Origin of the sequence: Micromonospora sp. CA-269861, assembly GCF_050948505.1 — a bacterium.
Taxonomy (GTDB): Bacteria; Actinomycetota; Actinomycetes; order Mycobacteriales; family Micromonosporaceae; genus Micromonospora.
The window spans coordinates 910,694-967,498 of sequence record NZ_CP192014.1 but is presented as its reverse complement, the minus strand read 5'-3'; the positions used below and the strand labels follow the sequence as shown (position 1 = coordinate 967,498).

Below are 56,805 nucleotides of genomic sequence, written 5' to 3'. Positions count from 1 at the left end.
CCGTCCCACCACGTCCGCACCTCCAGCACCGGCTCCCGCCACCGGATCCCCGGGTGCAGACCCGCGAAGAGGGTGGAAAGGCCGTGCTGCGCCAGCCGCTGGCTGGCAGACGTCACCTGCTGACGGTACGCGGACGCCAGCTCGGCCCAGTGCGGTTCGAGCACCGCGCCGAACCAGGTCCGCACGGCCCCGCCGAACAGGTCCAGCACCTCCGGGTCGGCCGCCGCGAACCGCCGCCGCAGCGGGCTGGTCGGGGTGTCCGCGTACGCCATGGTGACCTCGGCGCGGACCCTCCGCGCCGGGGTGGCCCGAATCGCCTCCAGACCGGCCTCCACCGACTCGAGGCCGGCGAAGGGAGTGACGAAGTCCGGCAGACGCCCCCGGTCGGGCAGCAGGTGCCGCAGGATCGCGGTGGCAGCCTGGGCGGCAGCCGCGCCCTCGGCCGCCGCCGCCCGCTCGGCCAGTTTCGGCGCCATCGCCGCGACAGTGGGATCGCGCAGCCACTGACCGGCCAGCAGCGCGATCCCGACCGGGTGGAGCCGATCGGCGAACCGCACCCGGCACAGGTCGGCCGACCCGAGCTGGAGGCGAAGCATGGCAACAGCCTGCCTGCCTTCGCCCAGGACCGAAAGGGTTGATCCGGGGCCGGATGATCTCCAGTGTGGACCTCGGGGTCGACGGGGGGTGACCGGCGTGCGGCGATCGGTGGCAGTGTTGACGGGGCTCTGCCTCATCGTCGTGGCCGCGGCTTGTGGCGAGCGGGGGCAGCCCTCGTCGGCCCCGCCAGCCACACCGTCCGCGTCGAGCGAACGACCGGCGGCCGGCGACCACCGGCTCACCCTGAAGCACAACGGGCTGGACCGTGAATACCTGCTGCACGCGCCACCGGGGTACGACCCGGCCAGGCCCTCCGCGCTTGTCATCGCGCTGCACTTCTACCCCGGCACCGGATCCTCGATGTCGGAGTTGGCGGGCCTGGACGCCAAGGCCGACAAGGACAAGGCGCTGGTCGCCTACCCCGATGGGCAGGGCGGTGGGTTCAACGCGCTGATCTGCTGCGGCAGCGCGGACGACGTGGGCTTCCTCAAGGCCCTCACCGACCATCTGGTGCAGACCTGGCACGCGGACCCGAACCGGGTGTTCCTCACCGGAATCTCGAACGGCGGCGACATGAGCTTCCGGGCGGCGGTGGAGAGCACTGGCACGTTCGCCGCGATCGGGGTGGTCAGCGGTGGTTACAGCGGGAAGTTGACCACCGCCGACAGTTACGTGCCGAAGAGCCCGGTGTCCGTGATCACCTTCATCGGCGGTCAGGACCGGTACGCCTCGACCTTCCAGACCGGCATGCGGACCTGGCAGCAGCGGCTCCGCTGCCGGCCGAGCCCGAAGGCGTCCGGGGTGCCGGGTGTGACGCACACGGTGGCGGGCTGCGCGGACGGCAGCGAGGTCAGCGTCTACACGCTCGACAACATGGGCCACAGTTGGCCGGGCGCGACAGCGGGCCAACTCGCCGCATCCTCCGCCGGGCTGTCCGCCACCGACCTGATGTGGGAGTTCTTCGCCGCCCACCCCCGCAAGACCTGATCAGAGGCGCAGCAGCATCCGGGTGTTGCCCAGCGTGTTCGGCTTGACCCGCTCCAGGTCCAGGAACTCCGCGACACCCTCGTCGTACGAGCGCAGCAGTTGCTCGTAGACCGGCTGCGGCACCGGAGCGCCGTCGATCTCGCGGAAGCCGAACGAGCCGAAGAACCGGGTCTCGAAGGTGAGCACGAAGATCCGCGCCACGCCCAACTCCCGGGCCGCGTCGATCAGCTCGCCGACCAGCCGGTGACCGATCCGCCGGCCCCGGCAGGACGGGTCAACGGCCACCGTGCGGATCTCGGCCAGGTCCTCCCACATGACGTGCAGCGCGCCGCAGCCCACCACGACGTCGTCCTCGGCCCGGACCGCGACCCGGAACTCCTGCACGTCCTCGAAGAGGGTGACGGTGGCCTTGCTCAGCAGCCGCCGGTCGTCGGTGTAGGTGTCGACGAGTCGCCGGATGCCCCGCACGTCGCCGGTGCGGGCCCGCCGGACGAGGATCTGACTCTCGGGTGCCTCCGACCCGGTCTGGGCGCTCATTCGCCCACCGGCACGTCCACGCACGGCCCCGCCGACCACCAGGGCTCGACCAGCTCCAACGTCTCGTCGCCGAACGGGTTCACCCCGGGGCCGGCGCCCAGCGCGTGCCCCAGGTGCACGTGCAGGCACTTGACCCGGCCCGGCATTCCGCCGGCCGAGATGCCGGCGATCTCCGACACCTCGCCGATCGCCTCCCGGCGGGCCAGATAGTCCTCGTGCGCGGCACGGTAGTGGGCCGCCAACTCCGGGTCCGTCGTCAGCCGGTCCGCCATCTCCTTCATCAGCCCCGCCGACTCCAGCCGGCTGCACGCCGCGGTGGCCCGGGGGCAGGTCAGGTAGTAGAGCGTCGGGAACGGGGTGCCGTCGGCGAGGCGGGGGGTCGTCTCGACCACGTCCGGGAGGCCGCACGGGCAACGATGGGCGACCGCCCGGGTGCCCCGGGGCGTCCGGCCGAGCTGCGCGGCCACCGCCGCCAGGTCGGCCTCGGTGGCCGGCTCGCGCTGTGGCAGGGGAACGGAATCCGCCGCCGGCTCCGACGGTGGTACGACAGTCACTGTGCCCATCTCTCCTGGTGCGCTGGTCGGTGGCTCACTTGCCCGGTTGCTGGCTGTCCGCCGCCTGCACGCTCGACCAGAGCGTGTCGTACCAGGTCACCGGCCCGGGCGGGGTGGCCGAACCGGCCGACTTCCCGGCGTCCCGGGCGGCGCCCTCCGGGTCGTGCAGCACCACCATCATCTTCTCGCCCGGCCGGCCCATGAAGAACCGTTCCCGAGCCTGCGTCTCGATGAACGCCTTGTCCTGCCACTTCGCGGCCCTCTCGGCGAGCTTCGCGATCTCCCGCTCCTGCACCGCCTGGGCCGCCTCCATCCGCTCGATGTTGGCCTGCTGGTCCAGGTAGACCCGGACCGGATAGGTGTAGGCCAGAGCGAGCGCGATCAGGACCGCGAACAGCACGGTGGCCCGACCGGTGAAGCGACGGGGGTGGGGTGCGACGAGCCGCTTCACGGCACCACCGGCGGCGGTACGCCGTGCGGCGGCCGGACGATTCGCGGAGCGCACGCCTTCGGCACCCCGGGCAGCACCCGGCGCGCGACCGGCGGCGCGCGGCTCGGCGCGTACGCCGGCCTCCCGGACCGATCCCCGCGTGGCACGCCCGCCGCCCGGCCGACCGGACTGACCCGGCCGGCGGGCGGGACGCTGACCACCCGGTGTGCGGCGCTGCTGCATCGTCACACCCCTCCCCCGAGGCTTCGTGCGTCTTAGGCCGAACGGTAGCGCGGGAACGCGCCAGCGCCGGCGTAGCGCGCCGCGTCGGCCAGCTCCTCCTCGATCCGGAGCAGCTGGTTGTACTTGGCGACACGGTCCGAGCGGGCCGGTGCGCCGGTCTTGATCTGGCCGCAGCCGGTGGCCACCGCCAGGTCGGCGATGGTGGTGTCCTCGGTCTCGCCGGAGCGGTGGCTCATCATGCACTTGAAGCCCGCCCGGTGGGCCAGGTCCACCGCGTCCAGGGTCTCGGTCAGCGAGCCGATCTGGTTGACCTTGACGAGAACCGCGTTCGCCGCCTTCTCCGCGATGCCGCGGGCGATGCGCTGCGGGTTGGTCACGAACAGGTCGTCACCGACGATCTGCACCCGGTCGCCGATCGAGGCGGTGAGCGTCTGCCAACCGCTCCAGTCGTCCTCCGCCAGCGGGTCCTCGATCGACACGATCGGGTACTCGTCGGCCAGCTTCGTGTAGTAGGTGCTCATCTCCTCGGCGGACTTCGCGGCACCCTCGAACGTGTAGGTGCCGTTGTCGAAGAACTCCGTGGCCGCCACGTCGAGCGCGAACACGATGTCGGTGCCGAGCCGGTAACCGGCCTTCTCGACCGCCTCGGCGATCAGGTCCAGGGCCGCCGCGTTGGTCGGCAGGTTCGGCGCGAAGCCACCCTCGTCGCCGAGCCCGGTGGACAGGCCCTTCTTCTTCAGCACCGACTTCAGCGCGTGGTAGACCTCCGCGCCCGAGCGCAGCGCCTCGCGGAACGTGGGCGCGCCGATCGGCGCGACCATGAACTCCTGGATGTCGACGTTCGAGTCGGCGTGCGCGCCACCGTTGAGGATGTTCATCATCGGCACGGGCAGGAGGTGCGCGTTCGGGCCGCCCAGGTAGCGGAACAGGCTCAGCTCGGCGCTGCCGGCAGCGGCCTTCGCCACCGCCAGGGAGACCCCCAGGATGGCGTTCGCGCCCAGCTCCGACTTGCTGTCGGTGCCGTCGATGTCGAGCATCTTCTGGTCGATCAGCCGCTGCTCGCTGGCCTCGTACCCGATGATCTGGTCGACGATCTTGTCTTCGACGTTGGAGACCGCCTTCTCCACGCCCTTGCCCTGGTAGCGGTCGGCGTCACCGTCGCGCAGCTCGATCGCCTCGAAGGCGCCGGTGGAGGCGCCGGAGGGCACGGCGGCGCGGGCTACCGTGCCGTCGTCCAGACCGACCTCGACCTCGACCGTCGGGTTGCCCCGCGAGTCGAGAATCTCCCGGGCGACGATTCCCTCGATGGTTGCCACTAAGTCGCTCCTCGTTGTTGTGATCCGGTCCGTGGGTGGGCCGCGACGGTGCGGCTGAGGCAGGTGTTGAACGCAGCGTATCGGGCGGCGCGAACGGGCACGGCGTCGCCCGCGCACCCGAGTCGCCCCGCGCTGACGGACATTCCCGGATTTCCGGGCGTCAACCGGCAACGGGTTTGCGCTGCGCGGACCAGATCCACCAGGCTGGTCGCCATGCCCGCCGCCTCGACCACCCTCCGCATGTTCGCCGTGTCGGTCATCGCGTCGCTCACGGTCACTGGCTGTCAGACATTCGAGAACGCCGGAGTCGCCATGGGCCGCTCGGAACTCGTCAACGATCTCGCCGCCCGGCTCGATCGGGCACTGGAGTTGACCTACTCGGCCGACTACCAACTGCCCGGCGGTCAGAGCGCCGCGATCGTGCAGGCACAGGACCCGGCGCGATCCACCTACACCTACCCGGGCGGGCAACTCACCGTCACCCCGGAGGCCATCACCCGGTGCACGACGACCGGCGCCCGCCCGGAGTGCACGCTGATCGCCCCGCCCACCCCGGGCAGCAAGCCCACCGTGACGCTCTTCGGCGAGGCCAACCAGCAGGGCCTCGTCACGCCGCCGGTGGTGGTCGGGCTGCTCACCGCCGCCGCGCTCGACCCACAGGCGGTCATCAAGCAGAGTGACACCACAGTCGCCGGGCACCACGCCGCCTGCGTGGCGGTGGAGAGATCATCCGGCGACTTCACCGCCTGCGTGACCACCGAAGGCGTGCTCGGAAGCTTCACCGGCCCGGTCGACGGCAAGCCGGTGGAGCTGGCACTGAGCGACTACTCCACCACCGTCGACGAGGGGGCGTTCGACCCGCCCGCCGGCGCGGGCGTCGTCGACCGCCGCCCCGGCGGCTCGTGACCGACCCGCCGACCCAGCCCACATCCGTCGCACCGCCCGCCGGGCCCGCGCCCGGAGCGCCGCCCGCCGGGTTCGCGCCGGCCGCGCCGCCCGCCGGGTTCCTGCCGGGGGCCGATGCGAGCCGGCCTCCGGCCCCGGCGACCTGGCCCTGCCGGTGGTCGGCGCGAAGCTGCTGACCAGCGTCGACGGCCAACCCCTCCGTGTCGCCGAGCTGCCCGCCGGCACCGACTGGGTGCCGCTGGGCACGCTCGACGACGTGCCCGCGGGGGGCGCCGACCTGACCACCACCGACGGCCTCCCCGGCCGGGCACGCGGCTGGGCGTCACTCGCCGCCGAGGTGCCGGAGCCGCACGCCACGCTCGCCGGCCGGGCGTTGGCGGTGCTGACCTGGCGGCGTACCCACAGGTGGTGCGGCGCCTGCCGAGCGGAGCTGACCGACCGGCCCGGCGAGACCGCCCGCCGCTGCCCCGACTGCGGCCTGTACGTGCCGATGCAGCTCTCCGCCGCCGTGCTGGTGGCGATCACCCGGCCCGGCCCTCCCGGGCACGCTGACGAGCTGCTGCTGGTCCGGCACGCCACCGGGCCGACCGAGCTGTGGGCGCTGGTGGCCGGCTTCGTCGAGGCCGGCGAGACACTGGAGGCGGCCGTGCACCGGGAGGTCGGCGAGGAGGTCGGGCTGCCCGTCGACCGGCTGGCCTACTTCGGCAGCCAACCGTGGGCGATCTCCGGCCCGGGCGTACTGCTCGCCGGCTTCACCGCCCGTGCCGTCGACCCGCAGGCCGAACCGGTGGTCGACGGTCGGGAGCTGACCAAGGCTCAGTGGTTCGGCCTGGATGCGCTGCCGGCGCAACTGCCGCCCGCGTACTCCATCTCGCGCTGGCTCATCGACGCGACGGTGACCGCCGCGCGGCGCTGAACCCGCGCGGCCCGGCTTTCCTCCTCAGAGACCGAGCAGGGTGCGCAGGTGACGCGGGGGCGGGCAGTCGTGGGCGAGCATCGCGTCGTGCCAGTCGCGGACCGACACCCCGTCCGGGCGGGCGGCGGCGATCTCGGCCACCTCGCTGTACCCGACGAAGTAGGTGGAGAGCTGGGTGGAGGTTAGCTGCGCGCGCCGCCACTTGCCGGCCGCCTCGCCCTCCTCCTGGAAGCCGCGCCCGGTCATCAGGGCCATCGCCTCGGCCTCGGGCAGGTTCTCGGCGTGCACCAACTGGTCGAGCAGCGCGTTGATGGTCATCCGTAGCTGCATCTTGAGCTGCTGCAACCGCACCGGCAGACCACCGAAGCCGAGCCCCGTCATCACCTCCTCCGCGTAGACCGCCCAGCCCTCGATGAACGGGCCGGACTCGGCCAGCGCGCGGACCCGCGTGCCACCGACGTAGCGGCGGGCGTGGGCGAGTTGGAGGAAGTGCCCCGGCATCGCCTCGTGCACCGTCAGATTGCGAATCATGTGGTCGTTGTATTCGCGGTAGAACGACTCGACCCGCTGCGCCGGCCAGTCCGACGGGGTGGGCGCGATGCAGTAGAAGGTCGGCACGACGGCGGTCTCCAGCGGGCCGGGCGCGTCGCAGTACGCCACCGCGACCCCCCTGGCGAACTCCGGCATCTCCTGGATCACGCACCGGTCGTCGACCAGGGTGACCAGGTCGTGTGCGCGGACGAAGTCGGTCGCCTCGTCCAGGGTCACCCCGGCCAGCTCGACGATCGTGGCGTCGTTCGGGTGCTCGGCGGCGAGCAGGTCCAGCGCCCGGCGTACGGTCGCGTCGTCGGCCGGGCCGCCGACCAGCTCGACGGCCGCCTCGCGGATCTCCGCCGTGACCCGGTCCAGGTTGGCCCAGGCGCGACGCTGGATCTCGGCGGCGCCCAGCTCGGTGTCGAGGGTGTGCCAGAGTCGGGCCTCCCAGCGGCGTCGGCCCAGTCGCGGGTCACGGCCGGGGCCGGCGTCGGCGGCCAGGCCGACGCGCAACCAGGCCACGAACTCGTCAAGCGCGGCGATCGCGGCGGTGGCAGCCGGTTCGACCCGGTCGAGGTGGCTCGGCGCCTGGGCGAGCAACGCCGGCAGCTCGTCGCGGATCAGCGCGGCCGTGCCGGTGAACTGCCCGACCGCCGTCTCCGCGTGGATCCGCGGCATGTCCCGCAGCGTCGCGCGGGCGGTGGCGAGGGCGTCCGGTACGGCGGCGAGCCGGCCGGCCAGTTGGGTCAGCCGCACCTCCGCGGGGGCGTACGGGCGGACCAGCAGCGGGTGCAGCAGCGGGCCGGGATTGTGCCGCAGCGGATCCCACTCGTGCGACCGGATCTCGGTCAGCTCGAACAGCTCCCGATCCACGAATGAGGTGAGCAGGGCGTGGTCGACCTGTTCGTCGACGTCGAGCGAGTCCGGGTCCAGTTCGGACAGCGCGTTGGCCGCGTCGGCGAGCATCGCCCGGTCGGCGGTCAACCCGTCGGCGGACAGATCCGGCAGCCGGTCGTCGAACCGGTGGTCACCCGCCGCGGTGGCAACCCCCGGCCGCGACTCCAGTAGAGCCTCGACGACCCGCTCAGCCAGCACCCCAAACGCTTCCACCCGCCCACCCTACCGACCACCGTGCGCCCCGCCGCCGGTTCCACCCACTCCGTCGATCATGAAGTTGTTGCGATCCGCCCCGGCGTGTCGGGGCAACAACTTCATGATCAACGCGGGCTGGCGGGTGGGGGTGGGGGTTCGGCGGCGCGGATGGTCTCGGCGTGGGACAGGGTGGCGCGGCGGAGGGCTGCTTCGGGGTCGAGGCCCGCCTCACGGGCTGCCGCGACCCTCGCCAGCAGGTCGACGCCCAGCCGTGCCTCGGCGTCCGCCTGGGTGTCCGCTGGTGGGGGTGGGACGTCGATGCCTCGGCGGGCGGCGCGGTCCAGGATCTGCGCCGCGAGGGCCAGCGCGGGCTGGCTCAAAGCCACCCCGTCCAGCACCGAGTGCCGGGCCTTCTCCGCCCGCTTGATCCGCTCCCAGTTCTCGGTGATCTCCTCCAGGGTGCCCGCCTCGGCACCGGCGAAGACGTGCGGATTGCGGCGGATCATCTTGTCGACCAGGCCACCGGCCACGTCGTCGATGCTCCACCGCTCATCCTCGGGCAACTCCTCGGCGAGCCGCGCGTGCAGCACCACCTGCAACAACACGTCGCCCAACTCCTCGCGCAGCGCGTCGGTGTCGTCGGCGCTGATCGCGTCGTACGCCTCGTAGCTCTCCTCCAGCAGGTAACCGGCGAGGCTGCGGTGCGTCTGCGCCCGCTTCCACGGGTCCCCACCTGGAGAGGCCAGCCGATCCAGCACGGCCACCGCGTCAAGCAGCCGGGCACCCGGCGGGTCCCACGAGCCGTACATCAACTCCATCTCGGCCAACCCCGGCTGCCGGGCCAGCCGCAGACCCAACTCCCGGGCCAGCGCCTCGTCACCCGCCGGGCCGGCCAACCACACCACAGTGCCGTGCGTCGCCACCGCGTCCAGCAACGGCTGCGTCGCCGGGCCGTCCACCACCGTGACCTCGGCGCCCGCCTGGCGCACGGCCGTGACCAACTCGCCGTCCGCGCCGGTCAGCACCGGGTGCTGGCGTACGACATCCCAGGCCGCGGAGGTCAACAGGCCGGCCGGCAACCGGGGTGAGGTGACCAGGAGGACGATCCGTGCGGTCATGCTCAGCTGGCCGTGCCCTCGTCCGGCGCAGGGCCCTCGGCACTCGGGGCGTCGCTCGACGGCAGCGGCTGCGGGGTGGAGATGTCAGTCACCGGGCCGGCCTCGTTGATGTACGGCAGTGAGTAGAAGACCAGCGACTGGCCGGTGCTCACCACCGACGGCACACCCACCGCCCGGTAGCGCGGGTTGATCGTGACGTCGATCCGGCTCGCCTCGTCCTCCAGCGCGGTGCTGAGGGCGGTGGCGCTGCGGACGAAGCCGCCGTCGCCGAACGCCTGACGGACGTCGGCCACCGACATGCCGCCGTTGATCGCCCCGGTCTTCGCCAGCGCGTCGTAGACGGCCATCAGCGAGTCGTCGCTCAGCTCAGCCGGCGGGAGCTGCTGGTTGAGCACCTGGAGCAGGTCGATCCACTCACCCCAGAGCTTCGCGTACTCGGTGGTCGCCGGCAGCCGCAGATTCTGCTCAAGCTGCTGCGGGGTGACCTCGTCGGGCACCTGGATGTTCTTCGCCGCCGCGACCCGCTTGCCGAGATCCAGGCTGACCAGCAGGTTGACCACGTCCTGACGGGTCACCGCGGCGCGCAACTGCTCCGCCGACGGCGTCGCTCCCGCCTGGCCAGCCTCCTGCCGGACCGCGTCGCCGTACTTCGCCTGCGCGTCGTCGTAGATCGCATCGACCCGGTCCACCGAATAGGTGGTGTCACCGACATACGCGGCGATGTTCGGTGCGGACTTGCCGCAGGCAGCGAGGGAGAGGACACCCAGGGCCGCGACGCTGGCGGCGGCGATCACACGGCGAGCACGCATACCCGTCACTCTCTCATGCCCCCTCCCAGCCTGTGACGGCCCCCACCGCACCGCGGACCCCGCCTCAACCCGCCGCGACGGCGAGTGGGGCGGGGGCACCGAGCACATCGGAGAGCAGTTGCGCGCACCACTGGAGCAGTGCCTGGTCCCGCAGCGGCTCGCCACCGATCCGACGGGTGCTCGGTCGGGGCACGCTGACCTGGTCGGTGGCCTGCTTGTAGACGGCGTCCGGGTGGTAGCGCTTGAGCCGCAACTGCTTCGAGTCCGGTAGCGGCAGCGGGCCGAACCGTACGTGCTTGCCCTGCATGGACACGTCGCTCAGGCCGTAACGGCGGGCCAGCAGGCGGAACCGGGCCACCTCCACCAGGTTCTGCACCGGGGCCGGCGGCTCGCCGTACCGGTCGGTCATCTCGGCGATCACCTCGCCCAGCCGCTCCTCGTCGCGCGCCTCGGCGAGCTTGCGGTACATCTCCAGGCGCAGCCGCTCCACGCTCACGTAGTCGTGTGGCAGGTGCGCGTCGACCGGCAGGTCGATCTTGACGTCGGTCTCCTCCTCCGGCCGCTCACCCTTGAACGCGGAGACCGCCTCGCCGACCATCCGCACGTACAGGTCGAACCCGACGCCCTCGATGTGCCCGGACTGCTCGCCACCGAGCAGGTTGCCGGCGCCCCGGATCTCCAGGTCCTTCATCGCCACGTACATGCCGGCGCCCAACTCGGTGTGCTGGGCGATGGTCGCCAACCGCTCGTGAGCGTGCTCGGTGAGTGGCTTCTCCGGCGGGTAGAGGAAGTAGGCGTACGCCCGCTCCCGGCCCCGGCCGACCCGTCCCCGGATCTGGTGCAGCTGAGCCAGGCCGAGCAGGTCGGCCCGCTCCACGATCAGTGTGTTGGCGTTCGGGATGTCGATGCCCGACTCGACGATCGTGGTGCAGACCAGGACGTCGAACTCCTTCTCCCAGAAGCCGACCATGACCTTCTCCAGGGCGTCCTCGCCCATCTGGCCGTGCGCCACAGCGACCCGCGCCTCGGGCACCAGCTCCCGCAGTCGCCGTGCCGCCCGGTCGATCGACTCCACCCGGTTGTGCAGGTAGAAGACCTGCCCGTCGCGGAGCAGCTCACGGTGGATGGACGCGGCCACCTGCCGGTCGTCCTGCGCGCCGACGAAGGTGAGCACCGGGTGCCGCTCCTCCGGAGGGGTGGCGATGGTGGACATCTCCCGGATGCCGGTGATCGCCATCTCCAGGGTGCGCGGGATCGGCGTGGCCGACATGCTGAGCACGTCGACCGACGCGCGCAGCGTCTTCAGGTGCTCCTTGTGCTCGACACCGAAGCGCTGCTCCTCGTCGACGACCACCAGCCCCAACTGCTTGAAGCGGGTCGCCGTCTGCAACAGCCGGTGCGTACCGATGACGATGTCGACGGTACCGTCGGCGACCATCTCCAGCGTCCGCTCGGTCTCCTTCGCCGTCTGGAACCGCGACAGCTGCCGGATCTGGACCGGGAACTGGCTCATCCGCTCGGCGAACGTGTTGTAGTGCTGCTGCACCAGCAGGGTGGTCGGCACCAGCACCGCCACCTGCTTACCGTCCTGCACCGCCTTGAACGCCGCCCGGACCGCGATCTCGGTCTTGCCGTAACCCACGTCGCCGCAGATCAGCCGGTCCATCGGGACGGTCTGCTCCATGTCCCGCTTGACCTCGTCGATCGCGGCGAGCTGGTCCGGCGTCTCCTGCCAGGGGAAGGCGTCCTCCAACTCCCGCTGCCACGGCGTGTCCGGGCCGAACGAGTGCCCCTTGGACGCCTTGCGAGCGGCGTAGAGCTGGATGAGCTGCGCGGCGATCTCCCGGACCGCCTTGCGGGCCCGGGCCTTGGACTTCTGCCAGTCCGAGCCGCCCATCTTGTGCAGGGTCGGCTGCTCGCCACCCACGTAGCGGGAGAGCTGGTCGAGCTGGTCGGTCGGGACGAACAACCGGTCGCCGGGCTGGCCCCGCTTGCTGGCCGCGTACTCGATGACCAGGTACTCCCGGCTGGCGCCGTTGACGGTGCGCTGCACCAGCTCGACGTAGCGGCCGATGCCGTGCTGCTCGTGCACCACGTGGTCGCCGGCCTTCAACTCCAGCGGGTCGATGGTGTTGCGTCGCCGGCTCGGCATCTTGCGCATGTCCCGTGTCGAGGTGCCCCGACCACCTGTCACGTCATTGCCGGTGAGCAGCACGAAGCGGGACGCCTCGTCGACGAACCCGCTGCCCAGCGCGCCGCAGGTGACCACCAGCTCACCCGGGACGGGCGCGGTCGGCACCTCCTCGGTCAACCGGGCACCCAGGCCGGCGTCGCGCAGCACCTCCACCGCCCGCTGGGCGGGGCCGTGCCCCTCGAAGACCAGCGCGATCGACCAGCCCTCGCCGGCCCAACGCTTGAGGTCCTCGACGACCCGCGAGGTCTCGCCGTGATAGAGCGGCGCCGGCTGGGCGGACAGGGTCACCGCGATGGCGTCGTCCGGGGTGACGGCGGCCTGCTCCGGCGCGTCCTCCCAGGGCTGGCGCGTCTCGGCGGTCTCCCCCTCGACCAAACCGAACGGGGACAGCGTCCACCACGGCTGACCGAGCTTGCCCGCGGCGGCGCGTACCTCACCGAGGGTGCGGAAGGCGGCGGCGCCGACGTCCACCGGGGCCTGGCCGCCGACCGCGGCGGCGGCCCAGCTGGCCTGCAAGAACTCCTCCGAGGTACGCACCAGGTCGTGCGCCCGCGTGCGGATCCGCTCCGGGTCGCAGAGCAGGACGTGGGTGCCGGCCGGCATGGCGTCCAGCAGCAGCTCCAGCGAGTCGGGGCCGACCAGCACCGGGGCCAGCGACTCCATCCCCTCCACCGGGATGCCCTCGGCCAGCTTGTCGAGGATCTCGGCCAGCTCGGGGTGCTGCTCGGCGAGCGCTGCGGCCCGGTCACGGACCGACGGGGTGAGCAGCAACTCCCGACAGGGCGGCGCCCAGAGCAGCGGAACCTTCTCGATGGTCCGCTGGTCGGCGACGGCGAAGGTGCGGATCTCCTCCACCTCGTCGCCCCAGAACTCGACCCGGGACGGGTGCTCGTCGGTGGGCGGGAAGACGTCCAGGATGCCGCCGCGCACAGCGAACTCGCCGCGCTTGGTGACCAGGTCCACCCGGGCGTACGCCATGTCGATCAGTCGGCGGGCGACCTCCTCAAGGTCCGCCTCCTCGCCGGCGGCGAGCTGCACCGGCTCCAGATCACCGAGCCCCTTGAGCTGCGGCTGGAGCAGCGAACGGACCGGGGCCACGACCACCCGCAGCGGCCCGGTGCCGCCGTGCGCGTCGGTCGCCTCCGGGTGCGCCAGCCGGCGCAGCACGGCCAGCCGTCGGCCGACCGTGTCCGAGCGTGGCGACAGCCGCTCGTGCGGCAGCGTCTCCCAGGAGGGAAGACCACAACCTGCTCGGCCGGCAGCAACCCGCCCAGCGCGGCGGCCAGGTCGTCGGCCTCCCGGGTGGTGGCGGTCACCGCCAGCACCGGTCGCCCGGCCCCGTCGTTGTCGGCGGCGACCGCCGCGACGGCGAACGGGCGCAGCGCCGCCGGGGCGGTGATGTCGAGGCCGTCGACCTGGGCGACACCGGAGCGCGCCAGGTCACGCGCCCGGGCCAGCCCGGGGTCGGCCAGGGCGGCGGTGAACAGACCGGTGAGCAAGGGAACCCCTCCAGGGGAGTCGACGCACACGACGGCGGCCCCTCGTCCAGTCGGACGGGGGGTGCACGGCACCAAGCCTATCCCCGTCGACCGACAGCCACCCCTTTCCGCCCAGGTCCACGCGCACCGCGCGCGTCGCGCGGGCCGGCGCGCGGGGCCGACGCCAAGATCGTGCTCGAACCAGGATGTAGTGGCCTCACCCACGCACCGACACCACTACATCCTGGATATTGCGCGATCTTGAGACGGAAGGCGCCGTCAGCAGCCGGCCGCGCAGAAGATCTTGACCGTCGCCGGCCGGCATGGTCGGGTTTCGGTATGGCTGAGCAGTGGCGGGCACAGTTCGACGCGGAGGTGAGCTTCGCCAACGGCGGCGGGCTGCGTACCGAGGGGTTCCGGCTGGACATTCCCGATCGGGAGATCACCGACGCGGACCTGGCGGCGTTGTTCGTCCGGCATCTCGGGCTGCTGATGGTCGCCGAGGTTCGGATCAGCGCGAAGACGCTCATCGAGGAGCCGCACAAGGGTGGCCGGGGCGTGGCAGTCGATCAGCCGACGTCCGGCCGCGGACTGGTCGAGCTGAGCCACGTGATCAGCGATGGGATGACCACCCTGCCGGGTTGGCCGGGGCCCCGGATCACCGACTGGCTGACCTTCGCGGCGTCCCAGGAGCGGTACGCCCCGGGCACCGAGTTCCACGTGGCCCGAATCGACATGATCGCCAACACCGGCACGTACCTGGACACTCCCGCCCACCGCTGGGCCGGCCGCGACGACCTGACCGGGGTGTCGCTGGACCGTCTCGCCGACCTGCCGGGGGTGGTGGTCCGGGTGCCGGTCGGCGTCCGGGCGGTGGACCGGCTCATGCTGGCCCCTTATGAAGTGGCCGGGCGGGCGGTGCTGCTGCACACCGGGTGGGATGCGCACTTCGGCACGGAGCGGTACGGCGCGCCGGAAGCGCCGTACCTGACCGGCGACGCCGCCCAGGCGCTTGTCGACGCGGGGGCGGCCCTGGTCGGCATCGACTCCATCAACATCGACGACATGAGCCCGGCGGCCGCCGGCGTACGCCCCGCGCACAGCGCGCTGCTCGCCGCCGGCATCCCGATCGTGGAGCACCTGACCGGTCTGGACGCGTTGCCGCCGACCGGGTTCCGGTTCACCGCGGCCCCGCCGATGGTGGCCGGCATGGGCACCTTCCCCGTTCGCGCCTTCGCCGTCGTCAACCCCTGACGTCACTGGTTCCGCCCTGTGGTCCACAAAACGGACCATAGGCTAATAACGTGGACAAAAATTCGCCGGGCACGGCCCGCGACTGGGCGCCGCGCAGCATCGGGCTGCTTCTCGGCACCTTCGTGCTGGCCACGGCGTTCATCGCGGCCTACGTCGGCGCGTTGCACCAGCCCACACCCCGCGATCTGCCGATCGGCGTCGTCTCCGGCGACCAACGCGCCCAGGCGACGCTCGACGCCGTGCGCGGCCAGACCACAATCCTCAAGCCCATCGGGTACGACGACCCGGGCGCCGCCGAGCACGGACTGCTCAGCCGCGCGGTGTACGCCGTGCTCAGCACCGGCCCCGACAACGGCCTGCTCCTCACCGTGGCGAGCGCTTCCGGCCCCTCCGCCACCAGCGCGATCAAGGAGGTCCTCGGCACCGCCACCAGTCGCACCGACACCCCGCTGCAGATCGTCGACAAGGTGCCGGTCACCTCGGCCGACCCGCGCGGGGTGGTGCCCTTCTACCTGAACGTCGGGTACGTGCTCGGCGGCTACCTCGCCTCCACCGTGCTCGGGATATCCGCCGGCACCACCCCCCGTACGGCGCGACGGGCCGGACTGCGCATCGCCGCCCTGGCGGTCTACAGCGTGCTGCTCGGCATCGCCGGCGCGGTGGTGGTCGGACCCGTCCTGGACATCTGGCACCACGACGTACCGACGATCGCCGCCATCGGCGCGCTCGCCGTCTTCGCCGCCGCGATGTTCGCCAGCGCCATCCAGGGCTGGCTCGGCGTCGCGGGCACCGCGCTGGTCATCCTGCTGCTGGTGGTGCTCGGCAACCCGGGCTCCGGTGGCATCTACGCACCCGAGTTCCTGCCCGGGCTGCTGCGCGGCATGCACCGGTGGAACATCCCGGGGCTCGCCAACGACCTGACCAAGGCCGCTGTGTACTTCGACTGGCGATCCGCCGGCTGGCCGGCTCTCGCCCTCGGGATCTGGACGGTGCTCGGAGCACTCGGGTTGGTCAGCTCGAGCCTGGTCCGCGGTCGCCGGGCCGCCACATCCGACCCCGGGACGACACGCTCAGGCCCCTCGCCGAGCCGCCACGGTGGCTGAGATCACGCCGGAAAACACCCTCCGGGAGGCAGTGGATCACCAGGGGGCCCTCCAGACATCCCCTGCGCGCGGATACCATCCAGTAAGTCGGACAGCGCTGTCCTTCGTATCCACGTAAGGGAGCGCATCGTGACCGACCAGCACGACCACGACGGCCCGGACGCCGCACTGCGCGCCGACATTCGCCGACTCGGCACCCTGCTCGGCCAGACCCTGGCCCGCCAGGAGGGTCGCCCGCTACTCGACCTCGTCGAGGAGATCCGCGCCCAGGTCCGCTCCGACGCCCCGGCCGCCGCCCAGCGCCTCGGTGGGCTCGACGTGACCACCGGAACCAAGCTGGCCCGCGCCTTCTCCACCTACTTCCACCTGGCCAACATCACCGAGCAGGTGCACCGTGCACGGGATCTGCGCCGCCGCCGCGCGGTGCAGGGCGGCTGGCTGGACCAGGCCGCCAAGATGATCGCCGAGCGCGGGGTGCCGGCCGAGGAGATCGCCAACGCGGCTCGCCGGCTGGCGGTACGACCGGTCTTCACCGCGCACCCCACCGAGGCGGCCCGTCGCTCGATCCTGTCCAAGCTGCGGGCGATCGCCGACGAGTTGGACACCGAGACCGCCAACGCCATCCTCTACGGCGCCAGCGACGAGGGCCCGGCCAACCGCCGGCTGGCCGAGTTGCTGGACCTGATGTGGCAGACCGACGAGCTGCGGCTCGACCGGCCGGACCCGACCGACGAGGCCCGCAACGCGATCTACTACCTGCGCGACCTGTACGCCGAGGCCGCGCCACAGGTGCTCGACGACCTGGCCGACACGTTGCGCACGCTCGGGGTGGAGACCTCACCGACGGCCCGGCCGCTGAGCTTCGGCACCTGGATCGGCGGCGACCGCGACGGCAACCCGTTCGTCACCCCGGCGGTCACCCGCGAGGTGCTGACCATCCAGCACGAGCACGGCATCGCGGCCACCGAGAAGGCGATGGACCACCTGATCAACGAGGTCTCGGTGTCCCGCCGGCTGCGCGGGGTGTCCCTGGACCTCTCCGCCAGCCTCGCCGCCGACCTGGACGCGCTGCCCGAGGTGGCGCAGCGCTTCCGCCGGGTCAACGCCGAGGAGCCGTACCGGCTCAAGGCGCGTTGCGTGAAGGCGAAGCTCGCCAACACCCGGCTGAGGTTGCGCCAGGGCACCGCGCACGTGCCCGGCCGGGACTACCGGGGCTCCGCCGAGCTGATCGCTGACCTGGACCTGCTGCGCGCCTCGCTGGCCCGCAACTCCGGGCAGCTCACCGCGGTCGGCCGGCTGGCCTCCACCATCCGTACGGTCTCCGCGTTCGGCCTGCACCTGGCCACCATGGACGTCCGGGAGCACGCCGAGGCGCACCACGCGGTGCTCGCGCAGCTCTACGAGGCGGTCGGCGAGGTCTCCGACTACCCGGCGCTGACCAGGCTGGAACGCACCAAGCTGCTCGCCGACGAGCTGACCGGCCGCCGCCCCCTGTCGACCCTGGACACGTCGCTGTCCGAGCCGGCCCGCAAGACGTTCGACGTGTTCGGGACCATCCGGGAGGCACAGGACCGGTTCGGCGCCGAGGTGATCGAGTCGTACATCATCTCGATGACCCTGGGTGTCGACGACGTGCTGGCCGCCGTGGTGCTGGCCCGCGAGGCCGGCCTGGTGGACGTGCACAGCGGGCGGGCCCGGATCGGGTTCGTGCCGCTCCTGGAGACCCCGGCCGAGCTGAACGCCGGCGGCGAACTCCTCGACGAGCTGCTGTCGCTGCCCGCGTACCGGGCGCTGGTGAGCGCTCGAGGCGACGTGCAGGAGGTCATGCTCGGCTACTCCGACTCGAACAAGGAGGCCGGGATCACCACCAGCCAGTGGTCGATCCACCGGGCGCAGCGCGCGCTGCGCGACGTGGCCGCCCGGCACGGCGTGCACCTGCGGCTGTTCCACGGCCGGGGCGGCACTGTCGGGCGCGGCGGCGGGCCGACGCACGAGGCGATCCTGGCGCAGCCGTACGGCACGATGGACGGCGCGATCAAGGTGACCGAGCAGGGCGAGGTGATCTCCGACAAGTACACCCTGCCCTCGCTGGCCCGGGAGAACTTGGAGCTCACCCTCGCCGCGGTGCTCCAGGCGACCCTGCTGCACACCGCACCCCGGCAGCCGGCCGAGATGTTGGAGCGCTGGGACGCGACGATGGACGTGGTCTCCGAATCGGCGTTCCGGTCGTACCGGACGCTCGTCGAGGACCCGGACCTGCCGGCGTACTTCTGGGCGTCCACCCCCACCGAACTGCTCGGCGCGCTGAACATCGGCTCCCGGCCGGCGAAGCGCCCGAACACCGGGGCCGGGCTGTCCGGGCTGCGGGCCATCCCGTGGGTGTTCGGCTGGACGCAGACCCGGCAGATCGTGCCGGGCTGGTTCGGCGTCGGCTCCGGGTTGGCAGCCGCCCGCGAGGCCGGGTTGGCGGACGTGCTGGCCGAGATGCACCGCAACTGGCACTTCTTCCGCACGTTCCTGTCGAACGTCGAGATGATGCTGACCAAGACCGACCTGAGCATCGCCCGTCGGTACGTCGAGACGCTGGTGCCGAAGAAGCTGCACCCGATCTTCGAGCAGATCGAGCAGGAGTACGAGCTGACCAAGCGGGAGGTGCTGGCGGTCACCGCCTCGCCGGCGCTGTTGGACAACTCGCCGGTGCTCCAGCGCACCCTGGCCGTCCGCGACACCTACCTGGAGCCGCTGCACCATCTCCAGGTGGCGCTGCTGCGGCAGTACCGCGAGTCGGGCGCCGCCGGCCGGGCGATCGCCACCGCACCGGGCGGCCGTCGCGCGCCGAGCGACGGCACGGCCCTGGAACGCGCGCTGCTCACCACCGTGAACGGCATCGCCGCCGGGATGCGCAACACCGGCTGATCAACGGGCACGAAGGCGGGCCCCGGTCGTTGCGACCGGGGCCCGTTCGGTAGGTGTCCGTGAACGACTTGTCAGAAGTCGCCGCCGCCGAAATCCCCACCACCGAAGTCGCCGCCGCCGAAGCCGCCACCACCGAAGTCCCCACCGGCGTAGTCGCCGCCGCCGAAGTCCCCGCCCTGGTCGCCACCGCCGAAGTCGCCACCCTGGTCGCCGCCCTGGTCCCCACCCTGGTCGCCGCCCTGGTCGACACCGTCACCGAAGCCCTCCTGGTAGCCGGCGTCGTAGCCGTACCCGGGGTCGGCGAAGGCGGGCGAGAAGAGCGCGTCGGCGATCAGGATGCCGCCGAGCACACCGGCGCCGGCACCCAGCGCCGTCTTCCACCACGGCGTCGAATACCAGCCGGCTGGCACCGGTCGACCCTGATAACGCCCACCGGGGTAGTAGTAGGGCGTTTCCCGGCCGGGTTGCGGCCCGGCCCGGAAGGTCTGCCCCTGCACGTCGACCTCGCGCTCCTTGGTGAGCTGCCCCACGCCACGGGCGGCGGCCAGGGCCGGCACCTCGGGACCCGGGTCGATGCCGAGCGCGGTGCGCGCCGCCCGGATGTACGCCAGCCCCTCCAGCGCGGTCTCCCGGGCCAGCCCGAACTGGTGCGGCGTGGACGCCTGCTCCAGCTGGGAGCCCGCCGCGTTGTACCGCTCACCGGCATCGGCCAGTGCCTGGCGTACCGCTGGTTCGTCGCCCTGCAGGTTCATCAACTGGCCGCCGAGACGCTCGTACCACCGCTGCGCCTCGGCGCGGGCGTCGCCGAGCTCGGTGCGGCGACGGGCGCCGGCCTGGGCGCGGATGAGCGCCGCGGCGCCCAGCGCGCCGACCAGCACAACGGCGAGGCAGAGCACAAGTTCCATGTCATCGAACGTACCCCCGGGTGTCACGTCGTATCCGTCTGGCAAGCTCCGGTGATGGACGTCTCGACGCTGCTCCTGGTGATCGTGTGCCTCGGCGCCGGCGGGGCGGTGGGCTGGCTCGCGGCCCGGTCCCGGTCGGCTGCCGACATCGCCCGCCTGGATGCCACCCTGGCCGCCACCCGCGAGGGCGAGGGCCGACTGGAGCAGTCCATGCGGGCGCTGAGCTACGAGGCCACCGCGCAGTCCCAGGAGGCGGTGGCCCGGGCCGTCGCGCCGCTGCACGACACCCTGCGCCGCTACGAGCTGCGGGTGGCCGAGCTGGAGCACGACCGCGTCGACGCGTACGCCGAGCTGCGTGAGCAGGTCCGCTCGATGACAGCGGTCTCCGGTGAGTTGCGCACCGAGACCAAGCAGTTGGTGGCGGCGCTGCGCGCACCGCAGGTGCGGGGCCGTTGGGGCGAGCACCAGCTGCGCCGGATCGTCGAGGCTGCCGGCATGCTGGAGCACTGCGACTTCTCCGAGCAGGTCACCGCCGCCACCGACCAGCAGGTCGTCCGACCGGATCTGGTGGTCCGCCTGCACGGCGGTCGGTCGGTGGTGGTGGACGCCAAGGCCCCGTTCGACGCGTACCTGACAGCCATGGAGGCCCGCGACGAGCGCGGCCGGGACACCCACCTCGACGCGCATGCCCGGCACCTGCGGGGGCACGTCGACGCCCTGGCCGCCAAGTCGTACTGGTCGGCGTTCGACAACTCGCCCGAGTTCGTGGTGCTGTTCGTCCCCGCCGACCCGTTCCTCGACGTCGCGCTCCAGCGCGACCCGACGCTGCTGGAGCACGCCTTCACCCGCAACGTGGTGCTCGCCACGCCGGCCACGCTCGTCGCCCTGCTCCGCACGGTCGCCTACTCCTGGCGGCAGGAGGCGCTGGCTCGCAACGCGCTCGCCGTGCACACCCTCGCCCGGGAGCTGTACGGCCGGCTCTCCACCCTGGGCGACCACGTGGGCAAGCTCGGCTCGTCGCTGGCCGGAGCGGTGACCGCCTACAACCGGGCGGTCGGCTCGCTGGAGGCCCGGGTGCTGGTCAGCGCCCGCAAGCTCGCCGAGTTGGGCGTCTCCGACGACGAGTTGGCCACACCGGCCCAGGTCGAGTTGACGCCCCGGCAGCCACAGGCACCCGAGCTGGCCGATCCGGCCGACGACGAGGTTTCGACCCGCTCACCATTCATGTGACAGTGCGTATACCCGCATATCACGAAGTGGTCACAAGGGACTGACCAGTAGTGACAGTGCTCGTCGATACCACGAAAGATGCTGCTCACCCGAGCGCCCTTCTCTGAAGGGCCCTGTTCTCTGGAGGTAAAGAGAACGTGAGCAGACTCCGAAACCTGAGCCGGCGCACCTCAGCCGCGCTCTTCGCGTCGGTCCTGGCGGCGAGTGCCATGACGACCATGGGTGGTGCCGCCACCGCGGCCGCCGCTCCCGCCACCACACCGGACGCTTCCCCGGCCACCGCCGCCGAGACGCTGGGCGCCCACGACGCCAAACTGCTCAGCGAGGCCCGAGCAAAGAAGGCCCCGACGGTCACGTTGATCGTCGCCACCGAGAAGGGTGAGGCAGGGGACGTCGCCGACAGCCTCACCAAGCTCGGCGGCACGGTCAGCCAGCGGCAGGACCGCGTCGGCTTCGTGCTGGCCAAGGTCCCGACCGACCGGGTCCTCAAGGCGGCGCGGCTGCCCGGCGTCTCGGCCGTCGACCTGGACGAGGTCATCCACCTGCCGGACCCGGCCCCGGAACAGGCCCCCGCCGGCACCGCTGGCGCGCGGCAGGCCACCGCCGGGGCGCCGGGAGAGACCACCCCCGCCGACAACCCCTACATGCCGACGAACGAGACCGGCGCTGTGGCGTTCACCGCGGCCCACCCGTCGTGGGACGGCCGGGGCGTCACGATCGGCATCATGGACTCCGGTGTGGACCTGGCCCACCCGGCGTTGCAGCAGACCACCACCGGCGAGCGCAAGATCGTCGACTGGGTCACCGCGACCGATCCGTTGGAGGACGGCACGTGGCGGCGGATGCAGGCCGAGGTCGCCGGCCCGTCGTTCACCATCGCGGGCGGCACCTGGACGGCGCCGGCCGGCACGTACCGGTTCAACCTGTTCAGCGAGTCAGTCACCACCGCGAGCGACGCCCGCGGTGACGTCAACCGCGACGGCGACACCACCGACACCTGGGGTGTGCTCTACGACCCGGCCACCAACAACATCCGGGTGGACGCCAACCAGAACCTCAACTTCACCGACGACCCGGTCATGCGGCCGTACAAGGAGAAGTACGACGTCGGCTACTTCGGCACCGACAACCCGGCGACGCCGGTCGCCGAGCGGCAGCCCTTCGTCGTCGAGTTCCGCAAGAACGTGGACACCACGCCGATCGGGCTGCCGGGCACCTACGACTACGTCAACATCGGCATTGTCGAGAGCACCCACGGCACCCACGTCGCCGGCATCACCGCCGCCAACGACATGCTCGGCAACGGGTCCTTCGACGGTGCCGCGCCCGGCGCCAAGCTGGTCTCCGCCCGCGCCTGCTCCTGGGGTGGTGGCTGCAGCGCTGCTGCCCTCACCACCGGCATGATCGACCTGGTGGCCAACCGTGGCGTCGACATCGTCAACATGTCGATCGGTGGCCTTCCGGGTCTGAACGACGGCAACAACGCGAGGACGAACCTCTACAACGAACTGATCGAGACGTACGGCGTGCAGTTGATCCTCTCGGCCGGCAACTCCGGGCCGGGCCTCAACACCGTCGGCGACCCGTCCGTCGCCAGCAACGTGATAAGTGTTGCCGCCAACATCAGCAAGGACACCTGGCTGGCCAACTACGGCTCGGTCGTCAAGAAGAAGAACGCGCTGTTCAACTTCTCCTCCCGTGGCCCGCGCGAGGACGGCGGCTTCAAGCCGAACATCGCCGCCCCCGGCTCGGCCATCTCCACCGCACCGACCTGGCAGCTCGGCGCCCCGGTCCCCGAGGCCGGTTACGCGCTGCCCCCGGGCTACGCGATGCTGAACGGCACCTCGATGGCGTCTCCGCAGACCGCTGGCGCCGGCGCGTTGCTGCTGTCGGCCGCCAAGGCCACCGACCGGGGCGTCAGCCCGGCAGCACTGCGGCGGGCGCTGTTCAGCTCCGCCAAGCCGATCGCGGACGTGCCGACGTACGCGCAGGGCTACGGCATGGTCAACGTGCCGGGCGCCTGGCAGCTGCTGCGCCAGGGCGTCGAGACCCGTTCGTACGTCTCCGACGCGCCCGTCTGCAGCCCCCTGTCGCACCAGCTGACCATCTGGAACGGTGTGAAGTTCGTACCGAACCCGGGTCGGGGCACCGGCGTCTACAACCGCTGCGCCGCGTCCGCGGGCGGCCACAAGGTCGGCCAGAGCAAGACCTACCCGGTCAAGCTGACCCGCACCAGCGGCCCGGCCGGCACCATCAAGCACGACATCACGCTCCAGGGCAACGACGGCACCTTCAAGGCACCGAAGAGCGTCGCGTTGCCGCTCAACAAGGCCGTCACCATCAGCGTCACGGCCAAGCCGGCCACCGAGGGCGCGCACGGGGCGATCGTGCGGATCGACGATCCGGCCACCAACGTTGTCGACTTCGAGGTGTCCACGGTGGTGGTGGCCTCGAACGACGTGAAGAAGCCCACCTTCTCGTACGCCAACGAGGGCTCCGTCGACCGGAACGGCTTCACGTCGTACTTCGTCACGGTGCCGGAGGGTGCCAAGGCCCTCCAGGTGAACCTCTCCGGGATCGCCACCGGCTCGCAGACCCGATTCATCGCGATCAACCCGCTGGGTGTGCCGGTCGAGGCCACCACGAGCACCGTCTGCTACACCAACTTCTCCGACGTCAGCGTCTGCAAGCCGCAGGAGCGTGACTACCAGAACCCGCTTCCCGGGGTCTGGGAGATCGAGGTGGAGTCGCGGCGGACCTCCCCGGCGCTGAACAACCCGTTCAAGCTCCAGGCACGGGTGCAGGGCCTTACCGTCGAGCCGGCGCTTGTCGAGCTGCCCAGCGTCGAGGCCGGCGAGCCGACCCCGGTGAGCTGGAACGTCACCAACGCGTTCGGCCCGGTCTCGGTCAGCGGCCGCAGCGGCGCGCTGACCGGTGTGCGCACCGAGCGTCCGACCATCACCGAGGGCGGCCCCAACCAGGAGTGGACCGTCGAGATCCCGGCGGGCACGTCGACGTTCACCGCCCGGATCGGCAACCCCGCCAACGCGGGCGCCGACCTGGACCTGTTCGTCTACCGGGGTGCCACCGAGGTCGGCCGGGCCGCCGACGGCGACTCGGAGGAGGCGGTCACGCTGACCAACCCGCCGGCCGGCACCTACCGCGTCGTGGTGGAGCCGTACGGGGTCGACGGGCCGGGGACCAGCACCGCCTACGACTACTACGACGCGTTCGCGTCAGCGTCGCTGGGCACGATCACCGCCCCGGCCGTCGCGGTGCCGCTGATGCACGGCGAGTCGACCACCATCACCGCGACGGTGACCGCGGTGGCCGTTCCGGCCGACGGGCGTCAGCTCTCCGGTGAACTGGCGATCGTCACCACCGAGGGTGCGATCGTGGGTCGCGGCAACGTGTCCATCGGGGCCGTGAACTGATCCGCTCGTAACACCGGCAGGAGCCCGTCCCCACGTCCGGGGGCGGGCTCCCGCGTGTCAGGGGCGGGTGGTCAGGACCGGCGAGCGACCGTGACGACGAACGGGGTGCCCTGCTGGCAGGTGGTCATCATGCCGGGCTCCACCCGACCGGTGACCTCGACCCGAGCACCCGGCGTCAGTACGTCACGCGGGCCGCCGAGCAGCAGGTAACCGTCGAGCAGTACGCAGCCGGGCTCCACGCCGCCCTGCACGGTGCCGCTCAGGGTGGTGGCCCCGACGCCCGGCGGCGTGCTCGGCCCGCCCGGCTTCGGTGACTTGACCCGCGGCGGCACAGTGGGGGCGACTGTCGACGGCGAGGCGGTCGGGTCGGGCGTGGGCTGGCTGGTCACCGGCTGCGCTCCCGTCGGTGTCGGGGTGGGTGTGCCGCCTCCGCCACCCTGGCCGCCGCAGGCGCTCAACGCCACGCAGACGGCCAGCGCGGGAACGGCGAGCCGAAGAGTCTTCATGCCGGATCTGACGTACGCCGACCCCGGTTCGTTCCCGTGCTCAACCGCGCGCCGCGGCGGCCTTCATGTCCCGCTTCAGCTCCTGCGGAAGCGAGAACGTGAGCCGCTCGTTGGCGGTGGTGATCTCCTCGACGTCGCCGAAGCCGCGCGCGGCGAGGTGGACCAGCACCTCCTGGACCAGGTCGTCCGGGACGCTCGCACCCGAGGTCAGGCCGACCGTCGTGGCCCCCTCCAGCCAGGCGTCGTCGATCTCGTGCGCGAAGTCGATCAGGTGACCGGCGCGGGCGCCGGCGTCCAGGGCGACCTCGACCAGGCGGACCGAGTTGGAGGAGTTCGTGGAGCCGACCACGATCACCACGTCACAGTCGGCGGCGATCTCCTTGACCACGTGCTGCCGGTTGGAGGTGGCGTAGCAGATGTCGTCGCTGGGCGGGGACTGCAACAGCGGCAGCCGCTGCTTGAGCCGGGCCACCGTCTCCAGCGTCTCGTCGACCGAGAGCGTGGTCTGGGAGAGCCAGACCACCTTCTCCGGATCGCGTACGGTGATCTTGTCGGCGCCGTCCGGGCCGTCCACCAGTTGGATGTGCGCGGGGGCCTCACCGGCGGTGCCGATGACCTCTTCGTGCCCCTCGTGACCGATGAGCAGGATGTCGTAGTCCTCGGCCGCGAAGCGCCGCGCCTCGTGGTGCACCTTGGTGACCAGCGGGCAGGTCGCGTCGATCGCCTTCAGCGAACGCGCCTTTGCCTGCTCGTAGACCTCCGGTGCCACGCCGTGCGCGGAGAAGATGACGGTGGCGCCCTCCGGCACCTCCTCGTTCTCCTCCACGAAGATCGCACCCTGGGCCTCCAGGGTCTGCACCACGTGCTTGTTGTGCACGATCTGCTTGCGCACGTAGATCGGGGCGCCGTAGAGCTTCAGCGCCTCCTCCACGGTCTGCACCGCGCGGTCGACACCCGCGCAGTAGCCGCGGGGCTTGGCCAGGAGCACGCGCTTGCCGGTCCGGTGAGTCGCCTGAGCCTCAGTCACCACCCCATCGTACGTGCCACCCCCGAAACCGCCCGAGACCGCGACCCCACACCCTCCCCGCGTTGATCATGAAGTTATTGCGGCGACACGCCGGCGCGGAGGGCAATAACTTCATGATCAACGAGGCCGGGTCGGGACGGTCCGTAGGGTGGGCGGGTGACCGAGGGTGGGCGGGTGGCGAGCGGCGGGGGCAGCGGCGGGGCGAGCAGCGCCGAGGAGCCTTGGCCGGTACGGGTGGTCAGCCAGAAGGTGGGGGCCTGGATCGCCAAGCTGGGCTGGGTGTGGGTGGACGGGCAGGTGGCCCAGATCAGCCGCCGCCCCGGGGCCAGCACGGTCTTCCTCACCCTGCGCGACCCGTCGGCCGACCTGAGCCTGACCGTCACCACCAACCGGGACGTTCTGGACGCCGGTGCGCCGGAGCTACGCGAGGGCGCCCGCGTGGTGCTGCACGCCAAGCCGGAGTTCTACGCCGCCCGGGGCACGCTGAGCCTGCGGGCCGACGAGATTCGCCAGGTGGGGCTCGGGGAGCTGCTGGCCCGACTGGAGAAGCTCAAGAAGCTGCTCGCCGCCGAAGGGCTCTTCGACCGCGCCCGCAAGCGTCGACTGCCGTTCCTGCCCGGCCGGATCGGGCTCATCACCGGTCGCGCGTCGGCGGCGGAGCGGGACGTGCTGACCAATGCCCGACGGCGCTGGCCAGCGGTCGAGTTCCGGACGGTCAACGTGGCAGTGCAGGGCCCGTCAGCGGTGCCGCAGATCATCGACGCGCTCAAGGTGCTGGACGCCGACCCGAGCATCGACGTCATCATCATCGCCCGGGGTGGCGGCGGCATCGAGGACCTGCTGCCCTTCTCCGACGAGGCGCTCTGCCGCGCGGTGTTCGGCTGTCGTACGCCGGTGGTCAGCGCGATCGGCCACGAGACGGACGCGCCGCTGATCGACTACGTGGCCGACGTCCGCGCCTCCACACCGACCGACGCGGCGAAACGGGTCGTCCCCGACCTCACCGAGGAGGTACGCCTCATCGGTCAGGCCCGGCACCGCCTCGAACGGGCGGTGCGCAACCTGGTCGACCGGGAGACGCACCGGCTCGACGGGCTGCGGTCCCGGCCGGTGCTGGCCCGGCCCCAGGTGATGGTGGAGCATCGGGCGACCGAGCTGACCGCGTTGCGTCAGCGGGCCGGCCGCTGCCTGGAACATCGGCTCACCGCCGCCGAGGATGATCTGCGGCACACCCTCGCGCGGCTGCGCGCCCTCTCCCCCGCCGCCACCCTCGACCGGGGGTACGCGATCGTGCAGCGCGCGGACGGTCAGGTGGTCCGCGCGGCGGCGGAGGTCGGCAAGGGCGACCCGTTACGGGTACGACTGGCCGACGGCGAGTTGGCCGCCACGGTCGACGGCTGAGTGGCGGCGCGGCGCGGCGGGGAGTGGTGTGCTGAGATGAACGCGATGACTGACGACACGAAGGCCGAGCCGGACGTGCGGCTCAGTTACGAGCAGGCCCGCGCCGAGCTGGCCTCGGTGGTGGAGCGGCTGGAGGCCGGCGGCACGTCCCTGGAGGAGTCGCTGGCGCTCTGGGAGCGCGGCGAGGCGCTGGCGGTGATCTGTCAACGCTGGCTGGACGGTGCGCGGGCGCGGATCGACGCCGCCCGGCAGGAGCCCGCTTCCTGACCGTCGCCCCGGCGACTGAAACCGTAGCTGCGGCGAGTGGAGCCGCCGGGCGGGGCGGCCGGAGCCGCCCCACCCGGTTACCTCAGTTGAACAGGCTGTACAGCTCGGCGGGCGCCTCGACGACCTGGTTCGCCGGCGGCTTCTGCGCGGCGGTGGCGGCACCGTAGTCGGAGTACGTCATCTTGATCTCCTGGGCGGCGGTCTGACCGGCGGCCGGCATCTGCAGCACCAGTTCGCTGAGACGGCCCTGCGGGTCGACCTTCGCGGTGAACGGGACGGTCTTCGCCTGGGTGCCCAGCGCGGCGATCGTGGCGGCGTTCAACGAGCCCGCCTCGGCGGCCTTGGTGACGTCGATGGTGCCGGCGTACGCGCCGGTGCCGGTGCTGCGCACCTCGGTGATGCCCTGGGTGAGCACCGCGCTGCCGGCCGGGTCGACCTTCTCGAAGTCGAAGCCGAGGTTCCGGTTGCCCTTGATCCGGGTCTGGTCCAGGTGCTGGTACTTGCCGAGGTTGAGCTGCTTGATGGCGGGCAGGCTGTTGGCGGTGGGGCCGCTCAACTCCAGCTTGACCCAGCTGTCCGGCTTGAAGTGGATCACGTCGAGCTTCATCGCCAGGTCGGACGAGGGGCCGCCGATCGCGATCTTCATCGCCGCGCTCTGGCTCGGCTGGTGCACCAGCCCCTCCGCAGTCGAGCCGGCGCCGGCGAGGGTGAACCGGAAGTTCCCGTTGCTGATCTCCTTGGTGGAGTCGAGCAGGGCCTGCTTGGCGTCGCCCGCCACCGGTGCGCCGGACGGGCTCGCCGTGCCGGACGCGGTCACCGTCGGGGACGGCGTCGATCCGGCGGTGCCTGTTCCGTTGGCGCAGGCGGCCAGCGCGGGCGTGATCAGAGCGGCGGCTACCAGGCCGGCGCCGAGTCGTCGAACAGTCATATCGTGTCTCCCAAGGGGGTCACCCGACGACCTGGGCGGCGCCGGAAACCGGGCGACGCAGCAGCACCGTCGGCTGCGTCGCGCGATCCGGGCCGAGCAGCGCGCCCGGATCACCCCCTCCTTGTTCCCTGTCGACACGTCGGACAATCACCCTTCGGCCTGGTTGCCCAGATTCGGCGTCAGCGGGACCTCCGACCACCGGGTCCGGTCAGCGCAACGAGCCGGCCAGTTCGCGGAGTTCGTTGTCCCGGGCGTCGCCGACGACGATCACCGTGCGGGTCGGTTCCAGCAGGACCAGCGCCTGCTGGTTTCCCCGGGCGGTGTAGAGCTGCCAGGTGCGCCCGGCCAGCTCGGTGGGGCCCTGCGGCTGGCCCTGGCTGGTCAGCTCGGCGGGGAGCAGACGGTCCGCCGGGACGCTGCTCTGCAGCAGTTGGACGCCCCGCCCCTCCGGCGTGAGGTAGCCGAGTCGCAGGTTCGCGCCGCCCTCGACGGTCTGGTAGCGGGCGCTGACCGTGGTCCAGTCGGAGCCGAGCCCCTGCGGCTGGCTCACCGGGAAGACGTTCGCCGAGCGGGCCTGCTCGATGGCGGGCGCCGGATCGACAGTCGTGGCCTGGTCGCCGCCGAGGAACCCCCGGTAGAACGCCAGCAGGAGCGCGATCGGGACGAGCAGCACCAGCAGCGAGATCGCCATGTCCTTCGGCGACCGCTCGGACTTGCCGGACACCGCCGGCGGCGGCGGGGTCGGATCGGTCGCGGCGGGCTCACCACCGGGCCCGGCGGAGACGTCGGCGGCCGGCGGCTGACCGTCCGGCGGCGTGCGGTCGGCGGGTACGCGGTCGGCTGGCTGTGCGGGTTCCACCCCTCCATCTTCGCAGCCGCCCGACCGGCGGTATCCGGGCCATCACCGCCCCGCGCCGACGCCCGGTCGGCCATCGTGTGAGGATCAGCGACAAAGCCGGCAGTGGGGGCCTCCCCGCCGCCGGTCGTCCCCGCACCGTCGCGAGGAGGAGTAGCCGCCATGACGAACACCAGGACGCGGATCCCACAGGATCTCGACCGAAACCTTGCCCTCGACCTGGTCCGGGTCACCGAGGCCGCGGCGATGGCCGCCGGCCGGTGGGTCGGTCGGGGCGACAAGGAGGGCGGCGACGGGGCCGCGGTCGACGCGATGCGCAAGCTGATCAACTCGATCCAGATGCGCGGTGTGGTGGTGATCGGCGAGGGCGAGAAGGACAACGCCCCGATGCTCTTCAACGGTGAACACGTCGGCGACGGCACCGGCCCGGAGGTGGACGTCGCCGTTGACCCGGTGGACGGCACCACCCTGATGAGCAAGGGCATGCCGAACGCCGTGGCGGTGCTCGCCGTCTCCGAGCGGGGTGCGATGTTCGACCCCAGTGCCGTGTTCTACATGGAGAAGCTCGCCGTCGGGCCGGCGTACGCCGACGTGATCGACATCAACGCCGGTGTGGCGGAGAACGTGCGCCGGATCGCCAAGGTCAAGGGCACCGACGTCTCCGAGGTGACGGTCTGCGTGTTGGACCGGAGCCGCCACGACGACCTGGTCGCGCAGATCCGCCGGACCGGGGCGGGTATCCGGTTCATCTCCGACGGCGACATCGCGGGCTCGATCGCGGCCGCCCGGGGCGAGTCGGATGTCGACGTGCTGATGGGCATCGGCGGCACCCCGGAGGGCATCATCTCCGCGTGCGCGCTGAAGTGCATGGGTGGTGCGATGCAGGCCAAGCTCTGGCCGCGCGACGAGCAGGAGCGCGAGAAGGCGATCGCCGCCGGGCACGACCTGGACCGGGTGCTCGGCACCGATGATCTGGTCACCGGCGACAACTGTTTCTTCGTGGCGACCGGGGTCACCTCCGGCGACCTGCTGCGTGGGGTGCGTTACCGGGCGGGCGGCGCGTACACCCAGTCGATCGTGATGCGCTCGAAGAGCGGCACCATCCGGGTGATCGACTCGTACCACCGGTTGGAGAAGCTGGCGCTCTACTCCGCTGTCGACTTCGACGGTCGGCCGCTGGCCGAGCAGGAGTGACAACCGCCGACACGGCGACCCCGCAGACCCTGTCGGCCGCCCGCCGGATCACCGGTGTCGCGCTGGCGTCGGCCTCCGGGGTCGCGGTGGCGGTGCAGTCGCGCATCAACGGCGAGCTGGGGGTACGCCTCGACGACGGTTTCGCCGCCGCGGTGGTCTCGTTCGGCATCGGCCTGCTGGTGCTGCTGGTGCTGGTACCCGCGACCCCCGGTGGTCGCCGGGGCCTGGTCGCGACGCGGCGGGCACTGCGGACGGGCACGCTACGGCCGTGGCAGTGCCTCGGCGGGATGTGCGGGGCGTTCCTGGTGGCCACCCAGGGGCTCACCATCGGCACGTTGGGCGTGGCGGTCTTCACCGTGGCGGTGGTCGCCGGCCAGACCGGAAGCAGCCTCGCCGTGGACCGGGCCGGGATCGGGCCGACCGGCCGGCAGCCGATCACCCGGCAGCGGCTGGCCGGCGCGGTGCTCACCGTGCTGGCGGTCGGCCTCGCGGTCGGCGACCGACTCGGCGACCCGGGCGCGCTGGCGCTGGCGCTGCTGCCGCTGCTCGCCGGGGTGGGCATCGCCTGGCAGCAGGCCGTCAACGGCCGGGTCCGTGCGGCCGCCGACAGCGCGTTGACCGCCACGCTCGTCAACTTCGCCGTCGGAACGTTCACCCTGCTCGTCGCGTTCGCGATCGACATCGCCGTACGCGGCCTACCCGGCGGCCAGCTACCTACCGAACCGTGGCTCTACCTCGGTGGCCCGATCGGCATCGTGTTCATCGCGATCGCCGCCGCGATCGTGCGCTTCACCGGTGTGCTGCTGCTCGGCCTGGCCACCATCGCCGGGCAGATCGTGGGCGCCGTCCTGCTGGACCTGATCCTGCCCACGGCGGCCTCGCACCCCGGCGTGAACACCCTGCTCGGGGCAGCGCTGACCATGGTGGCCGTGCTGGTCGCCGCGCTGGCGCCACCCGCTCGCCGCTGACCGTCCGTCCGCCGAGGAGTCAGCCGCACGTCCGAGGATCACTGTGGCGGCGACTGCGACGGGTACGGCGGATCAGAAACCGTCGACGGGCGCGCAGGGTAGGGCGCAGGCGGATAGGGCCCGTGCGGCGGATAGGGCGCATAGGGCGGGCGCGGCGGGTACCGGCGCTCGAACGCACGGGCCGGGTCGACAAGCCCCGCGATCCGGATGGCCAGCAGCACGCCCGGCACCGTGGCCAGCAGGGCGAGCGCCACCGCGAACCGGGTCCGTGACGGGGTGCCGTACAGCCAGCCGACGAGCGGCAGCAGAGCCAGGAGCACGGTCAGCAGGAGCCCGGTGAGCACCAACCTGACCCATCGTCGCAGTGCGCCCTGGTAGGACGCGCGAACAATCATGGCCACCGCGGTGAGGACGCCCACCGCCAGCACGAACGACACGGCCAAGAACGTCAGGGTGTCCTCGTCGCGCCCCCAGACCGCGGCCAACACGATCCCCGCGACCAGCATCGACGCGCTGCTGGCGATCCCCCACCAGCGCGGACCTTCACCACGGCGGATCGCGAGGTGACCGGCGAGCGCGGCGACCCCGCAGCCGAGGGTCAGCGCCAGCGCGATGGCGAGCAGCAGGTCCATCTGGCGGTCGCCGGGTCCGCCCCCGCTCAGCCGGGGCGGTTCGTCCCACGACGTGGCGACCCGCCCCTCCTCGAAGAGGAACCCGTCGCGCTGCCATCCACCGTCGGGCAGGCGGCGGAGAAACCCGTCCCGCCCGTTCGCGACAAGCACCTCGTGACCACCCCCGGCGTGGGGATAGACGACCAGATCGCGGGAGGCGAAGTGGCGCTCGACATTGCCCGGGTTCGGCGACCGGCGGGCCAACTCCTCCCGCTGCCCGTCGGGCACCTCCCAGGCCACCCGCCAGGTCGCACCGGCGTCGTCACTCTCCTCGACCCGTAGGTGCCCGGTGACGACCCGGTAGCAATGCCGGGGCTCGTCCGGAGCGCACGCCTGCTGCTGCCCGGCCTCCTGGCGGGGCAGTCGCCGCTTTTCGTCCTCGGTGGCGGGCCGCCAGGTGGTCGCGCCGTCGTCGCTGACCGCCCACTGCCCGTCCGACGGGCTGGTCGGCCAGTCCGACGCGCTGTAGCCGCTGCCGACCGAGATCGCCGGGTGGCCGTCGAGCATCGCGGTGCCCACCGCGTACGGATAGTAGATCGCGCTGGTCGCGGCCACGGCCAACACCGCTGGTGGCAGCACCAGCAGCAGCCGGACCAGCCGGGTGGTCCGTTGGCGCACCGGGCGGCGACGTGACCGCGTCCAACTCCACCAGGCCAGGCCGAGCGCCGGCAGGGTGAGCAGGTCGGTCCAGTCGGCCCGGACCAGCGACGGACCGGCCAGCACGGTCCAGGCCGAGGAGGCGAGTTCGGCGGCGTACCCGCTGGATTTGACGACCGCGAACCCGGCGCCCACCGCGACCAGGCCGGTCAGCGCGGCGGCCCGGGCCGGGAACCGTGGCACGAGGATTGTCAGCAGCACCGCGACCAGCGGTGGGGCGAGCACCAGGCCGGCGACGTCGCTCAGCTTGCCGGTCACCAGGCCGGGGAAGGTCGCCTTCAGCACATGGTCGTTGACCAGCAGCAGGACGAGCGCGAACAGGGTGGCGGGGTGGCAGAGCCAGGACAGCGTGGTGGGTGCGCCGTCCCGTGGTGCAGCGGAACCCGTCATCCTCCCAGGATCCGGTCGACCAGTCTCGATCCGGACTCAGGTCGGTCTGGGTCCGATACCGACGCTCAGCCGGCGTCGGAGGAGTGCCCGGGGAAGAGGTGGGCGCTCGGGTCGATGGCGACGGCCGCGTTGTTGACCGCCGTGGCCGCCTCACCGAAACCGGTGGCGATCAGCCGGACCTTGCCCGGGTACTCGGTGATGTCACCCGCCGCGAAGACCCGGGGCAGGTTGGTGGCCATCGCGCTGTCGACCAGGATGTGCCGGCGGTCCAGCCGGAGCCCCCACTCGGCGAGCGGGCCCAGGTCGGCGGTGAAGCCGAGGGCCGCCACCACGACGTCCACCGGCAACGTCTCGGTCGCGCCACCGCGCACGGTCACCTCGGCGCCGGTCACCGCGCCCTCCCCGATCAGCCTGGTGACCTCGGCGTTGACCACCACCCGCACCGGCAGGGAGAGCACCCGGGCGACAGTCGAGGCGTGCGCCCGGAACTTCTCCCGTCGGTGCACCAGGGTCACCGACCGGGCCAGCGGCTGTAGCGCCAGCGCCCAGTCGAAGGCGGAGTCGCCGCCACCGACGATCAGCACGTCCCGACCGGTCAGCTCGGTCGGCTCGGTCACGAAGTAGACGATCCCCGAGCCGGGGGCGCCGTCGGCGCACGGCAACGGCCGAGGGCTGAAGCTGCCGAGCCCGCCGGTGACCACGATCGCCCCGCACGCGAGCTGCTCGCCACCGGCCAGGCCGAGCACCGGGCGGCCGTCGGCGTACGCGAGCTTCTCCGCCCGGGTGCCGAGCAGGTACTGCGGATTGAACGGGGCTGCCTGGGCCACCAGGTTGGCCACCAGGTCGCGGCCCTTGACCGCGGGGAAGCCGGCGACGTCGAGGATCAGCTTCTCCGGGTACATGGCGGTGACCTGGCCGCCCGGCTCGGGCAACGCGTCGATCACCGCCACCGACAGCCCTCGGAACCCTGCGTAGTACGCGGCGAAGAGACCGGCCGGACCGGCCCCGATCACGGCGACATCGACCTCGCGCATGGCGTACCGTCGCTTTCCGCTTACGGATCAACGCTTGCTGATCTCGACCGTAGGCGGGCGGCGACGGTCGGGCAAGCACGTCCCAGGGGCGCGCCGGAGAATCGCGTCAGGGCAGGCTGAGTGTGGAGCCCGAGTAGTCCGGGCCGTCCACGGCCGGTCGCCGCCGACGGAACAGGATCGCCGCCACCACCCCGCCGAGCAGGCCGAACAGGTGACCCTGCCAGGAGATCCGCTCGTCGGTGGGGAGGATGCCGACCAGCTGCCAGCCGTAGAGCAGACCGACCAGGAGGAAGACCGCGAAGTTCCACCAGCTGCGCTCGACGATGCCCCGGGTGAGCAGGATGCCCAGGTAGCCGAAGATGACACCGCTGGCGCCGACCACCACCGAGTTGGGTGAGCCGGTGAACCATACGCCGAGCCCGCTGACCAGGATGATGATCAGGGTCGACCAGAGGAACCGGCGGGCGCCGGCGGCGAGGACGAAGGTGCCCAGCAGGATCAGCGGGATGCTGTTGCTGTAGAGGTGGTCGAAGCCGTGGTGCAGGAACGGGGAGAAGAAGACCCCGTCCAGCCCGTCGATGCGTTGCGGGATGATGCCGGCGGTGGCGTCCAGGCCGAACGCGAGACCCTGGTCGACGGCCTCGATGAGAAAGAGGAACGGGACCACCGCGCACATGGCGACGAACGCCCGGCCGAGCGCGGCGTAGAACGCCTCGGTGCCGAACCGGAACGGGTCGCCGCTTGACGGGTGCAGGGTCACTCCACAACTGCTATCAGCAAAAGTGGCCGACCGCCACTCACGTCCCGTTCGGAGTACGCGCGAAGGCGGGGCGGGTGGAGATCCACCCGCCCCGCCTTCGGGGGCCGTCAGTAGTGGCCGTTGTTCTGGAAGTAGGTCCAGGCGCCACAGGGCGACTTGTATCTGCCCTTGATATAGCCCAGCCCCCAGGTGATCTGGGTGGCCGGGTTCGTGCGCCAGTCGGACGCGACCGAGGCCATCTTGCTGCCCGGCAGGGACTGCGGGATGCCGTACGCGCCGGAGGACGAGTTGCTGGCCTTGTGGTTCCAGCCGCTCTCCTTGGTCCAGAGCTTCTCCAAACAGGGGAACTCGGCGATGCCGAAGCCCTTGGCGATCATCAGAGCGCAGCCGGTCTTGCGGTTGCCGCTGAACTCCGCGCAGGACGCCGGAATCGGCCCGTCGTACGGCTTGGCGGGCGCGTTCGCCGCCGCGCGCTCGCGCTTACGGGACGCCGCGGCGGCCTCGGCCCGGCGAGCCCGCTCGGCGGCCTCCTTCGCGGCCTGCGCCGCCCGCAGCTTGGCCTGGTACTCGGCGGCCCGCTGCTTGGAGAACTGCACCTGGTGGGCGGCCTGCCGCTCACGCTGGTACGCGAGGTCAGCTCGGTCGACCTCGACGCTGGCCCTGTCGGTCAGACCCTGTTGCTGGGTTTCCCGGTCTTCGCCCAGGTAGAAGCCACCGGCAACGCCCACGGAGAGCAGCGCTACAGCAGCCGTACGGGCGCCCAACCGGCTCCACAGCCGACTCACGAAGTGGTCCCTTCGTCGGGAGCAAGGACGTGGCGCGGCGCAGGCCACAGGTGGGCCGTCAGCCGTGCCACGAGCGCCCCGACCGGTTGCCGGTCGCGCCGACGCACCGATCTTCGCCGATGCCGTCCGTCTCGGGACGAACGATCACCAACGATTCCGATGGTGCGTGGACGCTCGTGGGACACGATTGCGCACAGTGAGGCTGATGGGAAACCAACCGGGCCGTTTGTGACCTGCGCCACACTGAAAATAGGGACAAAAGCCCTCAAAATACCCGTCAGATCGGGATGTCCTCCAGGAGATCCGTCACCATCGCGGCGATCGGCGACCGCTCCGAACGGCTGAGGGTGACGTGCGCGAACAACGGATGACCCTTGAGCGCCTCGATGACTGCCGTCACGCCGTCATGCCGGCCGACCCGCAGATTGTCCCGCTGGGCCACGTCGTGGGTGAGCACCACCCTGGAGCCCTGCCCGATCCGGGACAGCACTGTCAGCAGCACCCCGCGCTCCAGCGACTGCGCCTCGTCCACGATCACATAGGCGTCATGCAGGCTGCGCCCCCGGATGTGGGTCAGCGGCAGCACCTCCAGGATGCCCCGCGAGGTGACCTCTTCCAGCACGTTCTCGTGCACCACCGCGCCGAGCGTGTCGAAGACCGCCTGGGCCCACGGCGACATCTTCTCCGACTCCGAGCCCGGCAGGTAGCCCAACTCCTGACCACCGACGGCGTACAGCGGGCGGAACACGATCACCTTCTTGTGCCGACGGCGCTCCATCACCGCCTCCAGCCCGGCGCAGAGCGCCAGCGCCGACTTGCCGGTGCCGGCCCGACCGCCCAGCGAGACGATCCCGATCGACTCGTCCAGCAGCAGGTCGAGAGCGATCCGCTGCTCGGCCGAGCGGCCGTGCAGCCCGAACGCCTCCCGGTCGCCCCGGACCAGACGCACCGACTTGTCCGGCAGCACCCGGCCGAGCGCGGAGCCACGCCCCGAGTGCAGCACCAGACCGGTGTGGCAGGGCAGGCCGGCCGCCTCGTCGAGGTCGAGCGTCTCGCCGGCGTACAACTGGCCGATCTGCTCCTCGCTCAACTCCATCTCCGACATGCCTGTCCAGGTCGGGTCGCTGGCCTGGCCGTGGCGGTACTCGTCGGCGCGCAGACCCACCGAGGCCGCCTTGACCCGCAGCGGCATGTCCTTGCTGACCAGGGTCACCTCCCGCCCCTCGGCGGCGAGGTTGAGCGCGACGGAGAGGATCCGGGCGTCATTGCTCTCGGTGCGGAACCCGGGCGGCAGAACGCCGTCGTCGGTGTGGTTGAGCTCCACCCGCAGGGTGCCGCCGACGTCGTTGGCGGGCACCGGGCGGTCGAGTCGGCCGTGCCGGACCCGCAGGTCGTCGAGCATCCGCAGCGACTGCCGGGCGAACCAGCCCAGCTCCGGATGGTGCCGCTTGCCCTCCAGCTCGGTGATGACCACCAGAGGCAGCACCACCTCGTGCTCCGCGAACCGATGGAATGCCGCCGGATCGGACAGCAGCACCGACGTGTCCAGGACAAAGGCCTGGCCGGCTGGTCGTGGCTCCTTGGGGTCGGCCGGCGCGGCGGCCGCCGAACGGCGGCTCCTGGTGGCGCGGCGGGTCGTGGCAGTCGCGGCCGGGGTCTGGTCGGCACCGGCGGTGGTACGGCGAGTCGTCACAGGCCTGCTCCGACGGATGGGCACCCGCCACCCGTGTTCCGCCTCCTCCGGTGCCCGGGGACACGGGGTCGGATGCGGAACCCCATGCGCGAGGTCGCAGATCCGGGCGGACCGGCTGGCTCGGGAGAACCCCGTGCCATGCCTAGACGCTAGCCCCGCCGGACCTTCCCGGCTAGAGGTCGAACGTGGATCTCCCAAGACGCGCTCATGAACGGCGCTCCACCGACGCTCCCACCAGCCACAGGGCCGGCGGCGAACACGGCGGAACCGGCCGGGATGCATGCCCCCTGCGCGCATCCCGGCCGGTGGGGCCACCGTCACCGGTCTGACGTGGCCCCGACGGTGCGTGTCCGCCGCGGACGACGCACCGCGTTCGTGGCGCCGGTCGACGGGTGTGACCCGCCGACCGACCTCAACCGGTACGCCGGACGAGCGTGCCGGTCGGGTGCCGCCCGGTGATCGGGGCGGCCGGGGCGCTGAACGACGAGCCGGTGTACGTGGTGCCGGGTCGTTCGACAGCGCTGGCGGAGCGGACCACGCCCGCAGGCGAGACCGACAGCGCCGAGGCGATGGCCGCCTGGGCGTCCCGACGACGCCGGTTCCAGGCGCCCCGGTCACCGTCGAAGTAGCCCTGCCGGTAACCGAAGCGGTAGCCGATGCGGTAGCTGAGCTGCCCGTGCAGCCGCCCGGCCGCATAGCTGGTGGCCCCGAGCACCAGGACGAGGAACACCGCGAGAAACGGGCTCATCGGGCAGCTCCGGCCCAGCCGGGACGCCAGGTCATCGCTCCTCCGGCTCGATCGTGGTGGGGTCGGCGACGAGCAGCCGGTCCAGGTCGTCGGTGCTGACCTCCTCGACCAGCTCGACGCTGATCCGGCAGCCGTCCAGCACGACCTCGGCCACCGAGGACCGGCGGATCTCGCCGCCGGCGTCGTAGACCCGGACGCTCAGCTCGGGACAGCCGAGATGGGTACGCCAGGCGTTCCACTCGGCACGATCGCCGACGCTCAGCGACAGGTAGCGGCAGCCTCGGGCGAGGTAGAGGCGCCAGGGGGCGGTCAGCCCCGCGGCGACCCCCTCGGCGATCAGCCCGAAGGCCTGGGCGCGGGTGGCGAGCTCGGTCACCACGACCCCCTGGCACCGGGGGCGTGACGCATGTGAGCACCAATCGTCTCATGCACGTGACACACCGTAGATTGTCCCATGGGCGTGACAGTATCAGCTTTTCGTCCGCTTACGTTTGTCACTACGTTCATCTATTCTGCCCGCGTGACACCCCTCAACAGTGGCACTGACTCGTTTACCGGAAATCCGAACCCTTCGTCACGTCTGCGTGACAGTGGCGAGCCGGGGCACGCACCCGCATCCGGCTGGCCGTACCGTCACGGGGTGACCGAGACGGCCAATGCGCGGAAGATCGCCTTCGCCACCTTCGTCCGGCGGGCCCTGGACGAGGCACGAGCGACCCGAGCCTGGAGCGGCACCGAGGTGTCCCGACGCACCGGCGTCTCCCGGCAGACCATCAACCGCTGGGTCCGGGGCGACTGGGCCAGCGACCCCGAGGCCGAACGGGTGGTCGCGTTCTGCGAGGGGCTGGGGCTGAACCCGGCCGCAGCCTTCGCCGCGCTCGGCTGGGACCGCACCGCCGCCGGCCCTCGCACCGGCCAGGCCGCCCCTCCGATGGACCCGGACGTGGAGGCGCTGCTGCGCCGGCTGGTCGATCCACAGGTGTCGGACGCGGAGAAGTTCCACATCCGCGAAACCATCAGATACCTCGCATACCGCCCAACGTTGCCGGTCGATGTCCGAAAAAGGGGCAATCAGGCAGGCTAGTTCCTCAGATAGCGAAAGAACGCCTGGTCAGGTTCATTCGTTTGCCTCCGGGGCTGGAACGGGCACGCTAGCGTCCCTATTCGTACTGCTTGGGCTCGTCATCGGCGGGGGGACGGGACAAGGCCGAACCCAGCCCTGCGGGACAGAAGGAGGGGTCTGTCCATGACCCTGAAGTGGTTGGCAGTCGTGGTCGCAACGGTGTCGGTGACACTGTGGGCGACCGGCAACACAGTGACCCTCGCGGTCGACGGCGGGCAGCTTCCGCTGCTCGTCAACCTCTTTGCGCTCATCACCGCCGGCACCGCGGTCGTCCTGGCCGTCGTCGCCGAGCTGCACGAGCGTCTGAACAACCGAATCAGCGCGCTGACCGAGTTCCTGGTGGCACGGCTCAACGAGATCGAGAACCACACCGGCGATCGCAACACCGGGTTCGTGGAGGGCTACCTGTTGAGCCACGGGCAGGAGGCGGCTGTGGTGCCGTTCGGCCGGCGCGGACGGGGAGCCGCCGAACGCTGATCGCGCACCGCTCAACTGTTTCGCTCGGCCAGGAATGAGCCTGGATCGCCGGGGTACGCTGACGCGCGTGCCGCCGTTGAATCTGGGCAATCAGCAGCCGAGGACCCCGTTGAACGCCGACCAGGCCTGGCGGATAACCGCCGACCGGGCGGCCGGGACCGTGCTCTTCTTCGACTTCGACGGCACGCTCGCGCCCGTCGACGACGATCCGACCGCGGTACGCCCGGCTCCCAAGGCGCTGGCCGCGATCGAGGCGCTCGCCCCGGTCGTGCAGCGGGTCGCGATCGTCTCCGCCCGACCCGTCGAGTTCCTCCGGGACCAGCTCGGCGGGCTCGTCGGCGTGGACCTCTACGGCCTCTACGGGCTGGAGCACAGCCACTCCGGCGGGGAGACCGTCACCGAACCGGCCGCGCTGCCCTGGGTGCCGACCATGGCGGAGCTGGCCGACCTCGCGCGGGCGGAACTGCCGCCCGGCACGCTCGTGGAGTACAAGCGGCTCTCGGTCGCGCTGCACTGGCGTACCGCCCCGCAACTCGGCGCGACAGTGCAACAGTGGGGGCAGGCCCAGGCCGACCGTCTGGGGTTGCGTTCGCAGGCCGGGCGGATGGTGCTGGAGCTCAAGCCACCCGTCGACCGGGACAAGGGCATGGTGATCGGCGAGGCGATCAAGGGCGCCACCGGCGCCTGGTACTTCGGCGACGACGTCTCCGACATCAAGGCCTTCGCCGCGCTGCGCGCTCGCGCCGCCGCCGATCCGGATTTCCTCGGCATCTGCGTGGCGGTGGCCAACCCGGAGACCGGGCACGAGGTGGCCAACGCCGCCGACCTGACGATCGAGTCGCCTGCCGCACTGGGCGACTTCCTCACCCGGGCACTGACCCACCTGCCCTGACTGACCTGACCGGGCGGCCACCGAGGGCGTCGCCGCCGGGTCAGAGCCGCCGGGTCAGACGCCGTAGCGGCGTTGTCTGGTGGCGTACGAGCGAAGGGCCCGCAGGAAGTCGATGTGCCGGAAATCCGGCCAGTTGAGCTCGCAGAAGTAGAACTCCGAGTGCGCGGACTGCCAGAGCATGAAACCGGACAGCCGCTGCTCGCCGCTGGTGCGGATGACCAGGTCCGGATCGGGCTGGCCCCGGGTGTAGAGGTGCTCGGCGATGTGCTCGACGTCCAGCACCTCGGCCAACTCCTCGAGCGTGCCCCCGGTGGCGGCGTGTTCCAGCAGCAGTGAACGGACCGCGTCGGTGATCTCCCGGCGACCGCCGTAGCCCACCGCGATGTTGACCTCCGCGCCGCCGGTGCGCTCCCGGGTGCGTTCCTCGGCCCCCTTGAGCGCCGCCGCGGTCTGCGCCGGCAGCAGGTCGAGCGCCCCGACGATGCGCAACCGCCAGGGGTTGCCCTCCTCGGAAAGCTCCACCACCAGGTCCTCAATGATCTTGAGGAGTGGGTCCAGCTCACTGGCCGGGCGGCGCAGGTTGTCGGTGGCCAGCAGGTAGAGGGTCACGTGCCCGACACCGGCCTGGTCACACCAGCCGAGGACATGCTTGATCTTCGCCGCGCCGACCCGGTGCCCGTCGTTCGGGTCGACGAAGCCCATCTCCCTCGCCCATCGGCGGTTGCCGTCACACATCACCCCGACGTGCCGGGGCACCGGCTTACCCGCGAGCTTCGCCGTGAGCCGGCGCTCGTACACGGAGTAGATAAGGTCCCGCAGCGTCATCACCTAGCAGCGTAGCGACCCTTCCGCCAGTTCACTGCCTCGGAGCCCCATCCCCGCCGCCCAGACCGATGCCGATCATTGCGAGCGTACGGGCGGTGAGGCGTCCGTCACCCAGTCCCAACTCGACCACGTCGTAGAACACCCGGTCATCCCGACGGGCGGCCCGGACCGCGGCGTCCACCACCCGGCGCCGCCTGGCCAGCCAGGCCGCGGCCGAGCTGTGCCGCAGGTGCGTGCCCAGGCGGTGCCGCAACCCGTGGGCGTAGCGGCCAGCCGCGCTCTCGGGCGACCGGGCCGCCGCCGAACCGGCGAGCGCGCCGGAGAGCAACGCGTAGAAGATCCCCTCCCCGGTGAACGGATTGATCAGCGACAGCGCGTCCCCGGCCAGCAGCGTGCGCCCTCGCCCGGGCGTCGGCCGGTGGGTGGAGAGCGGCAGATGATGGGCCCGCAACGCGGTCACTGTCGCCAGATCGGTGCCGGGCAGCAGCGCGGCCAGCCGGTCCAGCAGGTACGCGCGGCTCAGCGGCTCACCGCGCAGGACCTCCCCGTACCCGACGTTCGCCCGCCCGTCGCCGATCGGAAACGACCAGGCGTACGCCGGCCAGCGCGCCTTCGACGTAACGATGAGCTGCTCGGACGGGCCGGGCAGAGCCGGGGCGTACCCCCGGATGGCCAGCGCGAGGTGCCGGTCGGGGTTCTGCGGATGGCCGAGCGCCCGACGCACCACCGAGCCGGCCCCGTCCGCGCCGATCACCACCCGGCCGGACACCTGCCCGTCGAGCACCACCCGGTCGGCGCGCGGCTCGACTTGGCGCACGGTGTGCCGGCGTAACTGCGCACCGGCGGCCACCGCGGCCGCCACCAGCCGCGCGTCGAAAACCTCCCGGGGCACGGTGTACGCGGGCCGGGGCAGCGCCCGGGCCACCGCACCGCCACCCGGCGCGATCATGCGTAACGCCGGCAGCGGCGCATAGCCCGCCACCGCCTCGGTCACCCCCAACTCGGCGAGTACGTCCACCGAGTGCGCGGCGATCCCGTCGCCACACGCCTTGTCCCGGGGAAAGTCGGCCCGGTCCAGCAGCAGGACGCTGGCACCTGCCCGGCGCGCCGTCAGCGCGGCGGCCGCCCCGGCCGGCCCCGCCCCCACCACCACCACGTCGAACTCGTCGCCCACCGCGCGCCCTCCCGTCAGCCCGACGCGGCGCGAGAGATCCCGCACCGACGACACCACCCACGCCGCACCGGCGCCGACCGTGGTGACCGCCGCCACACCCATCCTCCCCCACCCACCCCTCGCGTACCTGCCGCCATGCGCGGCGTTGCCGCCACCCACCACCACGCGATCTTGCATTTTGTGTAGACGTTTCGCGAAGGATGGACCTTTTGTCACAGCAGAAAACGCAAGATCGGCGGGAGCGGGGCGGGCCTGGCGGGGGTGGGTGGGTCAGGTCGGGACGGCGTCGGGGGCTCGGGCGGCGCGGCGTAGGCCGTAGAGGGTCAGCGCCGCGGCGGCCAGCAGCGGGGCGCCGTCGCGGACCAGGCCGTCCACGCCCAGCAGCCACCAGCACAGCGGCAGATCCACGGCGAGTACGGCGACCGTGACGACGACCAGCAGGCCACGCGCCCAGTCCTTGCCCCGCATCAGGAACGCGGTGCAGAACAGCACCGCGTAGCTGGCCGTGATGCCGGCGCCGAACCAGAACAGCACGGCCGGCACGGCGGTCAGTCGACCGTCCAGGATGGAACCTCCGGCCACCAGGGCCGGCACCAGCATCAGCGGGCTGTAGGTGAAGGCCGCCACCCGGCTGGTCAACAACCAGGCGCTGGCCTGTGGGCGGCGTGGCGGAGTTTCCCGCCAGGAGATGCCGTCCCGGTCGATGACGAGGCGTGGACGGTGCCGGACCAGGTGCCCGGCCAACGCCGACGAGCGGTAGAGCAGCCAGACCACCGCGGCACAGAGCGCCGTGAGGATCGCGAAGCCGAGCAGGCCGGGCAGCGGCGGCACCCCCTGCCGGGGCACGATGAGCCTGCCGACCGCGAAGATCGTGGTGACCGCGAGGATCAGCCCGAACGGGCGGGCCGCCGTACGACCCCGTCGCACGTGCCCGATCAGCAGCAGGAAGCCGAACGAGCGCAGCATGGCCCAGCCGGTCCGGACGGCCAGCCCGAAACCCTGCTCCGGGGCGTACCACCAGTTGAGCAGCTCGACCACGACGGTGGCCGCCGCCGTCGTCGCCAGCAGGATGGTGAGCAGCCGGACGGCGGACGGCCGCCGGACCTGGGTCTCGGCGGCCGTCCTCATGGGATCCGACATTGCCCGCAGGGGGCGGTCTTCACACCTAGCGCTGCGGCTGTACCGCGTCGAGGCGCGCGCGCAGCGCGTCCAGCTCGGCCCAGAGCACACCGGGCAGCTTGTCACCGAACTTCTCGAACCACTCGGTGATCATCGGCAGCTCGTTACGCCACTCGTCCGGGTCGACCTTCAGGGCGATCCGGACGTCCTCCGGGGTCATGTCCAGGCCCTCGACGTCCAGGGCGTCCGGCGCGGGGACCATGCCGACCGGCGTCTCGACCGCGTCGGCCGTGCCCTCGATCCGCTCGACGACCCACTTGAGCACCCGGGAGTTCTCCCCGAAGCCCGGCCAGAGGAACGAGCCGTCCGGGTCCTTACGGAACCAGTTGACGTAGTAGATCTTCGGCAGCTTCGCCTCGTCGCCGTCGGCGCCCTTGCCCATCTCGATCCAGTGCCGGAAGTAGTCCCCGGCGTTGTAGCCGATGAACGGCAGCATCGCCATCGGATCCCGCCGGACCACGCCGACGGCGCCGGACGCGGCGGCTGTCGTCTCCGAGGAGAGCGTGGCGCCCATGTAGACACCGTGCACCCAGTCGCGGGCCTCGGTCACCAGCGGGACGGTGTCCTTGCGGCGTCCGCCGAAGAGGATCGCGTCGATCGGCACGCCGTTCGGGTCGAAGTACTCGTCGGCGAGGATCGGGCACTGGGTGATCGGCGTGCAGAACCGGCTGTTCGCGTGGGAGGACAGGCTGTCGCTCTCCGGCGTCCAGTCGTTGCCCTTCCAGTCGATCAGGTGCGCCGGCGGCTCACCCATGCCTTCCCACCAGACGTCGCCGTCATCGGTGAGGCCGACGTTGGTGAAGACGGAGTTGCCCCGGTCCAGGGTGCGCATGGCGTTGGCGTTGGTCTTCCAGTCGGTGCCGGGCGCGACGCCGAACAGGCCGTACTCGGGGTTCACCGCGTAGAGGCGGCCGTCCGGGCCGAACCGCATCCAGGCGATGTCGTCGCCGATGGTCTCGACCTTCCAGCCAGGAATCGTCGGCTCCACCATGGCGAGGTTCGTCTTGCCGCAGGCGGACGGGAACGCGCCGGCGATGTGGTAGACCCGACCCTCCGGCGAGGTGATCTTGAGGATCAGCATGTGCTCGGCGAGCCAGCCCTCGTCCCGGCCCATCACGCTGGCAATCCGCAGCGAGTAGCACTTCTTGCCCAGCAGCGAGTTGCCGCCGTAACCCGACCCGAACGACCAGATCTCCCGGCTCTCCGGGAAGTGCGAGATGTACTTGGTGTCGTTGCAGGGCCAGGCGACATCCTGCTGGCCGGGTGCGAGCGGGGCGCCGATCGAGTGCAGGGCGTGCACGAAGTCCGCGTTGTCGCCCATGGCCTCGAGGACCCGGGTGCCCATCCGCGTCATGATGCGCATCGAGGCGACCACGTACGGGCTGTCGGTGATCTCGACACCGAACATCGGGGACTCGGCCTCGACCGGGCCCATGACGAACGGGATGACGTACATGGTGCGACCGCGCATGGAGCCCCGGTACAAATCCGTCATCGTCCGCTTCATCTCGGCCGGCGCCATCCAGTTGTTGGTGGGGCCGGCGTCCGCCTCGTCGACGGAACAGATGTAGGTGCGCTCCTCGACCCGGGCGACGTCCGTCGGGTCGGTGCGCGCGTAGAACGAGTTGGGCTTCTTCTCCGGGTTGAGCCGGATCAGTGTGCCGGCCTCGACCAGCTCATCGGTGAGGCGGCGCCACTCCTCGTCGGACCCGTCCACCCAGACGACACGGTCGGGGGTGGTCAGTTCCGCGACCTCACGGACCCAGGCGAGGAGTTTCGGATGGGACGTCGGGGCCTGATCGATACCCCGCACAACAGCCGGAGCAACCATGACACATCTCCTTGTGGTCGACGCTGACCGATCTATGGGATGCACGAGACTCGGCGGCGCGATGCGTCGCCTTCGTGGAAACCTGGGATTGGCCTCAGCGTAAACCGGGCAGCCTTCCGAGTCAGTGGGACAGGTTGTGAAGAACTGCACAAGCTACGGCCTCGCTGCGGCATCACGAGCTGATACCCGCTTTCCCGCGCAGTTTCACGCAAATCTTGTTGTGCACCCCCGGCGGACGCTTGTTGCGGTCGAGTCGTGGACCTGCCCCGCCGACCGATGCGGGGATTCCCGTTCCGCAGCGGCTCAGTCCTCCCAATTGGCTACGCTCTGTGCAGCGGTTACGCACGCGGCGCTGGGCCCCCCGGGTGACCACGCCTGCTTGCCGTTGCTACCCCTGAGACTGGCCAGCAGCCGGTAGGCTCCCTCCGTGGCCGCCACGATGACCGGGGAACAACCGGGTCCCCGGCAGACCCGACGGGGTCTCGTCGGCATGCTGCTCGACCGCTTCGGTCACCTCTTCCGCGAGATGAGCAAGTTCGCGACCGTCGGGGGTTTCGCCTTCCTCGTCGACTTCGCGATCTTCAACTACCTGACGAGCAGACACGGCGTCGAAGAGCTGACGGCGAAAACGATCTCCACAGTGATCGCGGCCTCCGTCGCCTTCGTGGGCAACCGGTTCTGGACCTGGCGGCACCGCCAGCGCAACAACGCGGCCCGCGAGTACGCGCTCTTCTTCTTCTTCAACGCGGTCGGCCTCGGCATCACTGTCGCCTGCCTCGCGCTCAGCCGCTACGGGCTCGGCGCCATCTGGCCGGCCGTGTTCCAGACGCGCCTGGCTGACAACCTCGCCAGCTACATCGTCGGCACCGGGTTCGCCACGCTGTTCCGATTCTGGTCGTACCGGCGGTTCGTCTTCGTCGAAGCGGGAACCCCGACCGTTCCGCAGGTGAATGCCGACCCTGACCACAGGGCGTGACCTGCCGCCCATCTCGTTCGGCCGGTGATCGCCGGCCGCACCGACTGCCCTAAGGTGTTTCGCATGCGTCTTGTCCGCCTGCTGCCTGAGCGCTGGCAGAAGTTCATCCACGAGGCGCTCAAGTTCGGCATCGTCGGCGGCATCAACACCGTCATCAATTACGCGGTGTTCAATGCCCTCGCACTGACCGTTTTCGTCAATGGTCAGTTGAAGGCGACCGTGATCGCGACCATCGTCGCCACCATCACGTCGTACCTGATGAATCGGCACTGGACGTACCGCGATCGCCCGAAATCGGCTCTTCGCCGCGAATACCTCCTTTTCTTCCTTTTCAACGGCGCTGGCCTGCTCATTGAGCTGGGCGCCGTGGCGGCGGCCAAGTACGGCCTCGGCGTACACGGTCTGCTGGCACTGAATCTGGCCAAGACCGTCGGCGTCATGCTGGCCACGCTGTTCCGGTTCTGGTCATACCGGACCTTCGTCTTCCAACCCGTCGCACCTGCCGAGGACGAGGCCGCGAAGCCCGAGTCCACCTGGCACGACATTCCCCGCGACGAGTGGGACACCATGGCCGAGATGGACCCGGTCGCCGAGTTGGCGGAATCCGTGTCCGAGCTGGAGGAGGCGGAGTCCGAGCACCGCGTCGACTCCCCGCCCGGCGCACCCACTCAGAGCCGGCCCACGCGACTGAGCGTCAGCCCCGCCGTCGACCTGGACGCGGAACTCGCCGCGGAGCTGCGCGTCAGCACCCGCCGCGTGCCCCGCCGGTGACGACGCCCGACGCCCGCTCCGGTACGGGGCGACCGGCCGAGCTGTTCTTCGAGGATCTCGTCCCAGGGCTCACCGTCGACCTCGGCGTCGTCACCGTGGACGCCGACGAGATGGTCGCCTTCGCCCGCCGCTTCGACCCGCAGTGGTACCACGTCGACAGCGACCTGGCCGCAACGAGCCGGCACGGCGGTCTGATCGCCAGCGGCTTCTACACGGTCAGTCTGTTCATGCGCGCGTACGTCGACCACCTGCTGTCCCGGGCCGCCGCGGACGCGTCCCCCGGCCTGGAGGAGCTGCGCTGGCTCGCCCCCGTGCGGGCCGGCGACCGGCTCGCGGTCCGAGTCGACGTGATGGGCGCCCGACCGTCGACCGCCCGCCCCGGGCTCGGCACCGTCAGCCTCACCGGCACCATGCTGCGCCTCGGCGCGGACGACCGGCCCGAGCAGGAGGTGCTGCGGACCCGCTTCCGTGGCTGGTTCGCCCTGCGACCGGTCGAGGCCGACCCCGCCGAGGCCGAAGCTCCCTCAACCGACGCCGACCAGCCCGACAGCGGCCCGAGCTCGGCGGACCCGCCCACCGTCGGGTCGTCCGACGGCGACCCGACGGAGATCAGCGGACCCGAGGCGCAACGACACGACTGACCCGCCCCCGACAAAGGGGCGGGTCACAACCGGTCCGGTTCAGGTCGTGGTGTCGCGCAGCGGCTTGCCGTCCTGCATGTCGGCGAGCATGTCGCGCATCTCGCCGTCGCCCAGCGAGTGCTTATCGTGCTGTGCCTCGACCAGCTCGTACAGGGTGGTCTGCACCTTTCCGACGTCCGGCACGTCCTTGAGCACCGACTGGCCGCGCTCACCGGCGGACTCGATGGTGAGCGTCCCGCAGCCGAGCAGGCGCTCGACGAAACGCTGGTTCATCGAGTGGTCGTTGACCCGGGCGAGCGGGAGGTCCCGCCGGTCCCGGGAGAAGACACCCTGCTGGAGCAGGACCCGCTCGTTCGTGAACAGGTAGTGGGTCGTGCGCCAGACCAGGAACGGCCACAGGCCGAGCCAGAGCACCGCGACCAGGGCGATCGCACCGATCACGGCCAGCGCGATCGAACCGCCGCCACTCTCGGGCAACAGGACCACGCCGACCACCACCGCGGCGATGGCCAGCACCAGCACCGCGATCGGCCGGATCAACGCCTTCCAGTGCGGGTGCAGGTGAAGCACGACGTGCTCGTCCTCGGTGAGCACGTCTTCAGGAAACGCCACGGGGAACCTCCAACGCGATTTTCTAGACGCGCAGACGGTAAACCCCCCAAGCCCCACCACAACATCCGCCACGCGGCCCCACCTGGTGGGTCAGCGGAGGTGGAGGACGTCGCCGGCGGCCAGGGTTCGGGCGCCGGTAGGGGTGGTGACGATCAGTTGGCCGTCCGGGTCCACTCCGGTGGCGGTGCCGGTCAGGGATTCGCCGTTGGGGAGCAGGACGCGTACCTCGCGGCCGACCGTCGCGCAGGCAGCCAGGTAGGCGTCGCGCAGGCCACTGGCCACCGCGTCGCCGCCCGCCGAGCGCCAACGGTCGTACCAGTCGGCGACCGACCGCAGCAGCGCCCGCAGCAGCGGATCCCGGTCGGTGGCCACCGCACCGGCAAGCTGGAGCGAGGTGGCCGGCAGCCCGGTCGGATTCACCGGCAGCTCGTCGGCGCGCAACGTCACGTTGAGCCCGATACCCAGCACGATGGCCGGCGGTTGGTCCGGCGCGCGTCCGGGCACCGCCTCGGCCAGCACACCCGCGCACTTCGCGTCGTCGATCAGCAGGTCGTTCGGCCACTTGAGGGTGGCCTCCAGCTCGGCCAGCCGGGCCACCGCCTCGACAAGCGCCACGCCGGCCAGCAACGGCAGCCACCCGTACCCCGTGGGTGCCGCCGGCAGCCAGCCGCGGTCCGGCACGGCCTCGCCGGGCCGCAGCAGCACGCTCGTCGCGATGCCGGCCCGCGCCGGCGACTGCCAGACCCGACCGCGCCGCCCGCGCCCCGCGGTCTGCCGCTCGGCGACCACGACCAGGCCCTCGGGCTCGTCGGCCCGGGCGGCCTCGGCCACGTCGGCGTTCGTGGAGCCGGTCTCGGCACGCAGCTCCAGCCGGGCCCACGGGCCGTTCGGCGCGACCAACGCGCGGCGCAGCCGGGCCGCCGACAGCGGCGGGCGGTTCAGATCGGTGTACGGGGAGCCCGACATTCCGCCAGCCTACGGCGGTGCTCCGGCCGACACTGAGGCGTACTGCACAGCGGCACCCACCTGAACCATCGTTATATTCCCTGGGTGACTACCGAGACCGGGACCAACATGCACAGCACCGCGGGCAAGCTGGCGAACCTGGAGCGCCGGGTCGACGAGGCGGTGCACGCCGGGTCGGCCCGAGCCGTGGAGAAGCAGCACTCGCGCGGCAAGAAGACCGCCCGCGAGCGGATCGAGATGCTGCTCGACGAGGGCTCCTTCGTCGAACTCGACGAGTTGGCCCGGCACCGCTCCACCGCCTTCGGGCTGGAGCGGAACCGCCCGTACGGCGACGGTGTGGTCACCGGCTACGGCACGGTGGACGGCCGGCAGGTGTGCGTCTTCGCGCAGGACTTCACGGTCTTCGGTGGCTCGCTCGGTGAGGTCTTCGGCGAGAAGATCGTCAAGGTGATGGACCTGGCCATGAAGATCGGCTGCCCGGTGGTCGGCATCAACGACTCCGGTGGCGCGCGCATCCAGGAGGGCGTCGTCTCGCTCGGCCTCTACGGCGAGATCTTCTTCCGCAACGTACGGGCCTCCGGCGTCATCCCGCAGATCTCGCTGGTGATGGGGCCCTGTGCCGGCGGCGCGGTCTACTCCCCGGCGGTCACCGACTTCACAGTGATGGTCGACCAGACCTCGCACATGTTCATCACCGGCCCGGACGTGATCAAGACGGTGACGGGCGAGGACGTCGGCATGGAGGAGCTGGGCGGCGCCCGTACGCACAACTCCCGCAGCGGCAACGCGCACTACCTCGCCAGCGATGAGGAGGACGCTGTCGACTACGTCAAGGCGCTGCTGTCGTACCTGCCGTCGAACAACCTCGACGAGCCGGTCGTTGTCGACGCCCCCGCCGAGCTGGCGATCAGCGACGAGGACCGGGAGTTGGACACCCTCATCCCGGACTCGGCCAACCAGCCGTACGACATGCACACAGTCCTCGAGCACGTCCTCGACGACGGGGATTTCCTGGAGGTCCAGCCGCTCTACGCGCAGAACATCGTGGTCGGCTACGGCCGGATCGAGGGGCGACCGGTAGGTGTGGTGGCCAACCAGCCGATGCACTTCGCGGGCACCCTGGACATCGCCGCCTCGGAGAAGGCCGCCCGGTTCGTTCGTACCTGCGACGCGTTCAACATCCCGGTGCTGACCTTCGTGGACGTGCCCGGCTTCCTGCCCGGCACCGGTCAGGAGTGGGACGGCATCATCCGTCGGGGCGCCAAGCTCATCTACGCGTACGCCGAGGCCACCGTCCCCAAGGTCACCGTGATCACCCGCAAGGCGTACGGCGGGGCGTACGACGTGATGGGCTCCAAGCACCTCGGCGCGGACCTGAACTTCGCGTGGCCGACCGCGCAGATCGCGGTGATGGGCGCGCAGGGCGCGGTGAACATCCTCTACCGCTCCGAGCTGGCCGGCGCCGAGGACCCGGCGGTGGTACGGGCCGAGAAGATCGCCGAGTACGAGGACACCCTGGCCAACCCGTACGTGGCCGCCGAGCGCGGGTACATCGACTCGGTGATCCCGCCGCACGAGACGCGCACCCAGATCGTTCGGGCGCTGCGGGTCCTGCGCACCAAGCGGGAGACCCTGCCGCCCAAGAAGCACGGCAACATCCCGCTCTGATCTCGCCCCGGCCTGCTGACCCTGGGCCAAAGTCAGCAGGCCGGGTTGGCGGCGGCGCACATCCGGCGGGCGGCGACGTTCGCCAGGCGGCGCAGTTCCGGCTCGGTGCCGCTCTGCCCCAGCTTGAGCACCGTGATCAGGTCGCCCACCCGGACCACTGCGGTGCTTGTCGGCTTGGGCGCCGCAGCGATCGGCCTGCCCGTCTTCTGATCGACGGGCTGCGAACCGGTGTGCCGCAGCAGCGCAGCCCCGTCACCGGCGAAACCCCGCTGGGCCACCGTCCAGCGGTGCAGCGCCGACCCGGTGCCCGTCGCGCCCCCCACCTGGTACTCGCCGACGCTGTTCCACTCGGCGCACGGGGCGACCAGGTCGTCCATGGTGGCGAGGAGTTGGGTGGCGGACGCTGGCACCAGCCGGTAGAGGTCCTGCGTGACGAGGGCTTCGCCAGCGCCGTAGGTGTCCGGTCGGTCCTCTTTCAGCAGGGTCTGCGAGCGGGACAGGATCGACATCTCCCAGCCTTCCGAGCGCCCCTGGCTGGTGCGGCACGAGCCGAGCATCAGATCCAGCCGGACCGGCTCGCCCAGCCCCGACTGGCTGAGCCACACGACGTTGTCCGGCTGCCCCAGGTCGGTCACCTGCAACAGGGCGTCGAGGGGGATCTCGTGCCGGACCGGCGAGGCCGAGGCGACCGGCAGAACCGTCGACGGAGACTTCCCCGGAGCGGCGACCGCCGCTGCGGAGACCCCGGCGAGGGCCAGCACGACGGTGGCCACCACGATCTTGCGTTGGCTGCGGCGACGGGCCCGGGAGCGGATCTCCTCCGGGCCGAGCCAGCGCACGTCCTGCAGGTCGCGCTGGATCTGTTCGACGAGCGTCGGGTCGTCACGCATCGGTAGCCTCCTCCAGGTCAGAGACGGCGAGCAGGCCGGCGAGCGCAGTGCGCCCCCGGGAGAGACGGGCCTTGACCGTGCCCACCGGGGCCGCGGTCTCCCGCGCGACCTCGGCGACCGGCATGCCCACCAGGTAGTAGAGGGCGATGGCGACGCGTTGCTCCTCGGGCAGTCGGCGCAGGGCGGCGACCACCGCGACGGTGTCGGTGCCCGGCCCGGGAACGGTCTCGGTGGCCCCGTGTCGCAGGTAGGCGCGGGCACGGCTCCGCAGGCTGCGCCACCGGCTGACGGCGATCCGGCTGGCCACCACCCGCACCCACGCCTCCGGGTCGTCGTACGCGCTGACCGTCGACCAGCGCTGCCACGCCCGGACGTACGCCTCCTGCACGGCGTCCTGCGCCTCGCCCCGATCGCCGGTGAGGGCGTAGACGAACCCGAGGAGTCGTTGTCGACTCCCCCGGTAGAACTCGTCGAACCCGTCGACGTCCGGCACCCGCTACCTCCCCGTGTCGGTCGCTGGGAACACGCACCGGGCGGGGTCGCCGGTTGCCCCGGTCAGGCGATCATCTTCTCCAACTCGGTGAGCGGGAACGCGCCGGCCGCGATCCGTTCCCGTACCGCTCGGCGTACGGCCCGCTGCACGGCGACGTTGACCGGCGTCGGCACGCCGTGCAGCCGGCCGAGCAGCGCGATCTCGCCGTTGAGGTGGTCGACCTCGGTCGAGCCGGTGCCCCGGGCCAGGCTCTGCCAGGTGGAGCCGCCGGAGCGGGCCTCGCCGCCGACCGGGCGCTGCCCGACCAGGTCGCCGCGTTCGGCCTTCTCCTCCTCCGGCGAGGTGTGCGCGATGCCGGCGGCGGCGAGGGCGGCGACGCCCTCGGCACGTACCCGCTCGACCAGCGCGTCCGGGATGTCCCTGCCGAGCAGCGCCTGTAGGCCGTTACCGAGGTTGCTGAGCAGCTTTCCGTACTTCCAGCGCAGCACGTCGTCGCGGACCGGGGCGACGAAGCCGGCGGCGGTCAGGTCGGCGGCGACCGCCCGGTCGGTGTCGTCGGCGCCACCGGGAAACCGCCCGATGTGGAGCATCCCAGGGTGCGGGTACCCGTTGGCGACCACCACGCCCGGGTCCAGGTGCGTGGCCGGCAGCCAGACGCAGACCGGGTGTACGTCGGCGAAGAGCCGCAGCGCCGCCCGCTCGTTGGCCACCCCGTTCTGGGCGGTCACCAGCGGCAGACGTTCGCCCGCCGTGCCGCCGCCGACCACCGGCGCGTCCACCCAGGCGGCCAGCGCACCGGCGGCGTCCTGCGACTTCACGGTGAGGATCAGCACCGTGTCCGCCGGAAGTGGCTGGTCACCGGGCTGGCCGACCGCCGCGAGCCGGGCGGTGACCTCACCGTCGGGCTGCCGCAGGGTCAGACCCCGCGCGCGGATCGCCTCCAGATGGGCACCGCGGGCCACCAGTGTCACGTCCCGGTCGGCCTGGGCCAGCCGTACGCCAATCGTCCCGCCGACCGCGCCCGCCCCGATGATCACGTATCGCATGGCCCCATTCTGCCCGCCCGTGCGCCCTCCACCCGCCGGTCAGTTGGTCAGGCCGGCGTCGGTGAGGAACGGGCCGGCGAGCAGGAGCGCGCCGGCGATCAGCGCCGCCAGGTTGACGAGGGCGAAGACCCCCACCCAGAAGAGCGGCGGGAACGGGGTGAGCCCGGCGAGCTGGTCGGCGTCGGAGGCGGGCATCCGGCCCCGCGAGCGCAGCCGTTGCAGCTCGACCACCGGCCGCAACCCACCGAGCAGCAGGAACCACACCCCGGTGTACGCGAAGGCGGCCTGGACCTGCGGCGTCGCGTACCACGAGACGGCGAACACCAGCGCGCCAGTGATCAGCAACGACACCACACCGAAGGCGTTGCGGATCATGACGAGCATGGCGAGCAGCAGCGCCACGGCCACCCAGAGCAGCAGGGTGATCCGGTTGCCGCCGAGCAGCCAGGCGCCGGCCAGCCCGACCAGCGGCGGTGCGACATACCCGGCGAGCAGGGTGAGGATCATGCCCGGCCCGGTGGGGCGGCCGGCGGAGAGCGTCAGCCCGGACGTGTCCGAGTGCAACCGGATGCCATGCAGCTTGCGGCCGGTGAGCAGGGCGACCAGAGCATGACCGCCCTCGTGCGCGATGGTGACGGCGTTACGGGCGATCCGCCACGGCAGCCGGGTGGAGACCACCACCAGCGCGACGGCCCCGGTGATCAGCACCAGCAACGCGGGCGGGTCTGGCTGCGCGCCGAACAGCGTGTCCCACAGGTCGCCCAGCCCGTCGATCGACATCATGGGGCGCGAGCCTACCGGCGGCGTTCCGTGTCGCTCCCGAGGCACCGGCTCGTATCCTGTGAAACTGATCGGGTGGCGACTGGAGCGGGAGGTGGACGCAGGTGAGCGCAGCCCCCCTGGAGCCGCACGTCGGCCTGTGGACCGAGGCTGACTACTTCGCTCTGGGCGAGACGCCTGACCGGATCGAGCTGCTCGACGGGAGCCTGCTGGTGAGCCCTGCACCGAGCCGACGGCACCAGCGGGTGTCGCGCCGGCTGGCGAACAGCATCGAGGCAGCAGCAGAGCCTCGCGGTCTCCTGGTCTATGACGCGATCAACGTCCGGCTCGGCGTCGATCGGGTCGTCATTCCGGATCTCGTCGTCACCGACGCCGACGATGACGGCACCTACCTCGACTCCGACCGAGTGTCTCTCGTCGGCGAAGTCGTCTCGCCCGGCAACGCAGCCGCCGACCGTCTGCTCAAGATGCAGCTCTACGCCATTGCGCGAATCCCCTGGTATCTGCTGGTCGAGCAGGATGGCGACGCTCACTCGTTGCGGCTGTTCCGGCTGGACGGTGAGCACTACGTCGAGGACCAGGTGGCCAAGCCCGGCGAGACGCTCACCGTCGTCGAGCCGTTCCGCTGGCAGCTCGACCCGGCCACGCTTCGCTGACTCGTTCAACTCTGGCCACCGGGGTGACCGACGCCCGTCGATGAAGCTTTTCTCCGGTCACCCTTGCGATCTAGGGCACTTAACTCCAAAGATGGGTGTCGATAGAGCGACGTCCTTGGAGGCACTCATGGCCCGTACCTCGTCATCGCTGCGCCGCGTGCTCGCGGCCGGCCTCACCGTCCTCGCCACCGCGGCGGCGGCCCTGGTCGCGACCGCCGGACCGGCGGCCGCCGCCACCACACCAGGTGTCGACGTGTCCCGCTACCAGGGCACCATCAACTGGACAAGCGTCCGCAACGCGGGGATCCAGTTCGCGTTCATCAAGGCGACCGAGGGCACCAGCTACAAGGACCCGAACTTCAACGCCAACTACGTCAACTCGTACAACGCCGGGGTGATCCGCGGGGCGTACCACTTCGCCCGGCCGAACATCTCCGCCGGCTCGACCCAGGCCAACTACCTGGCGTCCAACGGCGGCGCCTGGTCCGCGGACAGTCGCACCCTGCCCGCCGCGCTGGACATCGAGGGCAACCCGTACAGCGGCGGCTACTGCTACGGGCTCAGCACGACCGGGATGCGCAACTGGGTGCAGGACTTCCTGAACACCTACCGCTCCCGCACCGGCCGGTACGCGGTCATCTACACCACCACGAGCTGGTGGAACCAGTGCACCGGCAGCTGGACCGGCCCGTGGGCGAACCACCCGCTCTGGCTGGCCCGCTGGGCGAGCGCACCTGGCGCTCTGCCGGCCGGCGCGTCGGTGTGGAGCTTCTGGCAGTACACCAGCACCGGCGCTGTCTCCGGGATCAGCGGCAACGTGGACCGCAACTACTGGAACGGCGACCGGAGCCGCCTGATCGCGTTGGCCAACAACACCTGACCGAGCCGTTGGCGGCAGCGGGATCGACGGTCACCGTCACGGTCGACAATCGGTCCGGCTGCCGCCACACCATCGGGTACGGGTCAGGCCCGCCGTCGGCTCAGAGCCGGCACCACAGCGTCCTCACGAGCCAGCGCGCCCCTGCGGGTCATCCGCCAGGCAGCCACGCCAACGCCGGCAACGACCACGACGCCGAGCAGTGCGATGAGCACGGCCACCCCCGCGCTGACCAGCAGGAGGATCGCGTCGCCGAGGGCGACGAGCATCCACAGTGCCAGCCGGGGCCGAGTGTCCCTCCGTCGGTAACTCATGTCGTGCCTCCTTCCGTCGTCGAAGGTCAAGTACCCACGACGACGGAAGGTCATGCGAACGAGTTTCAGTCCTTGCGGTCGGGGACGAAGCCCTTGGCGATCCGGTCGAAGTTCGGCAGGTTGGCCTGCCAGTCCTTCTCCGCGATCTCCCACCGCAGGGCGTACCCCCGGTTGCT

General features: G+C 71.4%; 53 protein-coding genes and 1 pseudogene (2 of these 54 only partly in view). 21 read left to right on the top strand and 33 right to left on the bottom strand.

The window, feature by feature from the left end:
* A protein-coding gene (locus ACQP0U_RS04510; protein WP_433316023.1) for an ArsR/SmtB family transcription factor crosses the window boundary here: on the bottom strand, positions 1-596 show its 5' portion. It extends 397 nt beyond the left edge of the window; 596 of the gene's 993 nt are visible here — the first part of the coding sequence; the start codon lies at positions 594-596; its stop codon lies beyond the left edge, outside the window.
* Positions 597-693: 97 nt separating this feature from the next.
* Between ACQP0U_RS04510 and ACQP0U_RS04505 the strand changes: the two genes are divergently transcribed.
* Complete coding sequence (locus ACQP0U_RS04505; RefSeq protein WP_433316021.1) at positions 694-1,584, top strand: alpha/beta hydrolase family esterase; 891 nt, start codon at positions 694-696, stop codon at positions 1,582-1,584.
* Here the strand turns inward: ACQP0U_RS04505 and ACQP0U_RS04500 are convergent, their stop codons facing one another.
* From ACQP0U_RS04500 to eno, 4 genes are read right to left on the bottom strand one after another with little or no spacing between them, the layout of a single operon-like run.
* Positions 1,585-2,121: an amino-acid N-acetyltransferase gene (locus ACQP0U_RS04500; RefSeq protein WP_355419015.1), complete on the bottom strand. Its 537-nt coding sequence runs from the start codon at positions 2,119-2,121 to the stop codon at positions 1,585-1,587.
* Positions 2,118-2,675, bottom strand: coding sequence for a DUF501 domain-containing protein (locus ACQP0U_RS04495; protein ID WP_433316020.1), 558 nt, complete (start codon positions 2,673-2,675; stop codon positions 2,118-2,120). Before ACQP0U_RS04495 ends, ACQP0U_RS04500 begins: the two co-directional genes overlap by 4 nt.
* Before the next feature lie 34 nt (positions 2,676-2,709).
* Complete coding sequence (locus ACQP0U_RS04490; protein ID WP_433320614.1) at positions 2,710-3,348, bottom strand: FtsB family cell division protein; 639 nt, start codon at positions 3,346-3,348, stop codon at positions 2,710-2,712.
* Between the two features lie 32 nt (positions 3,349-3,380).
* On the bottom strand, positions 3,381-4,664 hold the full coding sequence (eno, locus tag ACQP0U_RS04485) for a phosphopyruvate hydratase (protein ID WP_433316018.1): 1,284 nt from the start codon (positions 4,662-4,664) through the stop codon (positions 3,381-3,383).
* Positions 4,665-4,877: 213 nt separating this feature from the next.
* Here eno and ACQP0U_RS04480 point away from each other — a divergent pair, with 213 nt between their 5' ends.
* Both ACQP0U_RS04480 and ACQP0U_RS04475 read left to right on the top strand, forming a co-directional pair.
* Entirely contained in the window at positions 4,878-5,570 is a 693-nt protein-coding gene (locus ACQP0U_RS04480; RefSeq protein WP_433316016.1) for a hypothetical protein, read from the top strand.
* A 154-nt stretch (positions 5,571-5,724) separates the two neighbouring features.
* On the top strand, positions 5,725-6,486 hold the full coding sequence (locus ACQP0U_RS04475; RefSeq protein WP_433316015.1) for an NAD(+) diphosphatase: 762 nt from the start codon (positions 5,725-5,727) through the stop codon (positions 6,484-6,486).
* Between the two features lie 24 nt (positions 6,487-6,510).
* Here the strand turns inward: ACQP0U_RS04475 and ACQP0U_RS04470 are convergent, their stop codons facing one another.
* From ACQP0U_RS04470 to mfd, 4 genes and pseudogenes are all read right to left on the bottom strand, one after another.
* Entirely contained in the window at positions 6,511-8,130 is a 1,620-nt protein-coding gene (locus ACQP0U_RS04470) for a DUF885 domain-containing protein (RefSeq protein ID WP_433316013.1), read from the bottom strand.
* 107 nt (positions 8,131-8,237) lie between these two features.
* Positions 8,238-9,230, bottom strand: a complete 993-nt coding sequence (locus ACQP0U_RS04465; protein ID WP_433316011.1) for a nucleoside triphosphate pyrophosphohydrolase — start codon at positions 9,228-9,230, stop codon at positions 8,238-8,240.
* 2 nt (positions 9,231-9,232) lie between these two features.
* Entirely contained in the window at positions 9,233-10,039 is an 807-nt protein-coding gene (locus tag ACQP0U_RS04460; protein ID WP_433316009.1) for a hypothetical protein, read from the bottom strand.
* 64 nt (positions 10,040-10,103) lie between these two features.
* A pseudogene (mfd, locus tag ACQP0U_RS04455) lies at positions 10,104-13,732 on the bottom strand (transcription-repair coupling factor).
* 318 nt (positions 13,733-14,050) lie between these two features.
* On the opposite strand from mfd, the gene ACQP0U_RS04450 reads away from it, so the two are divergent.
* From ACQP0U_RS04450 to ppc, 3 genes are all read left to right on the top strand, one after another.
* Complete coding sequence (locus tag ACQP0U_RS04450) at positions 14,051-14,965, top strand: cyclase family protein (protein WP_433316002.1); 915 nt, start codon at positions 14,051-14,053, stop codon at positions 14,963-14,965.
* Positions 14,966-15,015: 50 nt separating this feature from the next.
* Positions 15,016-16,068 carry a hypothetical protein gene (locus ACQP0U_RS04445; RefSeq protein WP_433315998.1) on the top strand — a complete coding sequence of 351 codons (1,053 nt, stop codon included), beginning with the start codon at positions 15,016-15,018 and terminating at the stop codon, positions 16,066-16,068.
* Positions 16,069-16,197: 129 nt separating this feature from the next.
* Positions 16,198-18,984 (top strand): phosphoenolpyruvate carboxylase, encoded by a 2,787-nt coding sequence (ppc, locus tag ACQP0U_RS04440; RefSeq protein WP_433315996.1) that lies wholly within the window; start codon positions 16,198-16,200, stop codon positions 18,982-18,984.
* A gap of 71 nt (positions 18,985-19,055) precedes the next feature.
* Here ppc and ACQP0U_RS04435 read toward each other — a convergent pair whose 3' ends face one another.
* On the bottom strand, positions 19,056-19,889 hold the full coding sequence (locus tag ACQP0U_RS04435; RefSeq protein ID WP_433315994.1) for a hypothetical protein: 834 nt from the start codon (positions 19,887-19,889) through the stop codon (positions 19,056-19,058).
* A gap of 54 nt (positions 19,890-19,943) precedes the next feature.
* On the opposite strand from ACQP0U_RS04435, the gene ACQP0U_RS04430 reads away from it, so the two are divergent.
* Both ACQP0U_RS04430 and ACQP0U_RS04425 read left to right on the top strand, forming a co-directional pair.
* Positions 19,944-21,119: a DNA recombination protein RmuC gene (locus tag ACQP0U_RS04430; protein WP_433315992.1), complete on the top strand. Its 1,176-nt coding sequence runs from the start codon at positions 19,944-19,946 to the stop codon at positions 21,117-21,119.
* A 137-nt stretch (positions 21,120-21,256) separates the two neighbouring features.
* Positions 21,257-24,553 (top strand): S8 family serine peptidase, encoded by a 3,297-nt coding sequence (locus tag ACQP0U_RS04425; protein WP_433315991.1) that lies wholly within the window; start codon positions 21,257-21,259, stop codon positions 24,551-24,553.
* Positions 24,554-24,624: 71 nt separating this feature from the next.
* Here the strand turns inward: ACQP0U_RS04425 and ACQP0U_RS04420 are convergent, their stop codons facing one another.
* Both ACQP0U_RS04420 and ACQP0U_RS04415 read right to left on the bottom strand, forming a co-directional pair.
* On the bottom strand, positions 24,625-25,059 hold the full coding sequence (locus ACQP0U_RS04420; protein ID WP_433315989.1) for a hypothetical protein: 435 nt from the start codon (positions 25,057-25,059) through the stop codon (positions 24,625-24,627).
* A gap of 40 nt (positions 25,060-25,099) precedes the next feature.
* On the bottom strand, positions 25,100-26,086 hold the full coding sequence (locus ACQP0U_RS04415) for a 4-hydroxy-3-methylbut-2-enyl diphosphate reductase (protein ID WP_433315987.1): 987 nt from the start codon (positions 26,084-26,086) through the stop codon (positions 25,100-25,102).
* Between the two features lie 156 nt (positions 26,087-26,242).
* Between ACQP0U_RS04415 and xseA the strand changes: the two genes are divergently transcribed.
* Positions 26,243-27,487 carry an exodeoxyribonuclease VII large subunit gene (xseA, locus tag ACQP0U_RS04410; protein ID WP_433315985.1) on the top strand — a complete coding sequence of 415 codons (1,245 nt, stop codon included), beginning with the start codon at positions 26,243-26,245 and terminating at the stop codon, positions 27,485-27,487.
* A 45-nt stretch (positions 27,488-27,532) separates the two neighbouring features.
* Positions 27,533-27,754: an exodeoxyribonuclease VII small subunit gene (locus ACQP0U_RS04405; RefSeq protein WP_433315983.1), complete on the top strand. Its 222-nt coding sequence runs from the start codon at positions 27,533-27,535 to the stop codon at positions 27,752-27,754.
* An 82-nt stretch (positions 27,755-27,836) separates the two neighbouring features.
* Here ACQP0U_RS04405 and ACQP0U_RS04400 read toward each other — a convergent pair whose 3' ends face one another.
* Both ACQP0U_RS04400 and ACQP0U_RS04395 read right to left on the bottom strand, forming a co-directional pair.
* Positions 27,837-28,682 (bottom strand): hypothetical protein, encoded by an 846-nt coding sequence (locus ACQP0U_RS04400; RefSeq protein WP_433315981.1) that lies wholly within the window; start codon positions 28,680-28,682, stop codon positions 27,837-27,839.
* A gap of 208 nt (positions 28,683-28,890) precedes the next feature.
* Positions 28,891-29,541 (bottom strand): DUF4245 domain-containing protein, encoded by a 651-nt coding sequence (locus ACQP0U_RS04395; protein ID WP_433315979.1) that lies wholly within the window; start codon positions 29,539-29,541, stop codon positions 28,891-28,893.
* Positions 29,542-29,700: 159 nt separating this feature from the next.
* Between ACQP0U_RS04395 and glpX the strand changes: the two genes are divergently transcribed.
* Positions 29,701-30,732, top strand: a complete 1,032-nt coding sequence (gene glpX, locus ACQP0U_RS04390) for a class II fructose-bisphosphatase (protein ID WP_145786319.1) — start codon at positions 29,701-29,703, stop codon at positions 30,730-30,732.
* Positions 30,729-31,700, top strand: a complete 972-nt coding sequence (locus tag ACQP0U_RS04385; protein WP_433315977.1) for a DMT family transporter — start codon at positions 30,729-30,731, stop codon at positions 31,698-31,700. Before glpX ends, ACQP0U_RS04385 begins: the two co-directional genes overlap by 4 nt.
* A 38-nt stretch (positions 31,701-31,738) precedes the next feature.
* Here the strand turns inward: ACQP0U_RS04385 and ACQP0U_RS04380 are convergent, their stop codons facing one another.
* The 7 genes from ACQP0U_RS04380 to ACQP0U_RS04350 all read right to left on the bottom strand — a co-directional run bounded on the left by ACQP0U_RS04380 (position 31,739) and on the right by ACQP0U_RS04350 (position 38,814).
* Positions 31,739-33,418: a hypothetical protein gene (locus ACQP0U_RS04380; protein WP_433315975.1), complete on the bottom strand. Its 1,680-nt coding sequence runs from the start codon at positions 33,416-33,418 to the stop codon at positions 31,739-31,741.
* Between the two features lie 65 nt (positions 33,419-33,483).
* On the bottom strand, positions 33,484-34,452 hold the full coding sequence (locus ACQP0U_RS04375) for an NAD(P)/FAD-dependent oxidoreductase (RefSeq protein ID WP_433315973.1): 969 nt from the start codon (positions 34,450-34,452) through the stop codon (positions 33,484-33,486).
* A 106-nt stretch (positions 34,453-34,558) separates the two neighbouring features.
* Positions 34,559-35,212, bottom strand: coding sequence for a rhomboid family intramembrane serine protease (locus tag ACQP0U_RS04370; RefSeq protein ID WP_285793109.1), 654 nt, complete (start codon positions 35,210-35,212; stop codon positions 34,559-34,561).
* A gap of 107 nt (positions 35,213-35,319) precedes the next feature.
* Entirely contained in the window at positions 35,320-35,997 is a 678-nt protein-coding gene (locus ACQP0U_RS04365; protein ID WP_433315971.1) for a lytic transglycosylase domain-containing protein, read from the bottom strand.
* Between the two features lie 277 nt (positions 35,998-36,274).
* Complete coding sequence (locus ACQP0U_RS04360; protein WP_238661608.1) at positions 36,275-37,690, bottom strand: PhoH family protein; 1,416 nt, start codon at positions 37,688-37,690, stop codon at positions 36,275-36,277.
* A 412-nt stretch (positions 37,691-38,102) separates the two neighbouring features.
* Positions 38,103-38,438, bottom strand: a complete 336-nt coding sequence (locus ACQP0U_RS04355) for a hypothetical protein (RefSeq protein ID WP_433315969.1) — start codon at positions 38,436-38,438, stop codon at positions 38,103-38,105.
* A 31-nt stretch (positions 38,439-38,469) separates the two neighbouring features.
* Positions 38,470-38,814, bottom strand: a complete 345-nt coding sequence (locus ACQP0U_RS04350) for a hypothetical protein (protein WP_030328857.1) — start codon at positions 38,812-38,814, stop codon at positions 38,470-38,472.
* Positions 38,815-39,078: 264 nt separating this feature from the next.
* Between ACQP0U_RS04350 and ACQP0U_RS04345 the strand changes: the two genes are divergently transcribed.
* The 3 genes from ACQP0U_RS04345 (at position 39,079) to otsB (ending at position 40,930) form a co-directional block, all read left to right on the top strand.
* Positions 39,079-39,522 carry an XRE family transcriptional regulator gene (locus ACQP0U_RS04345; RefSeq protein ID WP_030486711.1) on the top strand — a complete coding sequence of 148 codons (444 nt, stop codon included), beginning with the start codon at positions 39,079-39,081 and terminating at the stop codon, positions 39,520-39,522.
* A 162-nt stretch (positions 39,523-39,684) separates the two neighbouring features.
* On the top strand, positions 39,685-40,038 hold the full coding sequence (locus ACQP0U_RS04340; RefSeq protein ID WP_091394345.1) for a hypothetical protein: 354 nt from the start codon (positions 39,685-39,687) through the stop codon (positions 40,036-40,038).
* A 67-nt stretch (positions 40,039-40,105) separates the two neighbouring features.
* Positions 40,106-40,930, top strand: coding sequence for a trehalose-phosphatase (gene otsB, locus ACQP0U_RS04335; RefSeq protein ID WP_433315967.1), 825 nt, complete (start codon positions 40,106-40,108; stop codon positions 40,928-40,930).
* Positions 40,931-40,984: 54 nt separating this feature from the next.
* Here otsB and ACQP0U_RS04330 read toward each other — a convergent pair whose 3' ends face one another.
* The 4 genes from ACQP0U_RS04330 to ACQP0U_RS04315 all read right to left on the bottom strand — a co-directional run bounded on the left by ACQP0U_RS04330 (position 40,985) and on the right by ACQP0U_RS04315 (position 45,939).
* Positions 40,985-41,755, bottom strand: a complete 771-nt coding sequence (locus tag ACQP0U_RS04330; protein ID WP_433315965.1) for an isoprenyl transferase — start codon at positions 41,753-41,755, stop codon at positions 40,985-40,987.
* A 31-nt stretch (positions 41,756-41,786) separates the two neighbouring features.
* Entirely contained in the window at positions 41,787-43,106 is a 1,320-nt protein-coding gene (locus ACQP0U_RS04325) for a geranylgeranyl reductase family protein (RefSeq protein ID WP_433315963.1), read from the bottom strand.
* A 93-nt stretch (positions 43,107-43,199) separates the two neighbouring features.
* The gene (locus ACQP0U_RS04320) at positions 43,200-44,057 is read right to left on the bottom strand and encodes a hypothetical protein (RefSeq protein ID WP_433315961.1); all 858 of its coding nucleotides are present in this window, start codon (positions 44,055-44,057) and stop codon (positions 43,200-43,202) included.
* A gap of 37 nt (positions 44,058-44,094) precedes the next feature.
* A complete protein-coding gene (locus ACQP0U_RS04315; RefSeq protein WP_433315959.1) occupies positions 44,095-45,939 on the bottom strand; it encodes a phosphoenolpyruvate carboxykinase (GTP) in 1,845 nt (614 codons plus the stop codon).
* A gap of 439 nt (positions 45,940-46,378) precedes the next feature.
* Between ACQP0U_RS04315 and ACQP0U_RS04310 the strand changes: the two genes are divergently transcribed.
* From ACQP0U_RS04310 to ACQP0U_RS04300, 3 genes are all read left to right on the top strand, one after another.
* The gene (locus ACQP0U_RS04310) at positions 46,379-46,915 is read left to right on the top strand and encodes a GtrA family protein (RefSeq protein WP_433320612.1); all 537 of its coding nucleotides are present in this window, start codon (positions 46,379-46,381) and stop codon (positions 46,913-46,915) included.
* A gap of 63 nt (positions 46,916-46,978) precedes the next feature.
* Entirely contained in the window at positions 46,979-47,686 is a 708-nt protein-coding gene (locus ACQP0U_RS04305) for a GtrA family protein (RefSeq protein WP_433320609.1), read from the top strand.
* Positions 47,683-48,327 carry a MaoC/PaaZ C-terminal domain-containing protein gene (locus tag ACQP0U_RS04300; RefSeq protein WP_433315957.1) on the top strand — a complete coding sequence of 215 codons (645 nt, stop codon included), beginning with the start codon at positions 47,683-47,685 and terminating at the stop codon, positions 48,325-48,327. The genes ACQP0U_RS04305 and ACQP0U_RS04300 overlap by 4 nt, the downstream gene beginning before the upstream one ends.
* A gap of 39 nt (positions 48,328-48,366) precedes the next feature.
* On the opposite strand, the gene ACQP0U_RS04295 is transcribed toward ACQP0U_RS04300, so the two are convergent.
* Both ACQP0U_RS04295 and ACQP0U_RS04290 read right to left on the bottom strand, forming a co-directional pair.
* A complete protein-coding gene (locus ACQP0U_RS04295) occupies positions 48,367-48,939 on the bottom strand; it encodes a PH domain-containing protein (protein ID WP_433315955.1) in 573 nt (190 codons plus the stop codon).
* Between the two features lie 90 nt (positions 48,940-49,029).
* Positions 49,030-49,905, bottom strand: coding sequence for a biotin--[acetyl-CoA-carboxylase] ligase (locus tag ACQP0U_RS04290; protein WP_433315953.1), 876 nt, complete (start codon positions 49,903-49,905; stop codon positions 49,030-49,032).
* A gap of 84 nt (positions 49,906-49,989) precedes the next feature.
* Between ACQP0U_RS04290 and ACQP0U_RS04285 the strand changes: the two genes are divergently transcribed.
* Positions 49,990-51,573, top strand: coding sequence for an acyl-CoA carboxylase subunit beta (locus ACQP0U_RS04285; RefSeq protein WP_433315952.1), 1,584 nt, complete (start codon positions 49,990-49,992; stop codon positions 51,571-51,573).
* Positions 51,574-51,605: 32 nt separating this feature from the next.
* Here the strand turns inward: ACQP0U_RS04285 and ACQP0U_RS04280 are convergent, their stop codons facing one another.
* The 4 genes from ACQP0U_RS04280 to ACQP0U_RS04265 form a co-directional block, all read right to left on the bottom strand.
* Positions 51,606-52,463 (bottom strand): hypothetical protein, encoded by an 858-nt coding sequence (locus ACQP0U_RS04280; protein WP_433315950.1) that lies wholly within the window; start codon positions 52,461-52,463, stop codon positions 51,606-51,608.
* Entirely contained in the window at positions 52,456-52,956 is a 501-nt protein-coding gene (locus tag ACQP0U_RS04275; RefSeq protein WP_112581912.1) for a SigE family RNA polymerase sigma factor, read from the bottom strand. The genes ACQP0U_RS04280 and ACQP0U_RS04275 overlap by 8 nt, the downstream gene beginning before the upstream one ends.
* A 62-nt stretch (positions 52,957-53,018) precedes the next feature.
* Positions 53,019-54,002 carry a ketopantoate reductase family protein gene (locus ACQP0U_RS04270; RefSeq protein ID WP_433315948.1) on the bottom strand — a complete coding sequence of 328 codons (984 nt, stop codon included), beginning with the start codon at positions 54,000-54,002 and terminating at the stop codon, positions 53,019-53,021.
* 39 nt (positions 54,003-54,041) lie between these two features.
* The gene (locus ACQP0U_RS04265) at positions 54,042-54,785 is read right to left on the bottom strand and encodes a M50 family metallopeptidase (protein ID WP_433315946.1); all 744 of its coding nucleotides are present in this window, start codon (positions 54,783-54,785) and stop codon (positions 54,042-54,044) included.
* Between the two features lie 101 nt (positions 54,786-54,886).
* Between ACQP0U_RS04265 and ACQP0U_RS04260 the strand changes: the two genes are divergently transcribed.
* Positions 54,887-55,438 (top strand): Uma2 family endonuclease, encoded by a 552-nt coding sequence (locus tag ACQP0U_RS04260; protein ID WP_357188377.1) that lies wholly within the window; start codon positions 54,887-54,889, stop codon positions 55,436-55,438.
* A gap of 127 nt (positions 55,439-55,565) precedes the next feature.
* On the top strand, positions 55,566-56,318 hold the full coding sequence (locus ACQP0U_RS04255) for a GH25 family lysozyme (RefSeq protein ID WP_433315943.1): 753 nt from the start codon (positions 55,566-55,568) through the stop codon (positions 56,316-56,318).
* Between the two features lie 83 nt (positions 56,319-56,401).
* Here the strand turns inward: ACQP0U_RS04255 and ACQP0U_RS04250 are convergent, their stop codons facing one another.
* Positions 56,402-56,629, bottom strand: a complete 228-nt coding sequence (locus ACQP0U_RS04250) for a hypothetical protein (protein ID WP_433315941.1) — start codon at positions 56,627-56,629, stop codon at positions 56,402-56,404.
* A 65-nt stretch (positions 56,630-56,694) separates the two neighbouring features.
* Positions 56,695-56,805, bottom strand: the 3' portion of a protein-coding gene (locus ACQP0U_RS04245) for a protein kinase domain-containing protein (RefSeq protein WP_433315939.1). It continues 1,902 nt past the right edge of the window; the window shows 111 of its 2,013 coding nt (coding positions 1,903-2,013); its start codon lies off the right edge, out of view; the stop codon is at positions 56,695-56,697.

Excerpts from the sequence above, each read along its gene's own strand:
- ACQP0U_RS04500 (WP_355419015.1), bottom strand. The coding sequence starts at position 2,121 with ATGAGCGCCCAGACCGGGTCGGAGGCACCCGAGAGTCAGATCCTCGTC.
- ACQP0U_RS04490 (WP_433320614.1), bottom strand. The coding sequence starts at position 3,348 with ATGCAGCAGCGCCGCACACCGGGTGGTCAGCGTCCCGCCCGCCGGCCG.
- ACQP0U_RS04480 (WP_433316016.1), top strand. The coding sequence starts at position 4,878 with ATGCCCGCCGCCTCGACCACCCTCCGCATGTTCGCCGTGTCGGTCATC.
- ACQP0U_RS04465 (WP_433316011.1), bottom strand. The coding sequence starts at position 9,230 with ATGACCGCACGGATCGTCCTCCTGGTCACCTCACCCCGGTTGCCGGCC.
- ACQP0U_RS04460 (WP_433316009.1), bottom strand. The coding sequence starts at position 10,039 with ATGCGTGCTCGCCGTGTGATCGCCGCCGCCAGCGTCGCGGCCCTGGGT.
- ACQP0U_RS04450 (WP_433316002.1), top strand. The coding sequence starts at position 14,051 with ATGGCTGAGCAGTGGCGGGCACAGTTCGACGCGGAGGTGAGCTTCGCC.
- ACQP0U_RS04435 (WP_433315994.1), bottom strand. The coding sequence starts at position 19,889 with ATGGAACTTGTGCTCTGCCTCGCCGTTGTGCTGGTCGGCGCGCTGGGC.
- ACQP0U_RS04430 (WP_433315992.1), top strand. The coding sequence starts at position 19,944 with ATGGACGTCTCGACGCTGCTCCTGGTGATCGTGTGCCTCGGCGCCGGC.
- ACQP0U_RS04420 (WP_433315989.1), bottom strand. The coding sequence starts at position 25,059 with ATGAAGACTCTTCGGCTCGCCGTTCCCGCGCTGGCCGTCTGCGTGGCG.
- ACQP0U_RS04405 (WP_433315983.1), top strand. The coding sequence starts at position 27,533 with ATGACTGACGACACGAAGGCCGAGCCGGACGTGCGGCTCAGTTACGAG.
- ACQP0U_RS04400 (WP_433315981.1), bottom strand. The coding sequence starts at position 28,682 with ATGACTGTTCGACGACTCGGCGCCGGCCTGGTAGCCGCCGCTCTGATC.
- glpX (WP_145786319.1), top strand. The coding sequence starts at position 29,701 with ATGACGAACACCAGGACGCGGATCCCACAGGATCTCGACCGAAACCTT.
- ACQP0U_RS04380 (WP_433315975.1), bottom strand. The coding sequence starts at position 33,418 with ATGACGGGTTCCGCTGCACCACGGGACGGCGCACCCACCACGCTGTCC.
- ACQP0U_RS04375 (WP_433315973.1), bottom strand. The coding sequence starts at position 34,452 with ATGCGCGAGGTCGATGTCGCCGTGATCGGGGCCGGTCCGGCCGGTCTC.
- ACQP0U_RS04355 (WP_433315969.1), bottom strand. The coding sequence starts at position 38,438 with ATGAGCCCGTTTCTCGCGGTGTTCCTCGTCCTGGTGCTCGGGGCCACC.
- ACQP0U_RS04340 (WP_091394345.1), top strand. The coding sequence starts at position 39,685 with ATGACCCTGAAGTGGTTGGCAGTCGTGGTCGCAACGGTGTCGGTGACA.
- ACQP0U_RS04330 (WP_433315965.1), bottom strand. The coding sequence starts at position 41,755 with ATGACGCTGCGGGACCTTATCTACTCCGTGTACGAGCGCCGGCTCACG.
- ACQP0U_RS04325 (WP_433315963.1), bottom strand. The coding sequence starts at position 43,106 with ATGCAAGATCGCGTGGTGGTGGGTGGCGGCAACGCCGCGCATGGCGGC.
- ACQP0U_RS04320 (WP_433315961.1), bottom strand. The coding sequence starts at position 44,057 with ATGAGGACGGCCGCCGAGACCCAGGTCCGGCGGCCGTCCGCCGTCCGG.
- ACQP0U_RS04315 (WP_433315959.1), bottom strand. The coding sequence starts at position 45,939 with ATGGTTGCTCCGGCTGTTGTGCGGGGTATCGATCAGGCCCCGACGTCC.
- ACQP0U_RS04310 (WP_433320612.1), top strand. The coding sequence starts at position 46,379 with ATGACCGGGGAACAACCGGGTCCCCGGCAGACCCGACGGGGTCTCGTC.
- ACQP0U_RS04305 (WP_433320609.1), top strand. The coding sequence starts at position 46,979 with ATGCGTCTTGTCCGCCTGCTGCCTGAGCGCTGGCAGAAGTTCATCCAC.
- ACQP0U_RS04290 (WP_433315953.1), bottom strand. The coding sequence starts at position 49,905 with ATGTCGGGCTCCCCGTACACCGATCTGAACCGCCCGCCGCTGTCGGCG.
- ACQP0U_RS04280 (WP_433315950.1), bottom strand. The coding sequence starts at position 52,463 with ATGCGTGACGACCCGACGCTCGTCGAACAGATCCAGCGCGACCTGCAG.
- ACQP0U_RS04270 (WP_433315948.1), bottom strand. The coding sequence starts at position 54,002 with ATGCGATACGTGATCATCGGGGCGGGCGCGGTCGGCGGGACGATTGGC.
- ACQP0U_RS04265 (WP_433315946.1), bottom strand. The coding sequence starts at position 54,785 with ATGATGTCGATCGACGGGCTGGGCGACCTGTGGGACACGCTGTTCGGC.
- ACQP0U_RS04255 (WP_433315943.1), top strand. The coding sequence starts at position 55,566 with ATGGCCCGTACCTCGTCATCGCTGCGCCGCGTGCTCGCGGCCGGCCTC.
- ACQP0U_RS04250 (WP_433315941.1), bottom strand. The coding sequence starts at position 56,629 with ATGAGTTACCGACGGAGGGACACTCGGCCCCGGCTGGCACTGTGGATG.